Here is a 57,671-nt window from a genome sequence, read left to right on the forward strand (position 1 = left end):
TAACAAGCGCTTGAATAAAATCAGAAGCTCCAATACTTGTAAGTCCAGCCGTCACCCAATCCGTAAGCTGGCCACCAAAAAACTCATCTAACATATCCGATAAAGGTGTACCAATCCAAGTAAACGTAACCTGAAAAATAAAAAACATAACTGCTAAAAAGATTGGAAGTCCTAAAATTTTATGTGTAATTAATCTATCAATTTTTTCTGAAAAAGGAATTTTTCCTTCTTTCTCATGCTTCATAACATTTGTTTTTAACTTTTCAATATACGCTTCACGAGTTTTGTAAATGTGCTCTTCTAACGTACAATCAAGTTTTCCTTCTAAGCGAGATCGAATGGCTATGAGTTCCTTATAAATTGGTAATGCTTTTATTTCTTTTTCTACTACTTCGTTATTGCTTAAAAATTGAAGTGCTAACCATCTCGGATGCTCGTAATTCACTGTCTCTAAAAGAGCAATTACTTCTCCAATTCCTTCATCCATTTGTACACCATATGAAATAAGGAATGGCTTTTTCTCTTTTTTGTCATTTTCTTTAAGAGTCGTAAGCAGTTCTTCACAGCCTTTTCCACTTCTTGCAACGACAGGCACAACTGTTACACCTAATAGTTCTGATAATCGTTTTACATCAATTACAATTCCTCTTTGCTTCGCCACATCAACCATGTTTAAACCAATTGAGACTGGCTTACCAAATTCAAGTAACTGCAACGTTAAATGCATATTTCTTTCAAACTGCGAGGAATCTACGATATTTAACATATGATTAAATTCTTCTGTTAATAGAAAGTTTGTTACAACACCTTCATCACGTGAAACTGGATTTAAATCATAAACACCTGGTAAATCAATTAATGTTCCTTGTCTATCTTTTAATTTACCAACCTTCTTTTCTACTGTTACACCGCTCCAGTTTCCTACATATTCATAAGAACCAGTAAGTGCATTAAATAATGATGTCTTCCCTGTATTCGGATTCCCTAGCAAAGCTACCTTATTCACGCTAATTCCACCTTTATCATTTTCGCGTCACAATGACGAATACTAATTAACTGTCCACGACACTCCAATGTACAAGGACCTTTAAACATCGCTTTCTGTTTCAGGCGAAGTTCGCTTCCTTCAGCAAGACCGAAAGCAGCTAGTCTACGCTTTAATAGCTGATCTAAAGACTGAATACTTTTTACTAACACTTTCTCTCCAATTTTAATATCTACTAAGCTCATAACCTTCCCCCTCAGAAGAGAATGATAATTATTTTCAAAAAAATTATACCACACCCAATTTCTCTTGTACTATACCCTTTTGCTTCATATTTATTAACATTTCGCTACAATTGTATTTCAATTATTGTCATACTGTATTCGTTTGCCATTCTCATCCATTTCGCTTACAATAAACAATAGCAAATAAAGAATCTCGTTATCACTGGGGGAGCCATGCCGCTGAGAGGGAACACTTCGTTCCGACCCTTCGAACCTGTTAGTTAATGCTAACGCAGGGATTGTGCAAACGTCCGAAATACATACCTCATTTTTATTTACGTATTTCGTATCCTCCTATGATATCTATTCTTTTTTGTACAACTTGGATTTAGGGGGAGACAACATGCGTAACACTAATTTACAAGCGATGATCGAATCTGCTATTCTTGCAGCCTTCGCCATGGTCATCGACATTTTACCATTATCAATTAAACTTCCAACAGGCGGTTCTATCTCATTCGCTATGATTCCTATTTTTATTATTGCTTACCGCTGGGGCTTTAAATCAGCTTTCTTAGGTGGTTTAGTTTGGGGACTGTTACAAATTGTCGTAGGTGATGCCTACATTTTAACACCAGTTCAAGCATTCATTGAGTACTTCATTGCCTTTGCTTTTATCGGATTTGCCGGGTTATTCTATCGTCCAATTCAAAATGCACTTTTAGCATCTAATGCGAATGGCAACGAACAATCAAACTTAAGTAGCCATAAAGATAAACCTTCATCAAAACAAAACCAAGGAAAGAAAGTAATTGGATTCATTATCGTTGCTACATTTATCGGTAGTCTAGCTCGTTACTTCTGTCACTTTATTGCCGGTATTATTTTCTGGGGACAATATGCACCGAAAGGTCAATCAGCTGTGCTATATTCATTAATCGTAAATGGCAGCACAATGCTTGGTTCTTTTATTCTATGTACAGTTTTACTTATATTTTTATTTATCACTTCACCACGCTTATTCAAAAGCATCAATGCTTATCAAATAAATGCAAACAAAAAGGGCGCTTAACTAGCGCCCTTTTTTATATCAAAATTCTCAATGAGTAATATCGATAATAAATACAATAAATGCACAAAGAAAAATAAATACCATCACACCTAGTAAATTGCTATTCATGGCTAATCTACTCCTTACATAACCTCTTTTTCTAACAAGATTATATCTCTTAAAAATAAAGATTAGGTAAAGATAATATGAAAATAACTTAAAAAAAAGCGTAGCATGTATGATCTACGCTTTTTTCAGTAAGTAGAAGTAAAATAACACACCATCTTCTGTATTCTTTACCCCATATTCAGCATCGTGCAGTTCTAAAATATTCTTTGAAATAGCAAGCCCAAGCCCTGTTCCACCTTGTGAACGATGACGTGCTGCATCCACGCGATAAAAACGATCCCAAATTTTATCTAATTGCTCTTCTTCAATATGAGTACCTTTATTTTCAATACACACTTTTATACGATTTTTCTCATCTATTGTAGAAATAATAATATCCTCTTTATTCGGTGTATAACGTATGGCATTCGTAATGAAGTTCACGATGACTTGTTCAATCCGGCCTTGATTTGCGACTACTTCAAATGGACCTATATTTTTATGAACACGAAGTTCTTTTTTCTCTATTTCTACAGAAAGGTGTTCACATATATCTTCAATTACTGTATCGATATAAAATGAATCCATTTTCATTTTATATGTACCTGACTCAAATTTAGCTAACTCAAGCATATCTAAAATTAACGTATCCATTTTATCTACTTCTCGTTCCATCGCTTGAAAATAGTACTCTTTTTTATGTTCAGCTACCCCATCCTTTAAAATAGAAATACAGCTTTTCATAATACTTAACGGTGTTTTTAATTCATGTGAAACACCAGAAATGAATTCCTTCCGCGTCTTTTCTAGCTTTCTTTCCTTTTCAATATCTTGTTCTAGCTGTCCAATATGCGAATGGAGTTTATTCGATAGCGTATTAATATTTTTCGATAAATCACCAATTTCATCTTTTGAAGTAATTGGTATTTTTTCTGTGAAATCTAAATGCGCTATTTTTTTCGTTGTATCATTTATTTTTAGTAGCGGTTTTGCAATTTGTTTCGAGTAATAAAACGAAGCTAGAAAAACCAAAACGACTACAAATGCAATAATGTAAATGTAATAATCTTGTACCATTTGTACAGCCTCATCTACTGGTTGTAAAGAAGCCATCGCATATATATATGCTACTGATCCATCTTTTTCTTTTATTGGCTTAATTAATAATTTATATTTTATATCATTTTTTTCATAGTCCATTGTTTGTGTTGCATATTGTATGTGCTTGCTCTCTTTTAATAATAAATCCGTTTGAAATTCTTTTATGTTATCCAAGAATATACTATTTTTATAAATTGGATTCACAGGACCTTTTACATCTGGGAACTGTACTTTTGTAACACGTCCTTCTATGTAAAAGCCTAATTCCTGAGTAGCTTCTTCCTGAACAGCTGGTTTCTTTTCCTTAACAAGTTGCTCCCCAGCTGCTCTCCTTTTCTCCTCATCTAATTTAATTTTCTCCTGAAACGCTTTTTCTAATGGCTTATTAGATCCATTTAAATTTTGCTTACTTAACATGAAAGAGAATGGAATAAAACTATCTTCTTGTTTCATCCCAGAAACAGACATTGTTTGTCCTAAAAACTGATCTGATGATTTATTATCAATCTCCTCTATATTGACGAGATTGTATAAGGGAATCTTGAATATTTGTTGTCCAAACTCCTTTTGTTTCCTACGGTCTATCGTTACCTCAAAATAAAAATCATCCACATGTTTTAAATTCCCATTCTGATCTAATGTCGTAATCCACGTATTATTTTCTCTAAAAAAGTCTTGCTCCAGTTTCTGAATTCCTTCTGCATTTCCTGCGTAATTTAAATAATTCTTTTCAAAGGAATTTAAATTCACTTTAATATCTTCTACTTTTCGATTCGCATAATATTGTTTGAAAAATATCGTTTGTCCAATAAATATCGTCGCTAAAATTAACATACATAATGCTGTTGTGAGAGTAAATAATTTTAGTACAATCCCTTTTCTCATACATTCCCCTCAAATTTATATCCAGTTCGTACTACAGTTGTAATGTACTTTGCTTTCTCTCCTAATTTATTTCGCAAATTACGAATATGGCTATTAACTGTTCGATCATCGCCAGCAAATTCGTATCCCCAAATTCTTGAAATTAATTGTTCCCTTGTTAGTACAATTCCTTGGTTTTTCATGAAATACACCAATATTTCAAACTCCGTATGCGTTAAACTAACATCTACCTCATCAACAGTAACAGTACGTGATGGAAAATGAACGTGGATACCATGAATTGATAACGTATCATCTTCATTCTCTAAAGGTTTCTTCGATGCTTTTCTACTTTCTAATAATCGTTTCGCTCTTGCTAATAAAATTGGTGGACTGTACGGCTTCGTCACATAGTCATCTGCCCCAAGTTCAAAACCAAGTAACGTATCATCTTCATCTACGCGCGCCGTCAACATAATAATAGGCACCTCGGACGTCTTCCGAATTCTTCGGCAAACAGACCATCCATCGAGTTCCGGCAACATAATATCTAAAATAACTAAATCAACCTCTTCTTCTTCAAATACAACTAAAGCTTCTTTCCCGTCCCTTGCTTCAAACACTACATATTGTTCACTTAAAAAATAATCTTTTAATATTTCACGTAAAATCTCTTCATCTTCAACAATTAAAATGTTTTTTGACATAACCTATGTATCCCCCTCTCGCCTTCAGAAACTATAATTTTATTTTGAATAACTAGCAGTTAACTTCGCCTCGATAATATATCTATCCGGTGCATCTCCTATATAATCAAATGGGTAACAAGTTGTCAGTGTTAATAGTGGTTCTTCTTTTTTTATAATAACAGTACGATCATCCGCATGGGTAATCCACGTCTTTTGAATTTCATATGTGTAAGTTTTATTATCATACTCTAAAGTAAGAGTATCCTTTTCTTTCAACTCTCCTAAATCTGTAAATACAGTATCCCGGTGCCCACTTAATACAGTATGTCCCCCTCCAGATGGCGTTGTCGTTAAATCGCTAACAAACATACCAACTCCTTTTTTGAGCGTTGCATCATTCGCTCCCCAATATATAGAAAACTTCTTCTTTATTTTCGGTATATTTAACATTGCTACTTTTTCTCCTTCTTTATGTTCTATTTGAGAAGAAGGCACTTGAGAAGTTACAGGTGTTTCATGAGCAAGTTGAGTATCTTGTATATTTTTAAGATTCTTTATTTCTTCTGCCGTTAATTCTTGCGCAGAGCTTTTTCCTTTATACCATTCCACAGCGTAATATGATCCCATGAATAGCCCTATGGCCATCAATATGATACCGATATAATTGAGTAACTTCATGTTTCATCCCTCCATGCAAAAAATGGTAGGAATAACCTACCATTTTTAATATGTGAAATTATCCCATTCTTTATAGGACAATATTTTATTTACGCCTTAACTTTATTACGACGATTCAAACCAAATAATGTACCTACCGCTACAAGACATGCGCTTAATCCCATCATTGCTACATTATTAGATGCTGTATTTGGTAATTTTTCACCTTTTACAACTGGCTTCGCTACTTCTTTTTTTGCCGCATCTTTTTTTTGTTGCACTTGTGCTTCTTCTTTTTTCCTTACTTCATTCTTTTGTTGCTCTTTTATCGCAGCTTCTTTTTTAGCCATATCACTTTTCTCTTGGACTTGTGCCGCTTGCTTTTTCTCTTCTTCATTTTTTTGCTGCGCCTTAATTGCTTCTTCTTTTTTAGCTTTATCTTGTTGCACTTGCGCTTCTTCTTCCTTTGTTACTGTTCCAGTATCCGCACTTGCTACTGAAGAATATCCTACTGTTAAAAGTGCCATTGCACAGATCGGTAATAGTTTCTTTTTCATTTTATCTCTCTCCTCTTATACGTTTTACATCACTTCGCATCGGATGTATCACTAGAATAAACAAGAGAGATAAATATAAGATGCAGATGAAATATATTTCATTTAAAGATTTCATTGTAGAAAAATAAAAAACATCGCAATATATACGATGTTTTTTGAGTGCGTGTCTCAATATTTACATGTTACTTTCGCGTGTTTCAGAAGTAGAGCGGGCCGGAGCGATAACTAATTGTCTCGGCTCAGTTTTCTTGAAGTGATTTTTGACGTTACACTTACGACGTTGAACAACCCACGCTTTAATAGGATTTGTTAAAATAATCTTTTGCTCTTCGTTAGGGGCCTCTTCTTCCAATCTACAACTTTCGCTCCATTTACGCCATTTCATTGTAATTTGCGAAGAAGAATGATCGTCTTTACGATCAAACAAGTGCAAAAAATCCATTTCTCCAGCTAGCATTACGGTGTTACTAGTCGCTAAAAAAGAAAAGGTTGTCCAACGTTTCTCCATGCCCTCCTACTCCTTCTTCACATATAGAGTGCCTAAAACTTAATTTACCTAAAATGTGCTTGCCTTTTACCTTACACCCCTAGTTTATCCAAAATACTATTATGCAACTATCGATTTGTCTTACAACTACCTTACAGTTTTGTAAGAAACGAAAAAACCTTCACTATATATACGTGAGGGTTTCTTAATTCTTATCTATATGATTTTTCATATTATCAAGTCCAGCTTCTTTGAGCTGTGATATCATACCGTGGGAAATTGCGCCTAATACTAAAGTCATTCCAATTAGTGAAATGCGAATTGCAGGTACATCAATTATGTAAGCCAACATACCAAGAACAATTGTTAACAGCAATGCTTTTATAAATGTTACACTTGTATACTGTTTCTTTTTCATCATAATCACCCTTTGTGGAAGCGTTATCTTAATGTAATCAGTATATCATATCATCTGATTATTTTGTGGGGATTTTTGTAAAAACCTTATGTCTTCTTTGACTTTTTTCTTTCTATCCTTTACAGTCGAAATGTTCACAAGTTTTACACTGTAGGAGGATTCAAATGAAAATTGAAATAAAAGACACTTTAATTTCTGAAGAACAATTACAAGCAAAAGTAAAAGAACTAGCACTTCAAATCGAGCGTGACTTTGAAGGAGAAGAAATCGTAGTAATCGCAGTATTAAAAGGTTCATTCGTATTCGCTGCTGATTTAATTCGTCACATTAAAAACGAAGTAACAATCGACTTTATCTCTGCATCTAGCTACGGAAATCAAACAGAAACAACTGGAAAAGTAAAACTATTAAAAGATATCGATGTAAACATTACTGGAAAAAACGTAATTGTCGTAGAAGACATTATCGATTCTGGTTTAACACTTCACTTCTTAAAAGATCACTTCTTCATGCACAAACCAAAAGCATTGAAATTCTGTACGTTACTTGATAAACCTGAACGCCGTAAAGTGGACTTAAAAGCTGAATATGTTGGCTTCCAAATTCCAGACGAATTTATCGTTGGCTACGGTATCGACTGCGCAGAAAAATATCGTAACTTACCATTTATCGCTTCAGTTGTAACGGAGTAATATAATAAAATAAAGTGAAACTTTAATCAGTGGTTTTTTTCTCCCACTGATTATTAGCCTTCACCAATCGGGCTTTTACGGGCAGTTAATCTCCCACCTGACTTCCTCGTATTCGGCGAAATTTGAGGTGGGAGTCTTACTGCCCGTTAATCGGGGTAAACTTCCATCAATTACTGATGGAAGTTTATTTTCTATCACAATTCGTAAAAGACAAAGGGAGAGAATAAAAATGACAAAGAAAAAATTTGAAAAAGTACTCCTCATCGTAAATCCAAAAGCTGGACAAGGCGACTTACATACAAATTTAGCGAAAATCGTACCACCTCTTGCGGCGAATTTTCCTGACTTACGTATCCTTCATACGAAAAAACAAGGTGATGCAACAAAATATTGTCAGGAGTTTGCTAGTAAAGTAGATTTAATTATCGTCTTTGGCGGTGACGGAACTGTATTTGAATGCACAAACGGCTTAGCTCCTCTTGAAACTAGACCTACACTTGCAATTATTCCAGGCGGAACTTGCAACGACTTCTCTCGCACACTTGGTGTTCCGCAAAACATTCCAGAAGCGGCAAAACTTATCACAAAGGAACACGTAAAACCAGTTGACGTTGCAAAAGCAAATGGACAACATTTCTTAAACTTCTGGGGCATTGGTCTCGTATCTGAAGTATCAAACAATATCGATGCAGAAGAAAAAGCAAAACTTGGAAAAATCGGCTACTACTTAAGCACAATTCGAACTGTAAAAAATGCTGAAACATTCCCAGTTAAAATCACTTACGACGGACAAGTATATGAAGATGAAGCTGTTCTTGTTATGGTTGGAAACGGTGAATATCTTGGTGGTATTCCCTCCTTTATTCCGAACGTAAAATGTGATGACGGTACACTTGATATTTTCGTAGTTAAGTCAACAGGCATTCAAGCGTTTAAAGATTATATCGGAAAGAAACTATTTGAAGACTCAAATGAAAATGATATTTTCCATGTAAAGGCGAAATCCATTCATATTGAAACAGAAGAAGAAAAAGAAGTAGATACAGATGGCGAAAGTTCACTTCATACACCGTGTCATATTGAATTGTTGCAAGGGCACTTTACGATGATTTATAATCCTGCGGTTGTATAAGAAAAAACGAGTGCTATCACTCGTTTTTTCTCTTCTAATCTAGTTATGTTGTTGAATCATTTCTTGTATTTCTTTAACTCTCTCCAAAGTAATTCCATTTCTTTGTTCGATCGCTAAAGTAAGTACATTAAATGTGCATGAAGTTTAGCATATTTTAGGACATAAATAACGATAAAAAAGCAAGAGAACATAGTCTTCACTACGTTCTCTTGCTTTTTCATTTACTAACAATCCGAAAATAAGCACGAACCGTCAACAAATAATAACCAATATAAATAAAGCTATACACGCCAATGCTAATTAACAACGGAACTGCAATTTCATACGGAATAACTGTCGCTAATCCTTTCAGCGCAAATAAAGTGTGTAATATACCAAGTACTAAAGGAGTGAAGAAGATAAATCTCATTTGTTTTGCGATTGCCTTTTTCATTTCTTTTTTCGTAACACCGAGTTTTCGAAGAACGATGTACCGTTCACGGTCTGCATGTGCTTCTGTTAATTGTTTGAAGTAAATGATAGACCCTGTTGCAAGTAAAAATACTAGACCTAAGAAAGTTCCACTAAACATCATTAAACCTGACGTTTCAATACCGCTGCGGAATATCGTATAGAAATCGCTGAATTGCTCTCTTCCTTCTGCATCTTCTTCCGGTATTACTTTCTTTAATTTCTCTGTTAACACTTTACTATTTCTTTCATCTTTCACATCAATATTTTTCACAGTATGAGCTCCAATTGTCTTCTTCGCTTGCTCATACACTTCATCCGGAACGACAAATAGAAGTTCATATAAATTTGTAATGTTTTGTGCTTGGACATCTTTCACTTGTACCGGTGCTGCTTCTCCAATTGGGAATATAGCTTTTCTCCCTTTATATACACCACTATCTCTATTTCCTTCACTATACATAGCATCAAATGCATACGCTTCGGTCTTCTTTAAAGACACAGTTTCTTCATTCAAATATTTTGCTATTCTATTAAATGCTGACTGTGCGATTATTTCAGTTGTTCTTGCATGTAAACTATCTTTATTTGAAATATCATCACCGTATTCACCTATCACTTTTACTGTCTCTAACTCATATTGATGAATGACTTCATTCTTTTCTTCTTTTAAAATCTCATTCACTTTACGATCCACATGATTATCTTTCATTTCATATGAATAACTAACTGGCTTATATTTTTTCGCCTGCATATATGTGTTGTAATACATTGTTACAGAAGTTCCAACCGCCGTTAAAGTTACTGCACTTAATACTGCAATCGTCGCTAACGATTTCGCATTTCCTTTAATGCGGTATAGTAACTGCGATGTCGTCACAATTTGCATTCCGTTATAGAATGAAGATTTTTTGTTTCGCACTCTTTTTAATACAAAAATAGTAAAGAACATAAATAATAAATACGTTCCAAGTACTGTTGCTAATAAAATGTAAAGAGCAAGTGGCATAAAGTTATCACTGTTTGCATTTTTAATAGCCGTTACTGATAAGAAATACCCTGATCCAATTAATAATATAGAAATGATAGCCATTATTTTAGAACCTTTTGGCATGACTTCGCCTTCGTTATCTGCACGGAATAGCTCAATTAACTTAAATTGATAAATAACGCGGTACCCTTTAAACGATGTGTATAAAATAATGAAACAAAAAATAACTGCTGTATCTATAACCGCTCCAATCGGTACTTCAAAGTGAACTTTTACACCTAACTCCATCATATTTACAAGTAAATTCAGGAACCCTTTTGAAATTAAACTACCTATTATAATTCCGATTACTAACGATAATAACCCCATTAACATGTTTTCATAAAAAAGCATGTTACCTATTTCTTTCTTTCGAATACCAAGTAAAGAATAAAGACCTATTTCTTTCTTACGTTTTCGTGTAAAGAAACCATTCGAATATATAATAAATATCGTAACAAAAATAATGAGCATTACACTCGCAAGCTGGAATCCTCGTCCGATGTTATCTCCAGCTTCACTTATTTGTGAATTGTATTGCAGCGCCTTAAATGTAAAATAAATGACGATGCTAAAAATCATAGACGCAAAGTATATAAAATAATCTTTAAAATTTCGTTTTATATTACGAAGCGCAATGCTAGATAAGCTCATTTATAGCACCTCCAGAAATTGAAGACATCACATCAATAATTTGTTGGAGGAATTGTTTGCGTGTCATATCCCCGCGGTGTAATTCTTTGTATAACTTGCCATCTTTAATAAATACAACACGTTTACAATAACTTGCCGCAAATGCATCATGCGTTACCATTAAAATTGTTACACGATCTTTTTCGTTTAATGTTTTCATGCTTTCTAATAAATCTGTCGCTGACTTTGAATCAAGTGCACCCGTTGGCTCATCCCCAAAAATCATACTTGGATTTGTTACAATCGCTCTTGATGCTGCACAGCGCTGTTTTTGTCCACCTGATGCTTCATACGGATATTGATTTAAAATATGATCTATTCCAAACTTCTTCGCAATCGTCTCGACTCGTAATTCTACTTCTTTCGCCTTCACTTTTGATAAAGCGAGTGGCAGTGCAATATTTTCTCGTACTGTTAACGTATCTAACAAGTTATAATCTTGAAAAATGAATCCTAAATGATTACGACGAAATAGCGCCAATTCATCATCATTCATCTTCACAATATCTTTTCCATCAATTAAAATCTCACCTTTTGAAGCTGTATCAATGGTAGAAAGGACATTTAAAAGTGTCGTCTTACCAGAACCAGACGGTCCCATAATACCGACAAACTCTCCTTCTTTTACCTGTAAATGAATATCTTTCAACGCTTCAAACGTATTCCCGCCTGTATCATATATTTTCGAAATCCCTTTCGCCTCTAACATTGTTTTCATCTATCTGTACCTCCTGTTATGATTCTTGATGTCCTCTTTAAGCAACAGAATTCAGTATAGATATATTTTCTTAACAAATAGTGCTATGGTTTCTTAAGGTTTTCTTAAAAAGAAAAATCCAAAGCCGTAACAACCAACTTTGGATTTACTATTATTAAAATATCAAATTACACTTCGAACAAAAAGGAGCAGAATTCCCTTTTCTAATTTTCGCATTACATTTTGGACAATATACATATTGCTCTTCTATCTTTTGCCGCTCTAGCATATTTAAGGATACTATTCTCATACTACACATAATCCCAATTAATATAAGGCTAACAATGAGTAGCATATCTCTCACTCCCCTCTATATTTTACCATAAAATAACAAACCCGATTCTCTCATCTAGAATCGGGTTTATACTTACAGTCCTAACTCTGCCTTCGCACCATCAGGAATTTTATCTACATCTATTTGCACTTTATCGTGTAAAAACTTCCCTCTTGTAATTACATGCCAATACGATCCTATCGGTAATTCATCTACCCCATTAATCGTAACTTCTTTTACCTCTCCTTTTTCATCATAAGCTTTTACTGTATACTCACGACCTTTATTTCCATCTAACTCTTTTCCATCATTATCGATCACTGCATAACGATATTCTAAATCAAGAAATGGGTTCATTCGATCAATTGTAGCACTCCCATTTAATAAATATGCCTCCCCTGCTACAATCACAAGTAATGATCCTAAAATAAATCTTTTCATCTATATTCCGCCTTTCATTATGTTTTTCAATAAGACCTTTCTAAGTATAGAGAACCTTTCTTAATAAAAACTCGTACAGTTTCTTAACTTTTTCTTAATGTAACAGGGCTGTGCATCAGCACTTCGATAAATAAAGCCATATTCATAATAAAAGGAGGCTGCCGCCTCCTTTATTTACTCATCACTGTATTCCTTTTTTGTCTGTATAAATAAAACACACTCACAATCACTGCGATGATTCCTCCAAAATACACGCCATACTCTATCGCAATCGCCACAATACTTTCAATATGTTGTCCAAATATAGAACCAAGCACAAAGTAAACGAGCGTCCAAACAAAGCCTGTCGTATAGGAATATAAAACATACGTCTTAAATGACATGTTATTCATTCCAACTAAATACGGCACGATATGTCTTACAACCGGTATGAAATAACTCGTAATTAGTGCGTAATGTCCGTATGCCTCGACCATTTCTTGTGATTTTATAAAATACTTCGCCTTCTTCTTTTTCATTAATTTATGGAGTACTTTTGTCCCAAATATTTTCCCTAATATATATCCTAAAGAAAGCCCGGACACAACGCCTAAATATGTTAATAAAAACGCAGGAATAACACTTAATATACCTAATGAAGATACAAATCCTCCGCTCATCACAATCATTTCATCTGGAATTGGCATACCGATAATTCCTAACCATAAACAGAAAAATAATGCCCAATACCCGTACTGTTCAATGTATGATAATAATTCATGTAATTCCATTATGCATACGCTCTCCTTAGCTCTTTTTTACAGCTAAAGACGTAAGCTGGCGGGAAATTGAGCCACACTTTTTCTAATGTAATTTCAGGGAAGAAATGCTGTATAAAGCCTTTTTTCACAAGTGAATATTGAAATGTTATGAATTCCCCATTCTCATGTATCGCTTCCATTGCATTGTTTAAAATACGTTTTGAAACTTCTTCTGGTAAAGAAGTAAAAGGCAATCCTGATAAGACGTAATCAATGCATTCTATATTGAACTCTTCCATATACTTCTTTATATTTTCAGCTGAACCATGTACAACAATGACGTTCTTTTCATCTTTAAATTTTCTCTTTAGCTCTTTGCAAAACACTTCATTAATTTCAATAAGAAGAAATATTGTTTCCTTCTTCTTTCTCTTCATAATTTCTTTCGTAAAGACTCCTGTACCAGGACCTAACTCTACAATGCATTTCGCTTTATTAAAATCAATTACATCTACCATTTTCTTTGCTAATATTTTTGAACTTGGTGCAATTGCACCAGTATGTTTCGGATGTTTAATAAATTCATGTAAGAATGTTATGAGTTGCATGTAAACCTCTCCCCATTCGATCAATAGTTTTTAACTTGTGTCTAAGTATAACTAGCGTTTCTTAATAAAAATTGAGGAGATTTCTTAAGATTTTATGAAGAATAAAAAACAGCCACCGCCTATAGCGATAGCTGTCCCCTTATTACTTCGCACTCACAATCTTATAATAAGAGCGAACTGTTAAGAAATAATATCCGATATAAATAACGCTGTATACTCCGATACTAATTAGAAGCGGAATCATAATTTCAAATGGTAGTATGTTCCCTAAACCTTTTAATGCAAACAAACTGTGTAGAATTCCGATTACTAACGGAATTGCAAAGATAAAGCTCACTTGTTTTGCAATAGCTTTTTTCATTTCTTGTTTCGTTACACCGATTTTATGAAGGACAACGTAACGCTCACGATCTGCACTTGCTTCTGTTAGCTGCTTGAAGTAAATAATAGAACCTGTTGCTAGTAAGAATACAAGTCCCAAGAACATTCCGATGAACATCATTAGTCCAGTTGCTTCAAGTCCCATATGGAAACCAGTATAGAAGTCTCTAAATGGTGGTGGCATTTCTGATTCACCAGCTGGCATCACTTTTTTAAATTTTTCTGTTAATAATTTACTGTTTCTTTCATCTTTTACATCAATATTTTTCACAACACGTGTTCCAAATGCTTGCTTCGCTTGTTCATACATTTCATCTGGAACGACAACAACTAATTCACCTAAATTCGTAATTGCATTATTATTTGCACCTTGGATCTTCAATGTCTTCGTTTCATTTCCAATTTGGAATACCGCTTTATTTCCTTTATATTCAGGGCTAAACTCATACCCTTCAATATAAGAACTATCATATATAAAGGCTTCACCAGCAGCTACATTCACTGTTTCCGCATCGATTTTTTGCGCAAGTTTGTTGAATTCAGATTGAGATATAAATTGATATTTCTCTGAGATACTGTAGTTCATATTAAAGATAAAATCGACTTTAGCTCCTTCAAACTTTCCTTTTACAGGAACCATCTCAACTTCAAATTGATTTTTTACAGGATGATTTTCTTTCTCTTCAGCAAAAATCGCATTTACTTTCTTATCTAGTTCTGCATCTTTCTTCTCATAAGAGTAGCTGTATGGTGCAACTGCTTTTGATTGTGTAAATGTGTTGTAATACATCGTAACTGACGTACCAACTGCTGTTAATGTTACCGCACTTAAAATAGAAATTGTCGCAAGTGACTTTGCATTCCCTTTAATACGATATAGTAGCTGTGACGTCGTTACCATATTCATACCGTTATAAAACGATGATTTATTATTTCTTGCACGTTTCAATACGAATACAGTAAAGAACATAAATAGTAAGTACGTACCTAATACTGTCGCAAGTAAAATATAAAGTGCAATTGCCATAAAGTCTGCATACTTAACTGCCTTCATGAACATTAATGCTAAGAAATAACCTGAACCGATTAAGAAAACTGAAATTAATGCCATAATGACTGATCCTTTTGGCATTGCTTCTCCTTCACGTTCCGCACGGAAAAGTTCAATTAATTTAAAGCGATAAATTAAACGATATCCTTGGAGCGATGTATATAAAATAATCACAAGGAAAATAATTGCTGTATCAATAATGGCCGCCATCGGTACTTCAAAATGAACGTTTAAGTTTAATCCCATCATACTTACTAATAACTCAAGGAATAATTTTGAAAGGACACTACCAATCGCAATCCCAATTACTAATGACATTAATCCCATTAACATATTTTCATAAAAGAGCATTTTACCAATTTGTCTTTTACGAATACCTAATAACGAATATAAGCCAACTTCTTTTTTACGTTTACGTGTAAAGAATCCGTTCGAATATATAATGAACACTGCTACGAAAATGATAAGCATCACACTTGAAACTTGAAACGCACCGCTAATTTTTTTAGAGGCTTCCGCTGCTTTTTCCATTTGTGAATTATATTGCAGTGCTTTAAATGTAAAGTAAATGACGATACTAAAAATCATAGATGCAAAATATACAAAGTAGTCTTTAAAGTTCCGCTGTATGTTGCGGAGGGCAATGCTAGATAAGGTCATCAGCCATACCTCCAGAAATAGAAGACATTACGTCAACGATTTTTTGGAAGAACTGTTTACGCGTCGATTCACCGCGATGCAATTCTTTATATAGTTCACCATCTTTAATGAAAATAACTCGTTTACAATAACTCGCTGCAAATGCATCATGCGTTACCATTAAAATGGTAGAGTTATCATATTCATTTAACGACTTCATACTTTCAAGTAAATCTGTCGCTGATTTAGAATCAAGCGCTCCAGTTGGCTCGTCTCCGAAAATCATACTGGGATTCGTAACGATTGCACGCGATGCGGCGCAGCGCTGCTTTTGTCCACCAGATACTTGATATGGAAACTGACTTAAAATATGATCAATACCGAACTTTTTCGCAATTTCAAGAACACGTCGATCAATTTCATTTGCCTTTACTTTCGATAAAGCAAGAGGTAACGCAATATTCTCTTTCACTGTTAACGTATCTAATAAGTTATAATCTTGGAAAATGAAACCTAAATGATCGCGGCGGAATAACGCTAGCTTATCATCATTCATCTTCACAATATCTTTTCCATCAATTAAAATTTCACCGTTCGTCGCATTATCAATTGTAGAAAGAACATTTAGTAAAGTCGTCTTACCAGAACCAGAAGGTCCCATAATTCCAACGAACTCACCTTCTTTTACTTGTAAGTTAATACCTTTTAACGCTGCAAATTTATTACCACCCGTGTCGTACACTTTTTCAATATTTTTTGCTTCTAACACTGTTTTCATCTCGACATCCCTCATTTCTTCTATTCTCTATTTTCAACTATATACACTCTCTACTCTTGCCACTATCGATGTTTCTTACACAAACATGACAGTTATGTAAGACGCATAAGTAAAGATATAAAAATTTAACCTACTGAACAAAAGTACTTTGTTACTATAACATTGGGATATCATACCATCCATTCATTCTCCTTACAGGAACATTACAATTTTGTAAGGTAAAAAATGCACCTACAAAGTTGTGCACGAAATGTCGGATGGGGTTATTTCGTTCCTGCTATTCTATGTACAGAGGAGGTCATAGTATGGATTCACTTAAAAATATGAATGCAGCAATGCACTATATTGAAGATAACCTTACGAATGAAATTGATTTTAAAGAAGTTGCGAGCCTAGCTCTCTGTTCTGAGTATCACTTTAAAAGAATGTTTTCGTTTTTAGCAGGTATATCACTATCTGATTATATTCGCTGTAGACGTCTTACTCTTGCTGCTTTTGAACTAAAAGATAGCAATGCAAAAGTCATTGATGTCGCTATAAAGTATGGGTACAACTCACCGGATTCTTTTGCACGTGCCTTTCAAAACTTGCACGGCATAACACCTTCAGAGGCCCGAAATAGTAGCCATTCTTTGAAAGCTTATTCACCAATGACCTTCCAGTTATCGATCCGAGGAGGAAATGAAATGAACTATCGAATTGAAGAAAAAGAACCATTTCAAATCATTGGTATTACAAAACGAGTACCGATTGTATTTAACGGTGTAAATGCAGAAATCGCTTCTATGTGGAAAAGTTTAAATCCAGAGTCTATTCAAACATTAAAGTCCCTTTCAAATGTGGAACCAAATGGAATCATTAGTGCTTCTACAAATTTTTCTGAAGGAAGAATGGAGGAAAAAGGCGAACTCGATCATTATATTGGGGTAGCCACAACGAAAGATTGTCCAGAGCAATTCGCGCAACTTGAAGTCGCAACTTCAACATGGGCTATATTTGAAGCTGTCGGTCCATTTCCTGATGCATTACAAAATGTGTGGGGACGTATTTATTCTGAATGGTTCCCTTCTTCAAACTATGAACTAGCAGGAGGTCCGGAAATATTGTGGAATGAAAGTAAAGAGATATCCTCGCCGAATTTCAGAAGCGAGATATGGATACCTGTTTTAAAAAAGTAATATAAGAGTCTAAACCTTTTCAAAATAAAAAAGCTGCTCTTCCTTTTTAAAGGAAAAGCAGCTTCTTTATTTTATCCCGCTATTTGCGGGCAGTAAAACTCCCACCTCAAAATTCAGGTGAAGCAAAGAAGTTAGGTGGGAGATAAACTGCCCGTAAACGCCCAATTGGTGAGGGCTAATAATCAGTGGGGATGAACACCCCCCACTGATTAAAGTTTCACTTTATACTTCTTCTCGACTCGTTCTTATACAAGAAAATAGTAATAATCGTAAGTACTATAACAACTACAAAAGTAAATACTCTGTCGTTCAAGATAGTACCGGTACCGATTAACATGGCAGGTATAACTGCCATAATTAAGCCACCAAACATACCGATAAACGATCCTATACTTTGTTTTATTACTTGAGTTTCTGATACCCAATCATAATAACCAAATCGATTATTAATAAAAATTCCCCATACTGCCGAAAAGAGTGAGTATGTTATCGGTGTTATTACGATGAAAAGAGAACTCCAAACATCGAGTTTTAACCCGATTATTAGCAATACGGCACTAATAAGTGATGCAGGTATACTCAATGAAAGATTCATAAGAATTTTACTGTCATAAACCATCTTTGGCGCTATAGGCAATGACTTAATAATCCATACATTTTTTCCTTCTAAAGACAATGACACACATGTTGTACACGTCATTGAAATCGCTGCTGCAATAGCAAATGGAGCAATCTTTTGCAACAAGGGCTCAATTCCAGGGTACGCTATTAATTGACTTGGCCCTACTACAACTACAGCTAACGAGAAAGCTATCGCCATCACGACTCCCATTCCACTATTTATGACATACACTGTAGAAGAGAAGAAACGTTTCAGCTCTTTTTTATACAATGCGACCAATACACTTTCTTTTCTTATACTATTAATCTCATAATTTGAAAGCATATGATAAGTGGAAATCCCTGTGTTTATTTGCTTATATTTTAACGAAAGTATTTTTACAAAAAGATAATACCAACTAACTGATATCCCGACGAATAAGATGAAAGCTATAATATCAGCATGAACAATTGCTTTTTGAAACATGTTAGCTAGTGGATACACTTTAGTTAATTGCTCCGAAACAATTGCACCAATTCCGTTCATATCATTAAGGCTATATTGAGCATTTCCGTTTTTTAGCATAAAGAAACCGAATGTAATAATTACTATAAAACTTAAAATCGTAGTTATTTTATTCGCATTTTTAAATTTAGAAGCGATTGCCGTAATCGCAGCTCCAAAGATTGCTGCAATTGTTGTTGGAATTAAAGATGCTATAAACATACTGATGAACCACATAAAGTAAAAAGAAACTGATTGATTTTCATGTATGCCATAAACAACTCCCATCGGTAGCATGATTATGATTGAAAAGATTGTATTCAGCAAGTATAAATACAAAAATCTACTTGCAATAACAGTATTTACACGAATCGGCAATGACATTAAAAAGTCGTAATCCTTAAAAGCAAAAATTTCTCCATTTGCCTTAAATATAGTGAAAAACAACGTTAATACACTGCTAATAACTAGTGCATAAACGGGAATAATTTCACTCATTCCTAGTTTCACCAATCCATATGCCGAGGCTCCGCAATATAACATTAGCATGACACCAACTAGAGCAATAGATGCTGTCAGCAAAATCTTATTCTGCTTCTTTTTCTTATCTTTTTCATATTTAAAAGTGTTTAGACCGAGCTGCGTTATTAACCGGATTTTTAAAAGTCCTAAACTATTAGTATTCATTAGCAAGCTCCTTCATAAAGAGTTCTTCCAATGAACTTTCCTTTATTAAAGAATGCACTTCCCCTGAAAGTGCTAATTTCCCTCTATTTATCATCGCTATTTTATTACATAACTTCTCCGCTACATCTAAAACGTGCGTAGAAAAGAAAATCGCACTTCCTTTTTCACAAAGCTCTTTCATAATACCTTTCAAAACTACGGCTGCTTTTGGATCAAGACCAACGAAAGGTTCATCTAAAACTAGTAATTTCGGTTTATGTAAAACCGCCGATATAATCGCTACTTTTTGTTTCATGCCATGCGAATAAGAAGATATTAAGTCTCCCAAGTAAGGTGTAATCTCAAAGGCATCCCCATACTTCTGGATCTGTTCTTCCCGATCCTTCGCCGGCACTTTATATACATCCGCAACAAAGTTCAAATATTGAATTCCTGTTAATTGCTCATATAAATCTGGATTATCAGGAATATACGCCATTACTCTCTTACATGCAATCGGATCCTTTTTTACTGAATGTCCATCAATAAAAATTTCGCCCTCTTCAAAATCTATAACTCCTACTAACGACTTAATTGTTGTACTTTTCCCCGCACCGTTATGTCCAATAAATCCAAAGATATCTCCTGCTTTAACAGTAATATTTAAATGATTTACCGCTTTCTTTCCACCTTTGTATGTCTTACTAAAATTTATAATTTCTAACATGTAAAATCCCCCCAAGCCATCTATTTAACTGAATTTTCAGACCTCAAAACAGAAAATTTACTCAGTGAGCTTTTCATTATCCCCACTGAGTATTAAAATCTCTTAACACATAGAAACTATAACTATAAAATTTGATTAATATAGCTCACAATTGTATTTCTTTTTTATATAAAACGTAAGAATATAAATTCGTTATAATAACAGCAACTACTATAATCCCCAGCATCATATAAGATCTCCAATCAGCCGGAGCGAAAACACTTATAATCATAATAATTCCTAAAGCCACAAATACTTTTCCACTAAATCGATGTGTTTTCCGCCACACTTCTTCATTACTTAACGTCCATGGATTACGCATCCCGACAAAAAAGTTTGGCTTACACTGTGGTAAATAATTACCCATTACTAAAAATAAAACACCCACTAATAATTCTGGAACCCGATTAATAAATAAGTTATATCCTAATCCACTTGTAATAATATCTATATTCCCTACAAATAGTAGCAGGAGTACCCCATTATTCATCATCATAAAAGCTTTAGAAAATTTCTCATAATTTGCTTTTCTTGGATCAATCTTAGGTATCACATTTAGAAATATATATAATGCAATCATAATTCCGACCATAGAAATCATTCCGTAAAATTTAGACGAATAGCCATCTACCTTACCGCCGCTCCAATGTGTCGCAATTGTATCCGGCAAATGTGGCCAAGCAAACGCCCAAGCTAAACAAGTTGTAACAATTAATATAATTGCGAAAAGATGTTTTTTCATTTCCCCTCTTCCCCCTTATTTGTAAACGTAAACACCCAAGTCAACAAATCTTGAAAGACAGTTGTGTTTAAAGAGTACACAACGAATTGCCCTCTTTTTTCATCTTGAATAAGTTCAGCATTTTTAAGTGCACTTAAGTGGTGTGAAATACTTGGTTTCGTCATATTGAAATGTTCGGCAATTTCACCAGCGGTTAGATCACCTTCTTTTAATAAGTCTAAAATTTTTCGCCTTGTTGGATCTGCTAATGCTTTGAATGCTTGATTCAATGTCTTTCTTCCTTTCGATAATTAGACATTTAGATATTTATCTAAATGTTAAAATGATTTCAGTTAATTGTCAATAATATGTAAGGCCCTTTTTACTTTTTCCACTTTTAACCTACATTAATTACTTTATAGAGTAAAACTGTAAAGATGGAAGAAATACGAGGGATACAAAATAAAAGAAGCTCTTCTAACTAAAGGAAGAGCTTCTTTTATTTAAATTTTATCATTTTATTAACAAACGAAGAAATCCAAAAGATTATCAAACTTATAATAAAGGACATACCTACTATCGTTCCGAATTCATTTAACCAATAACTAATCATGCTTTCACACACCTAGTTTGGATTCTATTAACTATAATAAGAATTCATCCATTCTTTGTAGAGTCCTTTTGGACAGTTTTATGCGCCATGTCCACTGGAATTTTCGTTTTCCAAGTTCCTTCCGTTCCTCCAATTCTGTTAATATTAATATGGACAGATAAGAAGTCTGGGAATTTTTCACCTTCTAACGTTTCAAAAATCGCTACTCCCTCTGGTTTGTCGTGATTAGCGTATGCCGTTTCAAAGCTCTTTCCTGCTTCATCACTTAAGTAAAAAGTACTTGCCTCTGGTGCATCAGGATTACCAATACGATCTTTTTGATAATTATCGATATGAGTGTTACTAAGAAAATGCAAATATTGCACAGCATTAAATTTCTTATTTTCATAATGTGGACTCTCTACTTGTTTCCCGTCTTCTTTACCATCAGATTTAATATCAAGCCCAGTTGTATTAAATTCATATGGAACGAGCGAACCATCTTGTTGTTCAAAACGATAATAAACAAGTATTTTGGCATCTTGAATTAATATTTCTTTTATATGAAGAGTAATACCATTATCGACTATTTTTTCATTTAGCTGTATAGACTTTCCATCCGCAGCATCCTTTTTAACTTGATCATTAATCATGTCATTTAATTTTACTTCCGGCTTTACAAAATAAGAATTGTTTAACGCCATTGTACTCGTCGGTATAACGATAGCCGCTATTAAACCCGCTATTAATAATTTCTTTTTCGTTTTCTTTTTGCTATCTTTTTTATACATTTGACTAAAGGATTGATAAGCATGCTCTTTAACTTCTTTAGGGACCTCTTGTTTCATTGCTTTTTTAAATTCATTTGAAAACGACATTTGAATTAGATTCCTCCTCATCTATTTCTATACTAGACTGATTCCGAATTTTTTCTAACGCTCTGTGAATTCTAGACCTCACTGTACCTATAGGGATTTGTAATAGTTCTGCAATTTCTTCATACGTATAATCGTGGTAAAAGCGATACACGATTACTATTCTAAATTTAAATGGAAGTTCTTGTATCACCGTTAATAACTGCTCTTCTGTTTCTTTTCTTAATAATACTTTTTCGGGAACGTCTACAACTGGATCATCACGTAATTGTTGTTTTTCAAATAAGCGCATCCTCTTCCATATATTTTTTCTCCACTGACTAATCTGTTTGTAAACAATTCCATTCAACCAAAATAGAAACGGTCTAGATTGATCATATGTTGAAATAGATTTCCAAAGTTGAAAGTAAACTTCATTTACGATTTCATTTGTATCATGCCGATTTTTAACTATAGCGAAGACAGTTTCATATATTCTCTGACTCGTTAAATCAAATATAAATTCAAAAGCCTCCTCATCGCCTTTTAATAAACGTTCTATCCAGATATGTATATCTTCATTACTTGCCAAGTAGTGCCCCCTCCTTAACGATGTTCTCACTATATATTGGACAGTAAGCAAAATAAAGTTCCAAATTTCATAAAAAATATATTATTTTTTATGAAATTTCATCTATTTAAAAGGACAATACATTCAGTTATCCCTATAATACTTTTTACTTTTCTCACTTTTAACCTATACTGTTAACTAGCTTATATTTCAACATAATGAAAAGACGTGAAACACATGGTACACTATAGCTACAATTGTTTTTTTGAGGAGGAATATACATATGTATAAAATTTTAATCGTTGAAGACGATCCAAATATTTCATCATTACTGCAATCTCACATTCAAAAATACGGGTACGACGCTGTTGTTACTGAAAATTTTGATGATATTATGGAATCGTTTAACGCCGTGAAACCACACCTTGTTTTACTTGATGTGAACTTACCGAAATTCGATGGATTCTACTGGTGCCGTCAAATTCGTCATGAATCTACTTGTCCAATTATTTTCATTTCAGCGCGTGCTGGTGAGATGGAACAAATTATGGCGATTGAAAGCGGTGCGGATGATTATATTACGAAACCGTTCCACTACGACGTTGTAATGGCAAAAATTAAAGGTCAATTGCGCCGTATTTACGGTGACTATGCACCAAATATTTCTGAGCGTATCGTTGAAGTAGAAGGTTTAAAACTATTCCCTGAACGTCCAGAAATTCACTTCGGATCTGAACAAGTTCTTTTAACGAAGAAAGAAGCAATTTTAGCCGAAATGTTATTATCTAAATTCCCTCGTACAGCGAGCCGTGAAGATTTATTAGCTGCTCTTTGGGATGATGAGAGCTTCGTTGAGGAAAATACATTAAACGTAAACATCACGCGTCTTCGTAAAAAGTTCAATGAGCTTGGTATTGAAAATGCTATTGAAACAGTACGTGGACTTGGGTATCGTTTTAACGCAACTTGGAGTGAATAAGCATGAAGCTATTTTTACGTGATCATTTTACATTTTTTCTACTGTACGTATTAAACTTCGGTATCATTTTCGTTCTCTATGATGCAGTAGATGGATTTCAAAATAATAAGTTTTACTTCATCGTTTTAAGCTTATACTTATTTATTTGTTTCCTTGCTTATCGTTACGTTCGTAACCGTAGAATGTATCATAGATTAAGTGAGCAGCCAGAAAAAATGGAAGATGCGTTTATTGAAAGAGCAACCGCTCCGATGCCTCACGGTGTAAATGAACTCGTGCGTACGCAATACCGTCTCTTCCAAAAAGAACTACAATCGTATGAAGTAAAACAACAGGAACATCAATTGTTCATTAACCATTGGGTACACCAAATGAAGACACCTGTTTCTGTTATGCAGCTTATGGTACTGGAAATGGAAGACGAACATTTAATTCCGAAATTCAAAAAAGAGTTAGAGCGTCTAAACCAAGGACTTGATATGGCTTTATACATGGCTAGGTTAAATAACTTCCATGAAGATTTCCATGTTGAGACGATTTCATTAAAAGATACGGTAACAAAAAATATTAATGGATTAAAAGAACTATTTATTCGTAATGGCGTCTTCCCTGTTTTAGAAGTACATTCTGATCTAAAAGTTGCTTCTGATGCGAAATGGCTAAAATTTATTATCTATCAGTTAATGACAAATGCAGTCCGTTACTCTGGTGAGCGTGGAAAGAAAGTGTTCTTATCCGCTTATCGAAATGGAAAAGACATTATTCTAGAAGTTCGCGATGAAGGCGTTGGTATTCCGCAAGAAGATATTCGAAGAGTATTTGAACCATTCTACACTGGGAAAAACGGTCGTACATTCGGAGAATCTACCGGTATGGGGCTTTATATTGTAAGTAAAATTTGTGATTATTTAGGTCACTCCGTCAAACTAGATTCTGAAGTTGGTAAAGGAACGACGATTAAAATCATCTTCCACAATGCTGCGAATAATCAAGCAGAGAATGTAGAGAAGGTGACTGAATCATGATCAGAACATATGCTAGCAAAATGTATGAGAACTCACTCTCATACATTTTTTGCAATAAAACTACATATTTCCCTGCTAACGGGAGGCACGTATTATGACATTTTGGCAATTTGCATTTAAAAATGTAACGCGCAACTCAAGAGCTTATTTTGCTTACTTTATAAGCAGTGCCTTTTCCATTGCTGTTTTCTTTTCGTTCGCTGTTTATTTGTTTCATCCGAAATTACAAAATCCCACTATGATCTCTGAAATTTCAGGATTAATGATTTTTTCAGAAGTTGTGATTGTTTTGTTCTCGTTCTTTTTTCTACTCTATTCAATCGGATCGTTTTTAAAAGTTCGTAAAAAGCAATTTGGTATTTTAACTATTTTAGGTATATCAAAAAAACAATTACATCGACTCGTTTTCACTGAAAATATGTTAATTGGTATTTTATCTATCTTTTTCGGTATGCAGTTTGGACTTGTCTTTTCGCAGTTTTTCTTATTAGTAACAGCGAAAATTACACATCTACCGGGGATATATTTATATCCCCCTACGAATGCTTTCATTTTAACAACGATTGTGTTTCTTGGTCTCTTTATCGCTGTATCTTCATTTACACCCATGCTAATTCGTACGAAAAAGACGGTAAACCTATTAAAAACGAATGGTAGGAAGCAAAAGGAAAGAAAACCATCCATATTTATCTCTCTATTTGGTGCTATCTGTTTATTAGGTGGTTATATTTTAGCTGCAAACCCTAAATATTTCTTCTCAATAAACACGCAAGTAGGCGTTATCTATATGGTTTCAAGTGTTTTTGTGATTCCAGCGCTTGTTACAATTGGGACATATTTTTTCTTTTCTCAAATTAGTTTCTTACTTATTTATATTTTAAAGAAAAGAAGAAAGTTTTATATGAAACGAATTAATATGCTTTGGATTTCGGATTTAGCAAGTCGTATTCGAACAAATATCAATATGCTTTTTATTGTAGCCATGCTTTCTACAATTGCTTTCACAATGATTACGTTCCTATATGGATTCGGAAAGTTTACAAAGCTAGATGTTGCGAGAACTTCACCTTTTCCATTTTCTTATTTTTCATATGACGCAAATCCTTTTGTTAACAAGCATTTAACTTGGCTTGAACAGCAGTTACAAAAAGAAAATTTCTCTTATAAAAAGATCAAAACTGATTTATATGAAACACCATTGAAAGAAGATGAAGGTATAACGACTTACAATGACATTTATGCAATGAAACAAAGTGACTATAATAAACTTGCAGCTTCCCTGCGAATGAAAGAACTATTCATGAGTGATAACGAAGCATATATCTTAAGCGGCGATGCTTATTTCACCTTATTCAGCCAATTTGAGCCAAGCTTCAATAGAAAATCCATTACACTTTCTAGCACAAATACGATATTACAAGTAAAGGGCTATGAACAAGCAGGGGCCATTCCCTCTGACTTTTCATATCAAACTTTAATTTTACCTGACGCTGTTGTAAACAACTTACCAAGTACAACAAAGCATGTAGCAGCGTACAATTATAACGTACAAAACTGGGAAAAGACGTATGAAATTGCTGATGATTTTATGAAAAGAATACAAAGAGATCGACAAGAATTCCAATACGAAGGACCCCTTGTACGCTCCTATGAATCAGCAGGCTCATTATATAGAATCACATCAGGAAGTGCCGCATACTTCCTAATCGGGACATTCTTAGGTGTCATTTTCTTTATTGGAGCTGGTAGCGTTCTTTACTTCAGAATGTATACAGATTTAACGAACGAACAAGAAAAATATGTAGCAATTTCAAAAATTGGTGTAACAGATGCAGAGATGAAAAGATCTGCAACCATTCAACTTAGCATTTTATTTTTCGTTCCGTACGTTATGGCGTCCATTCATACAATGTTCGCAACAAAAATGCTTCAAGACGTAATTGCTTTATCACTATTCAAAGAAATTTCAGCCGTTCTTATTATTTTTGGAGTAGTTGAATTCATCTTTTTCTTATTCATTCGCTCCTTTTACATGCAAAAGTTATCAGAGTATACGAATGGTTAAGTTTTATAAATATATTAGTACAGGAAAAGGATACCTCTTATATCCTTTTCCTCTTCACTCTATTAGGAGGTTTAGGTGAATGACTTTTTGGCAGTTTGCCTTTAAAAATGTAACAAGAAACGCCAGAGCTTATTTCGCCTATTTTGTAAGCAGTGCGTTTTCCATTGCTATTTTTTTCTCATTTGCAGTTTATTTATTTCATCCTAAATTGCATATGACAGACGTGAATTATGCTCTGAACATATTAATGACAATTTCAGAAGTTGTCATTGTGTTCTTTTCATTTTTCTTTTTACTCTATTCAATTGGTACATTTTTAAAGGTTCGTAAAAAACAATTTGGGATTTTAACAGTACTTGGTATATCTCAAAAACAATTAAAGCGACTCATATTTATAGAAAATATGCTGATTGGTGTTCTTTCTATATTTTTTGGTATTCAACTTGGACTTGTTTGTTCACAGTTCTTTTTACTAGTTACCGCCAAAATTACACATGTACCTGGTCTATATTTATATTGGCCGACAGGTGCTATCGTTTTAACTATAATAATCTTTCTTGGACTCTTCATTCTCGTATCATCTTTTACACCGATGCTAATCCGTACGAGAAAAGCTGTACGTCTTTTAAAAGAAGGAACAAAACAAAAAGAAAGAAAAGCATCCGTACTCATTTCTCTATTTGGTGCGATATGTTTAATATCTGGATATGTATTAGCAGCAAATCCTCTATATTTTATGTCGCTAGGCGACATCATTGGGCTTTTATATGCCGTCTCTAGTATATTTGTCATTCCATCGCTTATTGCAGCCGGAACATATTTTTTCTTTTCACAGATTAGTTTTTTACTTATTCGTATATTAAAAACACGAAGAAAGTTTTATATGAAACGAATTAATATGCTTTGGATTTCGGATTTAGCAACGCGCATTCGAACAAATATTAATATGCTATTTATAGTAGCAATGCTATCAACGCTCGCTTTTACAATGATTACATTCTTATATGGATTCGGGAAATTTACAAAGTTTGATGCGATTAGGCAAAACCCTTTCCCGTTTACGTATTTATCACATACTGAAAATACGTTAGCTGATGAACATTTAAACTGGTTAGAACAAAAATTTAATGAAGAGCACTTTACTTATACAAAATTTAACACAGACATATATGAAGTATCTTCAGCTGAAGATAACGCGCAGCTCTATTATGCCATTAAACAAAGTGACTATAATGTACTTGCTAAGGCGTTAAATTGGGAGACTCTCTCGGTGAATAAGAATGAATCTTATATTCTTATGAAAGACTTAGACGATCAAGTTGTTGGAACAATTCATACTAAAGAAAAGAAAAATACTCTTACACTTGCTCAAAACAATTTACAACTACAAGTGAAAGAATATAAAAGTTATAACCCATTCCCAAACAGCTTAATATACCAATTGCTCATACTATCTGATGAAAATGTAGAAACATTATCCACCGTTTCAAAACAGATGAGTGTATATAACTTTAAAGTTAACGATTGGGAAGAAGCACATACTATCGGTTCAGCATTTATAACAAAAATTGATAACGACAATGCAGCTATTCAGGCAGAACATCCACCGTTTCATGCAAGTGAAGCAAGTGACTCTTTATACAACACGAAACTAAACGTTGCTTCATTCTTCTTAATCGGAACTTTTCTTGGTGTTATTTTCTTCATCGGTGCAGGCAGTGTTCTGTATTTCCGAATGTATACAGATTTAACAAATGAGCAAGAAAAGTATATAACGATTACAAAGATTGGATTAACAGCAGACGAAATGAAACAATCTGCTACAATCCAACTTGCGATTCTTTTCTTTGTCCCTTACATTATGGCATCCATCCATACGATGTTCGCGACAAAGATGCTACAAGAGATATTACATCTCTCGTTCTTCGCTGAAATTACAGTCGTACTTATGATTTTTGGAACGGTTGAAATTCTCTTTTTCCTTTTAATTCGTTCCTTTTATATGCAAAAATTATCACAACATATTAAGTTTTAAAAATAGAAAGGTGATTATTATGGAAGAAGTATTACACATAAAAAACGTCTCAAAAGTGTATGAAGGGAAAGTCCCTCATACCGCTTTAAAAAATATAAATTTACACGTGGATAAAGGTGAATTCGTCGCAATTATGGGGCCTTCTGGAAGTGGTAAATCTACGTTTTTAAACGTTATTTCTACAATTGATTCTCCTACTTCTGGAGAAGTCGTAATTAACGGCAAACAACCTCATACATTTCGTAGAGAAAAATTAGCAATTTTCCGCCGTCAAGAATTAGGATTTGTTTTCCAAAACTTTAACCTATTAGATACGTTAACGATTGGAGAAAATATCGTATTACCTTTAACGTTAGATAATGTTCCTTTAAAAGAAATGGACGAAAAGCTCGATAACATCTCAAAGAAACTTGGAATTGATCATATTTTGGACAAACGTATTTTTGAAGTTTCAGGAGGGCAAGCACAGCGTACTGCGGTAGCACGTGCTGTCATTCATCATCCGTCTCTTTTACTTGCGGATGAACCAACAGGAAACTTAGATTCAAAAGCAGCGATTGATGTAATGGAATTATTTACGAAATTAAACAAAGAAGAAGATGCAACGATTTTAATGGTTACGCATGATCCGTTTGCAGCAAGTTATTGTAACCGTGTTATTTTCATTAAAGATGGAGAGCTTTACAATGAACTGCATCGCGGATTGTATCGTGAGAAGTTTTATCAAGAAATATTAGATGTCCTAGCATTATTAGGAGGAAGACGTGGATGACATTTTGGCAATTCGCATTTAAAAATGTCTCGCGTAATTCTAAAGCATATTTCGCTTATTTTGTAAGTAGTGCTTTTTCTATTATGGTTTTCTTTTCATTTACTGTATATGCGTATCATCCGCGCTTACAAAGTGTACAAGGCTTTCAAGATCGGGATCCTCTAATGAACTTAGCTAGTACAGCACAGCTTGTGATTGTTATGTTCTCGTTCTTTTTTCTCTTATATTCAGTTGGAACATTTTTAAATGTACGGAAGCAGCAATTCGGGATACTCACCATTCTCGGTATCTCACAGAGACAATTAAAAAGACTGTTATTTACTGAAAATATGATAATCGGGATATTATCTATCTTTATCGGCATTCAAGGTGGACTTGTATTTTCTAACTTTTTCTTATTAGTCACTTCGAAATTAACAAGTGCAAAAGGTCTCTATTTATATTGGCCAACAGAAGCGATTATCGTTACAACCGTAACGTTTATCATTTTATTTTTAATTGTTTCTACGTTTACACCAATGTTTATTCGTACTCGAAAAACAACGCAGCTTATTAAGGGAGTTAACAAAAAGAAGAGCGAAAAAAAACCATCTATACTCATTTCACTATTTGCTTTAACTTGTTTAGGACTATGCTATTATATTGCCGGTTATCCGCAAGGCTACATAACGGAAAAAAATGTACAAAATGGGTCTGTATTCTTAATTATACTATCTATTTTACCGCTCGTAGTAGTTGGGACGTATTTGTTTTTTTCACAAACATTTCTTCTCTTTATCTATATTTTAAAGAAACGAAGAAAGTTTTATTTGAAACAAATAAATATGTTATGGATTTCAGATTTAGTTTCTCGTACCCGCAGTAATATTAATGTACTCTTTATCGTTTCTATGCTATCTGCACTTGCATTTACAATTATTATCGGGTTATTTGCTGCAAACAATCATACGAAAGCATCCATACTAGAACGATATCCAATACCATTCACCTATACATCAGAAGGTGTTAATGCATTTGAACAAAAGCATATTACTACGATTGAAACTGAACTTACAAATGCTAATTTTCAATATGACAAATATAAGTTTACCGTTTTAAAAGATACAGCTTCAAAAGAATCAATTTCCATTATGAAAATGAGTGATTATAACGCAATAGCAAAGCAATTAAACAGACCAGAAATCACTCTTGATTCTACACAAGTTTATAATATTTCTCGCTATTCACCAGCGTTATTAAATCTCGTGTCTAACCCATTTGCGAAGCAGGACACGATTACACTTGGCTCTAATAAAAAAGAATTTCAAATTAAAGGTTTTATTAATAGAGGAATTGAGCCTCCCTTTGCATTACCTCACTTAATTGTGATGCAAGATGAAGTAATTGAAAATATGATTCCTCATATTGAAACAATTACAGTTTATAACTACTTCGTGGAAAATTGGGAAAATGCAATTGTCCCAACAAAAAATATATTAAAAAGCTTAGATCATGATGCAGAAACCTTGTATGAAGCACATAAGGATGAAGAAGATTTCATTAAACCATTTCATATTTATACAGCTACGGATGAACTCGTTCATAGTAAAGGAAATGCGGTTGCTCAGTTCTTTATTTGGGCATTTCTCGGCTTTATTTTCTTTATCGGTGCGGCTAGTGTTTTATACTTCCGTATGTATAACGACTTAACGAATGAAAAACAAAAATACATTACGATTACAAAGCTTGGCTTAACTGAATCAGAAATGTTTCACTCTGCAACGATTCAATTAGGAATTTTATTTTTCGTTCCTTACATCGTTGCTGGTGTTCACACGTTATTTGCGGTTAAGTTTTTACAAAGTATGTTTTCTTTTTCATTACTAAAAGAGACATGTATTGTACTCACCTTTTTCGGGATTATCGAGATCATTTTCTTCTTCTTAATCCGTTCTCTGTACATTAATAAATTATCACAACATATTAAAACGTGAATAAAATGGCCTTGTGCAATACGCACAAGGCCATTTTCAATAGTTTTTAATTAGCAGCAATATCCACCATAGCCGCCTGCATAACCGCCGTAACCACCATAACCACAACCGCCGCCTCCGCCGAAGCAGCTAGCACCGATGATAATTAATAAAATAAACAATACGATTAGAAGCGCAAAACCGCCGCCGCACCCATGTCTGCGGTTACAATCATCATGTCTGTGTTCACACTTTTCGCTCATTACTCTATTCCTCCTTTAGTATCATTCATAACAAGTTCACCTTGCTCTAAATGAGGGGATTCCATTTATAGTATGTTTTCAGGGCGAATAGGAAGCTTGGCTTACTTAAAAACGGGCTTGTTTTGGCAATTGGGCTTCATCAAAAAAAAGATACCTATTCAGGTATCTTTTAAAGAAACATATTCAACACAAGGGCAAAACCGAATGCAATAAATGATAACAATGTTTCCAGCACCGTCCACGTTTTAAACGTTTCCTTCACCGTCAAACCTAAATACTCTTTTACAAGCCAGAAGCCTGCATCATTTACGTGAGAAAACATTAGTGAACCTGCACCGGTTGCTATAACGAGCAATTCTAAATTTACACCAGACATGTGCTGAATAACTGGTGAAACAATTCCTGCTGCTGTCGTTAATGCTACTGTAGCTGATCCGGTCGCTATTCGAATTAATCCAGCTACCATGAAAGCTAAGACGATTGGTGATAACGATATATGTTCTGCCATTTGCGCAATCGCCGTTCCAACTCCACTTTCAATTAATATTTGTTTAAACCCACCACCTGCACCAATTATTAAAATAATTGAGCCTACAGGTAGTAAACTTTCATCTGTTAATTTTTTTATCATCTTTTTATTAATTCCTTGTTTGATGCCAAGTAAATAAAATGCTGCAAAACATGAAATAAGTAAAGCGATTACTGGACTTCCTATAAAGACTAAAAATTCAGTTATTTTTATTGGTAAAGAAACATACGGTGCAACTACTGATAAAATCATTAACACAACTGGCAGTAAAATAATAAAAAACGAAACTTTACGACTTGGTAAATCGGTTGATACAGTCGTAACTCGAACAAGCTCCGGTTCATTTTCAGGTATAACCCTCTTATGTACCCACTTCGCAAATATCGGCCCTGCGATGATGGCTGTTGGTAACGCGATAATTAATGAATATAAAAGTACTTTTCCTAAGTTCGCATTATAAATCCCGATTGCAGTCATCGCACCTGGATGCGGAGGCACTAGCCCATGCACAATCGATAATCCAGCAATAACAGGTAACGCAATTAACAATATATTTTGCTTCGTCGTTTTTCGAATGGAAATAACAAGTGGTAATAAAATGACGATCCCCACTTCAAAAAAGACTGGAATCCCTATAACAAACCCTGCAAATAACATTGCCCAAGGTAATTTTTTTACGCCGAAAAATCGAATAAAGAAATCTGCAACTTGCATGCCTGCCCCTGAATCAGACATCATTTTCCCTAAGATAGTCCCAAGTGCCAAAATGCCAACTAAATGCCCTAGTACACTACCAACACCAGTTTCATAGGCAGTCACTATTTTCGTTAAGTTCAGTCCAGACATGATAGCTAAAAACAAACTAGCAACTGTTAAACTAATAAATGCATGCCATTTCCACCATGATACCCCTAAAATGACAATTGCGATCGCAAGTAACGTGACGATTAATAAGTATATATCCATCTCTCATTCCCCTTACTTTTATAAAAAAAGAGGGAAAATCCCCTCTTTTTTATACGTCATAATTCACTACATAATGCTGCATTTCTGTATTGTAGTAGCCTTCGCTATATTCAATTACTTCGCCAACTTCATCGTAAGAATAGCGCATACGTTTTAATAACGCTGTCCCCTCTTTTTCACCTAACGATTCTGCAACGAAACTGGGCGCAAGTCCAACTGCGAATTCATCTCTGAAGTTTTCTAAATGTATACCTCGGTCTTCGACTAAATCATAAAGTGATTGTAAATCAAAGTCCGATAAGTCTGTACTTGCCATTTTCGCTGAGAAATAGTGCGTATAATGAATATATGGTGCATCATTTAACGTATATAAACGTTCAATACGAAAACTCTCTTTACCGAATAAGCGAAATGGCACTGTTCCTTCTTCATTATGAACGACTTCTGCCTTTAGCAATTTCTTTTGTACTTTATATCCTTCTTCCACTAACACTTCAGTAAATTTCTTACCCTTTGACAGTTTTGTCGCAGAAGTATTACGGATGACTTTCGTTCCTTTACCGCTCTTCTTTTCCAAATATCCTTCTTGAGCGAGTTCTTTAATCGCATTACGTACTGTAATTTTACTCACTTTGAACTCTTCCTCTAATTGTGGTTCTGAAGGAATATTCGTATGAATCGCATATACACCATGCAATATTCGATCACGAATAATATTTTTTATTTGTAAATATAATGGTCCTTTTTTTCTCGTTACGTTCACCGTTACACCCACTACCTTTCTACATCACCTACTGATGCCGTCATTGCCCGAAGTATATCCTTCTCTGATGACATTGGCGTATCACCGACGATTGTATGTGCAAGCATGCCAGCTGCTGACGCAAATGAAACAGCTTTCTCTGGTGCAAACTCTTCTATCTCGCCATGAATAATCCCGCTCGTATAAGCATCTCCAGCACCTATTCTATCATATACAGAAAACGTAAGTGTTTTTGCAAAAGTGAACGTTCCATCTTTACATATAAACCCGCGCAGTGAATGTGTATTATCACCGTTAATAGAGCGATGTGTACCAGCAATTGTAGCAATATTATACGTTTCAGCTACCTTTGGAATAAGATCAACAAGTTGCGCCTCTCGCTCCGTTTCTTCTGTTTTCATTCCTAAAACAAACATCGCATCTTTTTCGTTCATCATAACGATATCAGCAAGTCCTAGCATTTCTTCATAATGCGGTTTTGCCTGTTCATATCCGTCTTCTCCCCAAAGTGATGGACGATAATTGCAATCAAAAACGACGGCTCCTCCGTTTTCTTTAACTGCTCTCGCTAAAGACTTCATATGATGGCGCACCGTATCATTCATCGCAAGCGTAATACCGCAAAAATGAACGATATCAATCTCCTTAGCAATTTCTTCAAATTGGTACATCTCTTCAGATGCCGTATTGAAACTACTTTCTAATCGATTCGAATATGTAACTCGGCTTGCACGTGCTCCAAATCCATTTTCCAAAAAGTACATGCCGACATATTTGCCGCCCCTTGAAACAAGCGGGGTTTGCACACCTAACTTTTGAATGTATGATAATGCCGCATCTCCAACCGGATTTTCCGGTAAAGTTGAGATAAGAAGTCCTTCATGCCCTAGATGAGAAAGCGCCGCTGCAACATTCACACCTGTACCAGAAAATGAGTAATTTAATGTGTTTGCTTGCGACAATAATTCATATCCTGGCACTTGTAGGCGCATCATTACTTCACCGAATGCTGCAATTTTCTTACGCATATTGATCAACTAACTTCTTCACGACTGCTAATAATTCACGCACATCTTCTACTTTCGTGTTACCAGTTTCTTTATCAATAATAGAAGAGTACACGTGCGGGATAACTTGCTCTACATTTGCCTCAAGCGCAATACGTACAATTGTTTCGAAGTTTTCTTTATCAATTCCGCCTGTTGGCTCTAATGCAAATCCTTCTTCCGCACAAGCTTTCGCAACTACGCGATATTCTTCTTCATGAGCTAGCCCTTTCATCGGGAAGTACTTCAATGAATTTCCGCCCATATCACGTACAAGTGCGATCGCTGTTTTAATTGGAACGATTGCTTTTTCTTCTCCAGCCGCACTAATTGGGCCAGTAGAAATATTTACGTAACCTACTTTTCCTGTTGGCGATACTAAACTATTAATCCAGCTATCTTTTTTGCCAAGATTTGCACGTGTCGCTCCGACTGAAGGGAACACTTGGTTAATATGGCTACCAGGATAATGCTTCGCAATTTCAGCTACAACTGCCGCTTGGCGATTATCTCCTGCTCCTAGTCCGATTGATACAGCGTCCTCAATTTCTTTTCCGTATGCTTTCATCGCTGTAACAGCTTCTTCTACAGTTGGATAATCTTTCGATAATACACCAATTACTACATAACCTTCTGCTGCTTCAAAAATATCTTTTGCATTTTCGATATTGTTCGCTAATACATTTAATGCTACGCGGCCTTTATAAAAACGTTTTTGAATGTTTGTCATTTTAGTTTCCCCCTACAATTTCTCTCAATTTTTCTTCAATTACATGTATGTCATCACCTTGAAGTGGACGTGGATCAATATCAAAGAATCCTTGTCTTACTCCGTAATCACGTGTATAAATTGCGATTTCCCCTTCGCGTAATGCTGTCACAACATCTTTTGCTGATTTATTTAATTGTGTCTCGTTAATATGAATACGAGCTCTAAAGATTGCTCTTCCGGCTTCATCTTGAACGATCGTTACATTTACGCCGTTTAATTCTTTTAGCGGCATAAGTACTTGTAACAATTCTTTTTCTTGCTCGCTCTTATCTTCTTTTACCCCGTACTCATCAAGCGCTTGAAGTAAGCCAAATGTTGTTTCTTTCCCAACCTTCATACTTCTTCCGATGCAATGTAATTGCACTTTTAGCCACTCAATATACTTTCTTTTACCGCCCACAATACCAGAAGTAGGCCCTTCAATCGCCTTTGAACCACTATAAATGGCAAGGTCTGAATACTTCACATATTTTTGAATGTCTTCTTCAGCTGCCGCATCGACGATAAGCGGGATGTTATTTCGCTGCGCAACTTCCCATGCTTCTTCAACAGAAATCATATTTTTTTGTACTGCATGATGGGATTTCACATAAAGAATCGCCGCTGTATTTTCACCAATCGCATCTTCAATATGCTCTGCTTTCCCTTCATTTGCATAGCCAACTTCTACAAGTTTACCGCCGCCTAAGTAAATCATCGTTTCAACAGGGGCACCGTATTGAACGTTATGACCCTTTAACATAATCACTTCGTTTTTCGCGATTACTTCTTGATGAAGTCTTTCACTTTTACGGCGATTTCCTTCTGTAACGATACCAGCGATAGAAAGCGCAATTCCACTCGATGCTGAATTCACAACAACTGCTGCCTCTGACTCTAGAATTCTCGCAATATGGTCTCCTGCTTTATCTACTAAATCAGCAATTTCCACATAATTTTGTCCACCATGTTTCATTGCATCCATAACTGTATTTGCCGGAGCGGATACACCTAAAATACTCATTCTACCGCTCGCATTAATCACTCTTTTTAATCCATACTTAGCATTCAATGAATGACCCATTGATTACAACCCCTTTCGTATCAATCCTTCTTTCAGCAATGCGCTGATCCCCTTCTGAATCAATTAACGTAACCTTCTCATCTTTCACCGTAAATAAAGTTAAATTTGCAATATCGCCTTCTTGAATGCGGCCAAGCTCAGGTTTCTTAAGCCACTCTGCTGCATGTTTCGTAACCGCATCAATCACTTCTTCTAGCGGATAACCTAAGTAAAGGAATTTCGAAAGAACGTGAGCCATACTATACACTGGACCGTGTATACGGTTCTTCCGGTAAATATCTGTACTAATTGTATTAAGCGCAATACCGTAACGCTTCGCCGCTTCTGCTACTTTAAAAGAAAAACTAGCATTACCATGACCAACATCTAAATGTACGCCGCGATTCACTGCATCTAGTAACACAGGTAGCAGTTTGCCTTCTTCATCAAATAAATTATTTTCTTTCCCGTTTAAATAATGTGTAATGACATCATCTTTTTCTAAAAGAGGTACAACTTCCTCAATGCGAGGAGGCGCTGAACCGATATGTACCATAATTGGCAATGATGTTTCACGGGATAAATCACGCGCTATATGAAGTGGTTCAATTCCACTATCACAAACGACACTTTTACTCATTCTCGCCTTTAACCCAACGATTACATCTTTATACTTTTCTACTGCTTCTATTACTTTCTCTTTATCTATCCATTCCATATTGGATAATTCATCAATTCGTTTTAAACCGATGCGAGAAATATTTAAAAAGGCAAATAAATTCGTTTTTGCCTGCTCTCTACTTTTTACTAAATCTGCAATGCGATCAGCACCGCAGCTACCTGCATCAACAATTGTCGTTACCCCTTGCTTAACGCCAATTTCGTCCACCTCATCGCCATACGGATCAAACTCTGGAAAAGCATGAACGTGCAAATCAATCCAGCCACTTGATACGTAAGTACCTGAGTAATCAAGAACCTTTCCACCCTCACCAGCACCAGCTTTCGTCACCTGTGCGATTTTATTATTTTCAATTACAATGTCAATCTCTTCCCCGTTCACACGTTTCACATTACGTAGTACGAATCGTTCTGTCATTGTATTTCCACCCTTTTCTATAAGAAGCCATAAGAATACGCTTACATTAAAATTTCATTTTTCTTTATCTCTTTCACACATTTAGAGTAGCACAAAAAAAGGGAGAAGTAAATATAACGTTATAATGTTTAAAAGTAAATAAAAAGATGCTCCTCAAAATGCTGATAGTACAGGAAATTATATCAACGATTTTTCGAATATATCTATCATAACTTACAATATATCAACGATTTTTCAATTATATCTATCGTAACTCAAAATATATCAACGATTCGACAAGGAATATCGATTTACCGACAAAAAACGCCAATCCCTTTCTTATATACGAAAAGGCTGCTCCAAAACGGAACAACCTCTTTATCTATTCCTGAACCGTCACAATAACCCCATCCATATTGTTCCCCGAAATTTCATACTGCTTATTTACTGGGACATTTACGTTCATATTCTCTGAAACTTTATAATAAGAAACCGTATATTTCTTGCCTTCCACCTCAGTTGAAATTTCTTTTTCCTCTTTTAAGAACTCTAAATATTCCTCTAGCGTAAAATTCTTTTTTTGCATAATTGCGCTATGAGGTAAACCGACGTAACGTATATGCCATGGCTCATATTGAATGCCTGTAATATTACTTTTATTTTTCGGGTAGCGTAATACAAAGCCATGCTTCCATACGTTCTCTTCCACCCACTTACCTTCAGGAGCCCTCTCCATTTTCTTTTGAGTAGACCCAACATCGAGTGATAATCCTAAATTATGCTCACTGTATCCTGCTGGGAGTGCATAATCTGATCCCATTTCTTTATATAATTTACTTTGTTCTTGAAAATCTCGGTACCCGCTACTCATTAGGAAATGCTGTACTCCATCTTTTCCAGCCGCATCGACAACGTTCAAAAACTTTTTTACAACACCCTTTGATAAGCGAAGGTTTCTATCAAATATTACATAACCTCTTACTAATTCACTATTATGATTTACATTTATAATATCAGACCTAATACTATCTTTCTTTACTGGGTAATCTTTATTAACTAATAGTAGATCCCCTTTATAAATTTGTTCTTTTGTAACCTCTACCTTTTCCATACTTGCAGTCTTTACTGCACTATTTTCCCCGCCGATTTTCACATCAATTTCCTTTTGAAATAACGGTGATATATAAACGCCTACACAGATTGTGCATGCTATAAAAAAAGAAATAAATACCCACTTTTTCATTTCTAGTTCCCCCTTAACGTAACTTACGTATAGAATAGAAAAAACTATTAAAATAAAAAGTGGGGTAAAGTTTAAATTTTTATTAAATTGTTACGTTCTCGTCTTTTGGCAATCTCACTTCAAATAGCGTTCTAACTACATTACTTTCAGCAGAAATCGTACCGTTATGCTGCTCGACAATATTTTTTGCAATAAATAGTCCAAGGCCTGTCCCGCCACGGTTCTCGGTTCTCGCTTTATCACCTGTATAAAACATATCAAATAGATACGGTAAATCTTCTTCTGGAATGCTATCTCCGTAATTCATAACTTGCACGACAACTTCTCCATTATCGACATACCCATTCATATCAATAAATTGTCCATCATATCCGTATCGAACAGCATTTGTTAACAAGTTTTCAAATACTCTAGCTAACAATTTTCCATCACCGTGCATCGGTAAATGAGCATCAACATGCAATCTAGCTTCTAAATGATGTTTCTCTAATAACGGATATAATTCCTCTTCTAACTGTATAAGCAACTCACTTATATCAATAGGCTTTTTATCCAGCTTTAGCATGCCATAATTCATACGTGTAATTTCAAATAGCTCATCAATTAAACTTTCCAGCCTTTGTGATTTCGTATATGCAATCGTGGAAAAATGTTTAATTTGTTCCTTCGTCAAATTCTCATCTTTAAGAATTAAATCTAAATATCCTAACACGGATGTTAATGGCGTTCTTAAATCATGAGCTAAATTCACAACGAGCTGATCTTTACTACTTTCAGCAAAGTCGCCTCTTTCCACAGCTTCTTTTAACTTTTCACTCGCAACATTTATTTCGCGCGCGATATTTCCAAACTCATCATTTGATGAAACTTGAACTTTATTTGTAAAGTTACCGTTCGCAAGATGATGAATCCCATTAGAAATTTCATCAAAGTATTTTAAATACGGTTTTGTCAAAAAGAAGAAAAAGATAATAGATAACGGAATAAAGAAAATTAAAAAGAAGTTAATGTCCCCAAATTCCCTTACCATTGATCGAAATTGCGCTAAAGGCTCTTCGTAGCGAACCATCTTTTTATAATACAGCTGCAATCCTTTATAAATTATATAAGTTACAGTTGCTGCAAGCACCATACTTAACGCAAATAAGGCAATCATTTTAAAACGAAAGCTTTTCATCATGTTAGCCATTGAAAGTATAACCTACCCCCCACACTGTTTTTATTAACTTATCCTTTCTTTTATCTTCCCCAAGCTTTTTCCGTAACGTACGAATATGTACCATAACTGTATTTCCACCTTCATAATAATCATCTGCCCATACTTGCTGAAAAATATTTTCCACATTGTACACTTTCTTCGGATGACTCGCTAATAAATATAAAATGTCAAATTCTTTCGGTGTTAACTCAATTTGCTCTCCATATACATTTACCGTTCGGCGCTCAGGATCAATAATGACTCCGCCAATCTCTAAAGCAGACTTACTCTCCGCTACTTTCGGTTGATTTAACGTAAAAAACCTACGCAGTTGTGCATTTACACGTGCAACTAGTTCTATTGGTGTGAAAGGCTTTGTCATATAATCATCCGCACCTAGTACAAGACCTGTCACCTTATCGAAGTCAGATGTTTTCGCGCTTAAGAAAATAATCGGCATATGATATTTGGCGCGAATCTGTCTCGTCACTTCATACCCATCCATTTTTGGCATCATAATATCTAAAACGACTAAGTCAATTGACTGCGTTTCAATAATATGAATTGCCTCTTCCCCATCAGCTGCTTTCACAACGTGGTACCCTTCTTTTTCTAAATGTATCTCAATTAAATCAGCAATTTCTGCCTCATCATCAGCTATCAAAATTGAAATGCGCTTCATCTTACTCCCCCTTTATACGCTCGATTTTAAACTAGTCTATCCAATTTGTACAATACAAAAAAGGCTACCCGTTTGAGTAGCCTTAGTAAATGAAATTATATCGACCATAACTTGAATTATATCGGCGATTTTCCAATTATATCGACCGTAACTCGAATTATATCAGCGATTATTGAAATATATCGACTTACCGACAATTAACGACAAAACCCTCTCGCTATTTGCGGACAGCCTAACGAAACTTCCATTTACCGCTCAAACACAATCCGCTGCTTCGTGATTTCATCCAGTCTCCCACGATCTACTTCATACTCAGCTTCAACACTTTGCGGTACAATCACTTTCCCGCCCTTAAGCATCACTTCCGGCGAAATAATATCCTGCTCCCAATGTCGACTAGAAGCGGATATATCACCAGGAATCGTAAAGTTCGGCAATGAAGCAAGCGCAACGTTTTGTGCTCGTGATATCCCCATCTCTACCATACCACCGCACCAAACGGGTATGTTATGCTCCATGCAATAATTATGGATTTGAATAGATTCTGTTAATCCGCCCACTCGCCCTGGTTTAATGTTAACGATGCGGCAACTACCAAGCGTAATCGCAACGCGCGCGTCTTCTAAACTATGGATGCTTTCGTCTAAACAAATCGGCGTTTCAATTTTCTTTTGCAGCTGTGCATGATCAAGAAAATCGTAATCCGCTAGCGGTTGTTCAATCATCAGCAATTGAAATTCATCTAGTCGTTTCAGCCTCTCCGTATCCGCTAATGTATAGGCTGAATTTGCATCAGCCATTAACGGGATATTCGGAAACTCTTTACGAATTTCTTTCAATAATTCGTAATCATGCTCTGGCTTTATTTTCACTTTAAAACGCTCGTATCCTTCTTCCGCGTACTTCTCGATTTGTTTTAGCATAACCGGAATCGTATTGATCCCGATTACAACGCCGACCTCAATTTCAGACTTCGTTCCGCCAAGCAATGTCGCTAGCGGTTTCTTTTGACGCGTCGCATATAAATCCCAAACAGCCCCTTCTATTCCGGCCTTTGCCATTCGGTTTCTCTTTATATGCTGGAACAAACTCGGCACTTCATTCGGATGAGAAATTTCAGTTTCCAATAAATCCGGTATTAAAAAATCCTGAAGTACATGCAGTGCTGTCTTCAGCGTTTCTTCCGTATACCACGGTTCAGAAAAAGCAACGACTTCACCAAAACCAACGTATCCATCTTTATCTTCTAATTCAACGACGATACTCTCACGCCTTTCGTAAGTTCCGTAGCTTGCAGCAAACGGGATTACGAGTGGCATTTCCGTTATATAAAGTGTCACTTTTTTTATCTCCACCTACATCTCCTCCACTAATTGTCTTAACTCTCGTCTTAACAATTTTTTCGAAGCGTTTCGTGGTAATTCCTCTAAGAAACACACTTTCTTCGGCACTTTATATTTCGCTAATTTCTCCTCGCAAAAATGAAGAATTTCTTCTTCTGTTACCTCTCCGCTTTTTACAACAAAAGCAGCTGGCACTTGTCCCCAACTTTCGTCAGCCATACCGACAACACCGCCTTCTGCTACTGCAGGATGAGATAGTAACACTTCTTCAATTTGAGCTGGATATATATTTTCTCCCCCAGAAATAATTAAATCACTGCGGCGGTCTAATACGTATAAAAATCCTTCTTCATCTAAATAACCGAGGTCACCAGTATAAAGCCAGCCATTTTGAATTGTTTCACGCGTCGCATCTTCACGGTTAAAATAGCCACCTGTTACGTTCGGTCCTTTTACAACAATTTCTCCTTCAGCATGTGGAGGCACTACTACGCCGTCTTTTTCAATACGAAGCTGACATTGGAATAGTGGTTTTCCAGCTGATCCTACTTTCGTTAACATGTAATCTGCTGATAACGTACAAATTTGCGAAGACGTTTCTGTCATACCGTACGTTTGATACACAGGAATTCCTTTTTCTACACACGTTTCTAATAACGATTTCGGCGCTGGCCCTCCGCCTAGTAACATGCATCGTAAAGAAGAGGGATATGTCTCTTCTCCAAGTCGCTCTAAAAGATCTGTTAACATTTTAGAAACGACAGAAATAATCGTAACGCCTCTCGTTTGAAGTGCTTCATGAATAAAATTAGCATCATATTTCGGAACGAGTAAAATGCGCATACCGTACATAATATTTTTCATTAACAGAGATAGCCCGCCAACGTGGAACATCGGCATACAAGCTAACCAGCAATCATCATCACGAAGCCCTAAATTAAGCGAAGAACCGACTGCGCTTGCCCAATGATTACCGTACGTTAAAATAACGCCTTTCGGCTTCCCTGTCGTCCCAGACGTATAAATAATTGTCATCGCTTCTTCTAAAGAGAATTCTTCCTGTATAGATGCTTCTGCCTTCGATCCATTCATCACTTCAGCAAATGAATATACAGGAACATCTGTAGTCTCAAAATCTTGATCCGTCACTAAACAAACAACTTCAGCATCATCCATTTGCCAAAGTAGCTCTTCTCTTGAAAGACGCGTATTTAAAAGTACAGCTACTGCACCTACGTAAGATAGGGCGTGAATAACTGTAATCATCTCCATACCATTTTTCATCAGAACAGCCACCTTTTGTCCACGCTTCACTCCAACATGCGTGAGACGTTCACAAACAGATACTACTTTTTCATGCAGCTGCATAAAAGTAACCTTTTCATCCTCTATTTCAATTGCAGTGCGATCTGGTGTTAAAAATGCACGTTGCTTTAACCAATTTGGCATAGTTTCCATCATACATTCTCCTTTCCTGAAAGAAAGAGACTTGATATGACATCAAGTCTCTTAGTTGTTTTGTTTCCGGTTGATTCCATCTAGCTACAGCGGCTAGAACAGTCGGCTCCGCTTTTGGTTTGATCACGGGAAACGAGGGAATTGACCGAAGTCCGGACTGCGTTTTTCTTTGAACGCGTCACGACCTTCTTTTGCTTCGTCAGTTGTGTAGTACAATAACGTTGCATCTCCAGCTAATTGTTGAATACCAGCTAGACCGTCTGTATCTGCGTTGAATGCAGCTTTTAAGAAACGAAGTGCCATTGGGCTGTTTGCTAAAATTTCTTGTGCCCATTGTACTGTTTCTGCTTCAAGCTCTTCTAATGGTACTACTGTGTTTACTAAGCCCATATCAAGCGCTTCCTGTGCGCTGTATTGACGACATAAGTACCAAATTTCGCGAGCTTTCTTGTGGCCTACCATACGAGCTAAGTAACCAGCTCCGTATCCACCGTCAAAGCTTCCTACTTTAGGACCTGTTTGTCCGAATACAGCGTTGTCTGCAGCGATTGTTAAGTCACATACGATATGAAGTACGTGTCCTCCACCGATTGCATAACCTGCTACCATTGCGATAACTGGTTTAGGAATTGCGCGAATTAGACGTTGTAAGTCTAATACGTTTAGACGTGGGATTTGGTCGTCACCTACATATCCACCATGACCGCGAACTTTTTGGTCGCCGCCAGAACAGAATGCACGTCCACCTTCACCTGTTAAAATGATAACGCCAACATTTGCATCATCACGAGCGTGTGCAAAAGCGTTGATTAACTCCATTACCGTTTTAGGACGGAATGCGTTATGTACTTCAGGGCGGTTAATCGAAATCTTTGCGATACCATTGTATGTTGAATAAATAATATCTTCGTAATTGCCTTCTTTTACCCATTCAATAGCCATTACAACTACCTCCTTGTATATTTCTGATCTCCTCTATAAGTGTAGCTTCCCTCTTAGGTGAAAAAAGCATCACTGCATAGTTTTTAGAAATCCCTTTACTATTGTATCAAACTTTTCCGGTTGTTCCACATGAATTGCATGGCCAGCACCATCAATTTTGACAAATTTCGCGTCAGAGACGCATTTTTCGATATTTTTTAATATGCGAAAGAACTTTTCATCATGCTCACCGTTCACTAAAAGAACAGGCATTTTTAAGTTTTGTAGCTCATTCCACCATGAAGGCTGAGCCCCTGTTCCCATGCCTCGCAAGCTATTTGCAAGTCCTTTTGGATTGTTAGCAAGTCGTTCTTTTCGCACTGCTTCTTGTACCTTTTCTGCTAAACGTTTTTGCGTTTCGAACAGCGGAATATTTTCCCACATCGCTACAAAACTTTCGATTCCTTCTCGCTCAATTTTATGAGCAAGTCGCTCATCTTTTTCACGACGTTCTTTTCTAGCCTCTTCACTTTCAAGCCCAGCTGTACAATTTTCTAATAAAAGAGAACGTACATATTCTGGATATAGGCATGCCATCGTAATCGCCAGCCTACCGCCCATTGAATAGCCGAGTATGTGCGCTTTTTCAATATGAAGGTAATCTAGCAGCTCTTTCATTTGTAATGCCGCATTTCTAATATCATAATGCGTCACAGCTTCAGGACTTTCCGTTTTTCCGTGCCCAACAATGTCTACTAAAATGACTTGAAATTTCTCGCTCCAAGAAGGAACGAAAGAACGCCACGTTTCCATGCTTCCCGTAAAACCATGAAGAAGTAGAAGTGGTTCACCGCTTCCGACTACTTCATATTCATACGATACACCTTGCAACGTTACTTTCATCGTGATTCACCTTGTAAAGATGTAGTAATTACGTCCATCGTTTTTGCCCATAATGTACGGTGCAATGTTAAGTTCTCATCACGATTCGTACAAATTTCCACAACGTGTAAACCTTCCGCCCTTGTTCCCTTTTGTACCTCTTCTCGGAATTGCTCCCAACCATTTACACGGCTAAATGAACCACCGTACATTTTAACAACGTGTTCATAATCAAGCCCAATCGGTGTTCCAAATAATGATTCAAAATGTTCCTTTTTCTCATACTGTGGTAAGAATGAGAAAATACCGCCACCGTCATTATTTACAACGACAATTGTTATGTTTAATTCATGTAATTTCGCTGCTAACAGTCCATTTAAATCGTGATAAAATGATAAATCACCGATGACTAATACGAGCGGATCGCAAATAATGCTCGCGCCTAAAGCTGTTGAAATGATTCCATCGATACCATTTACACCGCGATTTGCCATCACCTGAATGTTTTTATTTGATGTGAAGAAGAATGAATCTGTATCACGAATTGGCATACTATTACTCGCAAATAACGTTGCCCCATCTGGTAATACGCGTACAATATCCGTAATAACCTTTCCTTCAAATGCCGTTTCATATGTTTCCATTTCACGAAGCGTTTCCTTCGTTATTTCGTTTATATGTTGCCACATTCCGAACCAATCATTCTTTTTCATAGCTGGCATTTTTTCTATTAATGCACTACAAAATGCAATATCATTTGCCTGCACAACTTCTGTCGCAACAAGAGCTGGATCTCTCCATTGTCCGGATTCGTCGACAACGATATGAACGGCTTTCGTCTGTTTTTTAATAAACTGCGTTAATGCTTTCGAAACAGGCATACCACCAAAGCGAATCATAACTTCTGGCTTCCACGTTTCTTTTAACAACTCATTTCGTAAAAATGTATCGTAACAGTCGATTACCATCGTTTTATCGTGATTTCCGCTACGAATGTTAGAAAGTGGATCCGCTAATATTGGATATCCTGTTTTTTCAGCTAATTGTGCTGCAAACGCTGCGATTTCTGAATGACTATCATCTCCACAAATAATAAGCCCCTTTTCCATATGTGAAAGGCGCCCTACAAGAGAATCTACATATTCACTCGGCATCACCGCGTTCCCTTGCTGAACTACTCCTGTATATTCCCCGCGTCCTTTATCCCATAAACTTTCTAATGAAAAGTCCGGGATAAGCGGTTCACGCACTGGAAAATTAAGATGAACAGGTCCTTGCGGTGTTAAAAGTGCGCTTGCTATCATGCGCTGCGTCGTCATGCGAGCATAATGATACATCGCTTCACTCGCTTCTGGAATTGCCATCTCTGTAAATTGCTTCACAAACGTACCGTATAAATTAATTTGATTCATCGCTTGTGGCGCACCGACATCTCTTAATTCATGCGGTCTATCTGCCGTTAAGACGATAAGCGGCACTCGTGAATGAAAAGCTTCACATACAGCTGGGTAATAGTTCGCCGCTGCCGTTCCTGACGTACATAATAATGCAACAGGACGTTTTTTTGCTTTTGCGATACCAAGCGCAAAAAATCCTGCTGATCTTTCATCTACGTGTAAATATGTGTTCATTCCTTCATGTTGTTCCATTAGTAAAGCAATCGGCGTTGACCGTGAGCCTGGACTAATGACAACATCACATACATTTAGACGCGTCAGTTCATCCACGAACGCGCCTAAATAATATGATAATGCTTCTATATGATTGTTCATTTCATTAATTCCTCCAAAGCACCAAGCATCGGTCTAAACTTCAAACTTGTTTCTTCATATTCAAGTTGCGGTACAGAATCAATTACAATCCCACAACCGGCAAATAAGGATGCTTTCTCGCCATTTAATAATCCGCAGCGAAGCGCAACCGCAAATTCACCATTTCCTTCATCATCTATCCACCCAATCGGTGCACCGTACAATCCTCTGTCTAACAATTCCACATCACGAATGAGCTTCATCGCTTCCAAACGAGGTGTCCCGCCAAGAGCTGGTGTTGGATGTAATTCTTCTACCATTGTTAAAAGACTCACATCACCTTTTGCTTCTACAGGCGTATATAAATGAATTAAGTTTTTCGTTGTTAATAAACCCGGACTTTCCGGAATATTAACGACGTTGCAATGCTCATTTAATACACCGCGAATCATGTTCACTACATAACCATGTTCAGCTAAATTCTTTTCATCATGAAGAAGCGCATTACCATTTTGTTTACTTTCTTCTATAGAATGACCATGACCGATTGAACCAGCAAGACACATCGACGTAAACTTCTCATCTTCTTTGCGAATTAATCTCTCTGGCGTCGCTCCTAGGAAACATGCTCCTTTATAATCAAAAGAAAATACGTAACAATCCGGTTGCCCAATGCGAAGCGCTTCTAAAACAAGAGCAGAATCAATAGAATGATTCACCTCTACTTTTAACTCCCTCGCTAATACAACCTTCTGCACGTTACCCTGCTTCATCTCATCTTGCACTTTCTCAATTGCTTTCATCCAGCCTTTCGGATCAACTTCTACTTTAGAAGTAACAATTAATTTCGATCCTTCTAGCGCACATTTACTCTCCCCAAAAATTTTCTCTTCTAAAGAAATCATTTCGTTATAAAGAGTTTCTGCACAATCTGTTTCTGAAACAAATGTATTCATCGTTAACCACGCTTTTTCATTTTTTACAGTTAATAAAAATGCGGGTAGTGAAAATGTTGTATCTTTAAATTCTTTCCATAGGTCTGTTTTCTCTTTTTCTGGATCAAATGAAAACCCACCAAATAAAAGAGGACCTGTTCCAAATTCATATTCATCTCTTTGCACAAATGCATTCTCTTTTACTTTCTCCCACTCATCACGAGCAGTTTGAAAGCGCTTATGAGAAGAATTTGCTATAGTGAAAACAGAGCCAATTCCTGCAAATATTACATGCTGAGCTGGGTCTGCAAAATAACATCTATTTTCGAATGAAGTCCTTTTTCCTGCTGCATAAAACAGAAGTGGATCCACCCAGTCTATTTGTTTGACAAAACTAACTAATGTTTTTTCATTCTTTACACGCTTAATGGCCGCACTAAGAACTTCTTGCAAGCCTTTTTGTTTCGTTTGAATCACAATTGTCTCCCCCCTATGGGCGAAAAATAGTCATAATTACGCTTGATTTTAAGATACACCTCAAACGAAAGACCTGTCAACGTTTAGCATTTCTGAGAAATTCACCTTCTCTTCCTAGAAAATAAACGTTGACACTAAATGATGCTTTTTCTACACTTAATTGTGTACAATATGTGACCTAAGGAGGATTCAACATGGAAATGAACGTCGAAACGAATTCCTCTCCTACGGCGCCAAAGCCAAGTAAACAAACAGGCTGGCGCATTTGGTGGAGTTTACTACGCCCCCATACATTAACAGCAGCTTTCGTTCCTGTTTTCATCGGAACAGCATATGCGATGCAGGTCGGAGGTATAAATCAAATACATCTCCCTCTTTTCCTTATGATGCTTCTTGCTTGTCTTCTCATTCAAGCAGCAACAAACATGTTTAATGAATACTTTGATTATAAAAGAGGACTCGATCACGAAGGTTCAGTCGGTATCGGCGGCGCTATCGTTCGCGATGGCATTCAGCCAAAAACAGTGCTTAACTTAGCATTTGGATTTTTTGGCATCGCAATGCTATTAGGCGTTTATATTTGTATGAATTCTAGCTGGTGGCTTGCTGCAATCGGTCTCGTTTGTATGGCCGTTGCTTACCTTTATACAGGCGGCCCACTTCCAATTGCCTATACACCATTTGGAGAGTTAACAGCCGGATTATTTATGGGTGTCATTATTATCGGGATTTCATTCTTTATTCAAACTGGAACTGTAACATCAGAAGTCATTTTACTATCTATTCCAAGCTCCATTTTAATTGGTGCCATTTTACTAGCTAATAACATCCGTGACTTAGATGGCGATAAAGAAAACGGTCGTAAAACGTTAGCAATTCTCGTTGGACGTGAAAGAGCCGTTGGTGTACTTGCTTCTATGTTCATCGTTTCCTACATTTGGACAATTGCTTTAATTATCGTGGGCATCGTATCACCATGGATGCTGATCGTATTTTTAAGTGCACCGAAAGCATTTAAAGCGACGAAAGGTTTTATCGGCAAAAGCATTCCAATGGAAATGGTACCTGCGATGATTTCAACAGCAAAAACAAATACAATCTTCGGTCTCCTCATGGGAATCGGATTATTACTTGGATATTTCCTTTAAAAGGAGCTGCTAATGCGGCTCCTTTTTCATATACCAATTTCAGCTCATAATTCCTACTCGCAACGCTCATACTATGTAAAGAAACTGAATTGTAGGAAGGTGGATGACAATGTTAACTCCACAACAAGTAAATCAATTTAAATCCGTTTTAGAAAAACAAAAACAAGAACTAGAGCAAACAATACAAACTCATGAAAATGAAAATCGTGCCTCTGAACGCGATTCCGTCGGAGAATTGTCTAGCTATGATAACCATCCAGGTGATATGGCTACAGAGCTATATGAACGTGAAAAAGATTTCGGGCTTATTGAGCTTTGGCATAAACAGCTAGAGGATACGAAACATGCCTTGCAAAAAATAGAAGCAGGTACGTACGGTATTTGTGAAGTGTCTGGCGTGGAAATTCCATTTGAAAGATTAGAAGCAATGCCGACTGCTACAACATGCATACAGCACGCGACAAATAAATTAAATATGGAGACCCGTCCAGTTGAAGAAGAAGTATTGGCTCCTTCTTTCCATAAGCACGATGAAGATCATTCTGTTGAGTACGATACAGAAGATGCGTGGCAAGATGTCGCAAATTATGGAACGTCTGAAACACCGTCTGATTTAGAAAGACAAGATTCAAAAAATTATAATGGTATGTATGTAAATAGTGAAGAGAATGTTGGATATGTAGAGGATTTCGAAAACTTTATCGGTACAGATATGTATGGAAAAAACCCACAAGTTTTCGCCACAGAAGAACATGAAGAGTATGAACAAATGCTTGATGACTTTGAAGAGCGTACCTTCAAAGGCGAATTATCTTCAAATGAATCTAGTTCCAAAGAGTAAAGTGAAACTTTAATTAGTGTGGGGACCATCCCCCACTAATTATTAGCCCACACCCTTCGGACGTTTATGGGATAAAAAAAAGCATTCCGAAATTCGGAATGCTTTTTATCGCTAGCTAATTAGTTTTTTGTAACGTTAGCTGCTTGTGGTCCGCGGTTTCCTTCAACGATTTCGAAAGAAACTTCTTGACCTTCTTCTAAAGTTTTGAAGCCTTCGCCTTGGATAGCTGAGAAATGTACGAATACGTCTTCTCCGCCTTCAACTTCGATGAAGCCAAAACCTTTTTCGCCGTTAAACCATTTAACTTTACCTGTTTGCATGTCATGTACCTCCTAAATAAAAATGAAACTATGAATCCACATGAAAAGGTGGATATAAAGGACATGAATGTATAACAAGCTTACAGCCTTTAATACAACGTGCTTTATTTCCGTACCACATTATGTAGCTCAATAGTGCTTTCACTATATCACGCTATATGAAAAACGTCAAATGAGAACACTTTCATTCCATCATTTTTTTATAATTTTAATATAATGTTGAATTTCCATCTCCTTACTTTATTTGAAAATTAACAAAACTAGAGTATTCTAATACTATTAAATTCTGTACAATATAAATATATATTACATATGAGGTGAAAAAAATGAAGGCACATGAAATCGAATATAAGTTATACGGTGACGATATGCAGTTCGTTGAAATTGAATTAGATCCAGAAGAGAGTGTTATCGCAGAAGCTGGGGCAATGATGATGATGGAAGACTACATCGAAATGGAGACAATTTTCGGTGATGGTTCTGGACCATCTAACGGTCTATTCGGAAAATTAATGGGGGCTGGTAAGCGTCTTGTTACAGGTGAAAGCATGTTTATGACTGTATTTACAAATACAGGTCACGGCAAACGCCACGTCTCATTTGCTGCTCCTTATCCTGGTAAAATTGTTCCTGTTGATTTAACAGAATATCAAGGGAAAATAGTTTGCCAAAAAGATGCGTTTCTTTGTGCTGCAAAAGGTGTTTCTATCGGAATTGAGTTTACTAAAAAAATAGGAACTGGTTTCTTTGGTGGTGAAGGTTTCATCATGCAGAAACTTGAAGGTGATGGTCTAGCTTTCATGCATGCAGGCGGAACTGTATATAAGCGCGAATTAAAACCCGGCGAGAAACTTCGCATTGATACAGGTTGTCTCGTTGCCATGACAAAAGACGTTAACTATGATATTGAATTTGTAGGAAAAGTAAAAACAGCTCTATTTGGCGGTGAAGGTTTATTCTTCGCAACGCTAGAAGGTCCTGGAACGGTTTGGATTCAGTCCTTAACACTTAGCCGCTTAGCAGCACGCCTTACGAGTCCAGCAGCTCAAAGCACCGGTGAAGGCAGTGTTTTAGGTGGACTTGGTCGTTTATTAGATGGAAAAGAGTAAAAGTGCCCTTATGGGGCGCTTTTTATTTAGGTGGACTACGCTTCCCCTCTCCCTCATATAACTAAATGTTCCATCCTCATTTTCAAAACCCTCAAAAAGAATGAATCAAGTCCCTCACTGCATATATTTAACCATACCTTTTCTTAAGGAGGGCTTCCTTAATGCGTACTCCTTTATCCTTTGATAAAGACACTGCCATATTGTTAGCTTCTTGTTGTGAGTTAACGTATGAACAATATAAACAAAATGGGATTTTTGAAATACCAGATGGTTTTCAATATGTACAAGGTTTTCAAGGAAAAACCATTCAAATGACAGAATGGTTTGGATTCATATTAGAATCTGAGGATACAATTATTGTTGCTTTTCGGGGCACACAAACAGATACAGACTGGATTATCGATTCACTCGTCAACCAAAAGCCATACCCATATGCTTTAAACAGCGGAAATGTCCATAACGGCTTTCTTTCTATTTATGAATCTTGCCGAGATTCTATTATGGATATGCTCGTATCATTGCCAGCCCATAAAAAACTACTAGCTACCGGACATAGTTTAGGTGGTGCGCTTGCTACATTACACATATTAGATGCACGTATCAATACTGCCTTCGCACAGTATGGCCTTTATACATTCGCTTCTCCAAAAGTAGGAGATATCGCTTTTCGAAATTATTATAAACTACAAGTAGCTAGTAGCTTTCGTTTTGTAAATTTATTCGATGTCGTTCCACTTCTCCCTCCGCGAAACATAAATTTTAATGATCGTGATTGGGAATATGCCCACGTTCATCACAATATGACATTTACAAAAAATACAAAATCTATTACGAATAATCATTCCATGACAACATACAAAACATGTCTGACTTCTCATTTTTAACCAGTAAACAATTGGAAATTACACATTCGTATACTATAATAATATATGAATTTACTTTTGGATGAGGGGACCTTACATGTTAAAGTTTATCTTTGCACTTTTTCTCATTGTAATTTTTTCGGTTACAGGTTTCTTTACATTTTCATACTTTGCGACAGGAGAATATGGTGGAACAGGCATAATCTATACCGCTATCCCATTTCTTTCTTAAGCAAAATAAGTAAACCGAGCTTAGTCTCATTTAGCTCGGTTTACTTTGCGAAGCAATCGTATTCCTGTTTTAAAAGCGAATACACTTTAGAATCACTGTACGTATTATTCATTTTTACATTTTGCCTCAATGTACCTTCATATACCATTTTTAATTTTTGCATCACACGTTCAGAAGCTACATTTCTCACACTACATCTCCCTTCAATACGATTCAAATTTAATTCTTGAAAACCAACTTTTATAACTTGTTCTAACGCTTCAACAATAACTCCTTTCCCCCAATATGTTGGGCTAATTACAGCTCCAATCGATGCACTATTATGTGGCATAAGCCATATTCCACATGTTCCAATTACCTTTTGGTTATCATTCAGCATAATAGACCATATAAGAGCCTTACCATCTCGTATCGTTGTAAACATATTTTCTAATAAACGATGAGTTTCCTCTTTCGTTTTATGTACTTCCCTCGGTACATATGTAGCTGTTTCCGCATTAGAATATACTTCAAATAAATCAGCTGCATGTGCACCGTGTATCTTCGTTAAAATTAACCTATTTGTTTTTAAATCTCCTTGTTCATACATACCCTTCATATGCCATTCACCACACTTCTGTATAATGAGTAAAAGTCCCTTCAAAAGGGACTTTTACTTAATGCTGTTTAACCGTATTACCAATACCCCAAATTTCATTACTGTACTGCAAAATCGTTCGATCGCTCGCAAAATGACCTGATTGTGCAATATTTAAAATTGACATTTCTAGCCATTTCGTTCGATTTTCATAAGTACGCCCTACAGCTTCTTGCCTTTCCGCATATGGACCAAAATCTCGCAAAACGAAATATTCATCATTTTGAATAACGAGAGAATCGTAAATTGCTTCAAATTCAGCTCCCGACTGTGCAAAGAAACCATTCGTTAACTGATCTACTACTTTTTTAATATGCATATTGTGGTGATAATAATCACTTGCACGATATCCACCATTTTGATAGTAATGAAGAACCTCTTCCGCCGTTAAACCGAAAATGAAACAGTTATCATCACCGACCCTGTCTTTTATTTCAATATTAGCTCCGTCTAATGTGCCGAGTGTAATCGCACCATTCATCATAAATTTCATATTTCCTGTTCCTGATGCTTCTTTACTCGCAGTTGAAATTTGTTCACTTACATCCGCCGCTGGGAATATATCTTCCGCTACAGAAACTCGATAGTTTTCTAGAAAGATAACTTTCATATATTGGCTTACGTACGGATCGTTATTTACTTTCCTTGCGAGTTCATTAATTAATTTAATAATTTTTTTCGCATAATAATAGCCAGGTGATGCTTTCGCTCCAAAAATAAAAGTACGCGGATAAAATGTAAAACTAGTATCCTCTTTCAAACGGTTATACAAATATAAAATATGAAGAACGTTTAATAATTGTCGCTTGTAAGCATGCAGTCTTTTTACTTGCACGTCAAAAATAGAATTTGGATCAATTATAACCCCCATTTTATTATGAATACGCTCCGCTAAAATCTCTTTACGCTCTTGTTTTACCTCTGCAAATTTCTCTTGGAAACTCGCATCATATTGAACTGTTTGCAACGCCTGCAGCTTAATCGGTTCTTTCTTCCACTCTGTTCCAATCGCCTCTGAAATAAGGTTCGTCAGCTGCGGATTTGCCTTCATTAACCAACGTCTATGAGCGATTCCATTCGTCTTATTATTAAACTTATCTGGATAAAACTCATAAAACAATCGCATTTCACGTTGCTTCAAAATTTCCGTATGAATTTTTGCTACACCGTTTACGCTATGGCTACCGACAATTGCTAAATGAGCCATTTTCACAAGATCATGTGCAATAATCGCCATATCTTCAATGCGATGCCATTCGTACGGATAACGTTCCCAAAGTTCATGACAGAAACGTTCATTAATCTCTTCAATAATCATATAAATTCTCGGTAATAACGGTTTAAAAATGTGAATTGGCCACTTCTCAAGCGCTTCTGATAACGTCGTATGATTCGTATAAGAAATCGTTTGCGTCGTTATGTGCCAAGCCTCTTCCCATGCTAGTTTTTCTTCATCTAATAAAATACGCATCAGTTCTGGAATCGCTAAAACCGGATGTGTATCATTAATATGAATCGCAATTTTTTCATGTAATTGACGAAGGTCACCATATCTTTCTCTATGCGTACGAACGATATTTTGTAAACTTGCTGATACGAGGAAATACTGTTGTTTTAAGCGAAGTATTTTCCCCTCTTCATGCGTATCATCTGGATATAAAAACTCCGATACCGCCTCTGTTTCACGCTTATATTTCAAAATATCTTTGCAGTTTTGCGGGAAAGGAACTGGTTCAGCATTCCAAAGCCTAAGCGTATTTACAGTACTCGTCTCATAGCCTACTACTGGAACATCATATGGTACCGCCATAATGACTTCTGCATTCGTATGCCTGAACTCTAAACGTCCATCCATTTCTAACGGCTCCACACTGCCAAAATAGCTTACTTCTACAGCTTGATCATGCCTTCTTACTTCCCATACATTTTCATGAAGAAGCCATTGTTCTGGAAACTCAACTTGATAACCATCAACAATTTTTTGATCAAACAAGCCATGTTTGTAACGAATCCCACAGCCGTGTCCTGGTAAGTTTAAAGATGCGAGTGAATCAAGAAAACAGGCTGCTAGACGTCCAAGCCCACCATTTCCAAGACCTGCATCTGCTTCCACCTCTTCTAATTCTTGCAAAGAAATCCCAAGCTCCGAAAGGCCCTGCTCACATACATCCCTGATGCCTAAATTTAAAATGTTACTTCCAAGCAAACGTCCAAGTAAAAACTCAATGGATAAGTAATACATTTGCTTTTGCTCTCCAGACCGATAGCTTTCGTTCGTTGCAATCCATTGACTATTCATATACTCACGTACCATGTACCCAAGCGTATTATATTGATCACGAGTTGTAGAGTCTTTGAAACTTTTCCCATACATCGTCTCTAACTTTTCTAGAAAGGCTGATTTGAAACTTTCAACATGAGTAAACATTTTTTCACCACCTACATGTTATTCCATGAGACTTTTATACAATTTCTTATAAGCAAGAGCTGATTTCTCCCAACTATAATCTTCAGTCATCGCTTGTGTTACAAGCTGTTCCCATACCGGCTTATCGTGATAAAATTCAATTGCACGGCGAACCGTATACAACATGTCATGTGCATTGAAGTTCGTAAAACTGAAACCATTTCCTTCTCCTGTTTCTTCATCATAAGATTGTACAGTATCGTTTAATCCACCTGTTTCTCTTACAATCGGAATCGTACCGTACGCTAATGCGATAAGTTGTCCAAGTCCACACGGTTCAAACAGTGACGGCATTAAAAATAGATCGCTTCCCGCATACACTTGATGCGCAAGTTCCTCATTAAATCCGATATATACCTTCACCTTCTCTGGATACTCATATGCCATCCATTCAAAGAACTGCTCGTATTCTGAATCACCGGATCCTAAAATGATACATTGTACATCTTCTTCCATTATTTCACGGAATACAGTACGTACTAAATCAAGACCTTTTTGTTTCGTTAATCTCGTGACCATTGCAATAATTGGTGTATCCTCTTTTTCTGGCAAACCAAAATAACGCTGCAATGCACGTTTATTTTCATTTTTTTCATATAATGACTCTGCATCATACT

57 protein-coding genes, 1 pseudogene and 1 riboswitch (2 of these 59 cut by a window edge) are annotated in these 57,671 nt (G+C 36.0%); of the genes and pseudogenes, 15 read left to right on the plus strand and 43 right to left on the minus strand.

What is annotated here, in order from left to right:
- Both feoB and MHB70_RS22590 read right to left on the minus strand, forming a co-directional pair.
- A protein-coding gene (gene feoB / locus MHB70_RS22585) for a ferrous iron transport protein B (RefSeq protein ID WP_001044841.1) crosses the window boundary here: on the minus strand, positions 1–1,006 show its 5' portion. 983 nt of this gene lie to the left of the window's left edge; only the first 1,006 of its 1,989 coding nucleotides appear in the window; it begins with the start codon at positions 1,004–1,006; the stop codon falls past the left edge of the window.
- A complete protein-coding gene (locus MHB70_RS22590; protein WP_000060512.1) occupies positions 1,003–1,230 on the minus strand; it encodes a FeoA family protein in 228 nt (75 codons plus the stop codon). Before MHB70_RS22590 ends, feoB begins: the two co-directional genes overlap by 4 nt.
- Before the next feature lie 194 nt (positions 1,231–1,424).
- Positions 1,425–1,526, plus strand: a riboswitch (TPP riboswitch).
- Between the two features lie 86 nt (positions 1,527–1,612).
- Here MHB70_RS22590 and thiT point away from each other — a divergent pair.
- A complete protein-coding gene (thiT, locus tag MHB70_RS22595) occupies positions 1,613–2,281 on the plus strand; it encodes an energy-coupled thiamine transporter ThiT (RefSeq protein ID WP_001246601.1) in 669 nt (222 codons plus the stop codon).
- Positions 2,282–2,503: 222 nt separating this feature from the next.
- On the opposite strand, the gene MHB70_RS22600 is transcribed toward thiT, so the two are convergent.
- From MHB70_RS22600 to MHB70_RS22625, 6 genes are all read right to left on the minus strand, one after another.
- Positions 2,504–4,354: a sensor histidine kinase gene (locus MHB70_RS22600; RefSeq protein WP_061529462.1), complete on the minus strand. Its 1,851-nt coding sequence runs from the start codon at positions 4,352–4,354 to the stop codon at positions 2,504–2,506.
- Positions 4,351–5,040, minus strand: a complete 690-nt coding sequence (locus MHB70_RS22605; protein WP_000041867.1) for a response regulator transcription factor — start codon at positions 5,038–5,040, stop codon at positions 4,351–4,353. The genes MHB70_RS22600 and MHB70_RS22605 overlap by 4 nt, the downstream gene beginning before the upstream one ends.
- A gap of 39 nt (positions 5,041–5,079) precedes the next feature.
- Positions 5,080–5,700 (minus strand): class D sortase, encoded by a 621-nt coding sequence (locus tag MHB70_RS22610; RefSeq protein WP_000771583.1) that lies wholly within the window; start codon positions 5,698–5,700, stop codon positions 5,080–5,082.
- An 89-nt stretch (positions 5,701–5,789) separates the two neighbouring features.
- On the minus strand, positions 5,790–6,236 hold the full coding sequence (locus MHB70_RS22615; RefSeq protein WP_000728020.1) for an LPXTG cell wall anchor domain-containing protein: 447 nt from the start codon (positions 6,234–6,236) through the stop codon (positions 5,790–5,792).
- A gap of 175 nt (positions 6,237–6,411) precedes the next feature.
- Positions 6,412–6,744: a hypothetical protein gene (locus MHB70_RS22620; RefSeq protein ID WP_000415609.1), complete on the minus strand. Its 333-nt coding sequence runs from the start codon at positions 6,742–6,744 to the stop codon at positions 6,412–6,414.
- Between the two features lie 184 nt (positions 6,745–6,928).
- The gene (locus tag MHB70_RS22625) at positions 6,929–7,144 is read right to left on the minus strand and encodes a hypothetical protein (RefSeq protein WP_002039823.1); all 216 of its coding nucleotides are present in this window, start codon (positions 7,142–7,144) and stop codon (positions 6,929–6,931) included.
- Between the two features lie 161 nt (positions 7,145–7,305).
- Between MHB70_RS22625 and hpt the strand changes: the two genes are divergently transcribed.
- Both hpt and MHB70_RS22635 read left to right on the plus strand, forming a co-directional pair.
- The gene (hpt, locus tag MHB70_RS22630) at positions 7,306–7,833 is read left to right on the plus strand and encodes a hypoxanthine phosphoribosyltransferase (protein ID WP_000687583.1); all 528 of its coding nucleotides are present in this window, start codon (positions 7,306–7,308) and stop codon (positions 7,831–7,833) included.
- Between the two features lie 229 nt (positions 7,834–8,062).
- Positions 8,063–8,965 carry a diacylglycerol/lipid kinase family protein gene (locus MHB70_RS22635; RefSeq protein ID WP_061529463.1) on the plus strand — a complete coding sequence of 301 codons (903 nt, stop codon included), beginning with the start codon at positions 8,063–8,065 and terminating at the stop codon, positions 8,963–8,965.
- 39 nt (positions 8,966–9,004) lie between these two features.
- Here MHB70_RS22635 and MHB70_RS22640 read toward each other — a convergent pair.
- The 9 genes and pseudogenes from MHB70_RS22640 to MHB70_RS22680 all read right to left on the minus strand — a co-directional run.
- Positions 9,005–9,082: pseudogene (locus MHB70_RS22640) on the minus strand (DUF2199 domain-containing protein); the annotation flags it as partial.
- Positions 9,083–9,182: 100 nt separating this feature from the next.
- Positions 9,183–11,099 (minus strand): ABC transporter permease, encoded by a 1,917-nt coding sequence (locus tag MHB70_RS22645; protein WP_061529464.1) that lies wholly within the window; start codon positions 11,097–11,099, stop codon positions 9,183–9,185.
- Entirely contained in the window at positions 11,086–11,856 is a 771-nt protein-coding gene (locus MHB70_RS22650) for an ABC transporter ATP-binding protein (RefSeq protein ID WP_000855628.1), read from the minus strand. The genes MHB70_RS22645 and MHB70_RS22650 overlap by 14 nt, the downstream gene beginning before the upstream one ends.
- 154 nt (positions 11,857–12,010) lie before the next feature.
- A complete protein-coding gene (locus MHB70_RS22655) occupies positions 12,011–12,190 on the minus strand; it encodes a hypothetical protein (RefSeq protein WP_000924677.1) in 180 nt (59 codons plus the stop codon).
- A gap of 72 nt (positions 12,191–12,262) precedes the next feature.
- Positions 12,263–12,610, minus strand: a complete 348-nt coding sequence (locus MHB70_RS22660) for a YxeA family protein (RefSeq protein WP_061529465.1) — start codon at positions 12,608–12,610, stop codon at positions 12,263–12,265.
- Positions 12,611–12,780: 170 nt separating this feature from the next.
- Entirely contained in the window at positions 12,781–13,380 is a 600-nt protein-coding gene (locus MHB70_RS22665; RefSeq protein ID WP_000418929.1) for a DedA family protein, read from the minus strand.
- Positions 13,380–13,958, minus strand: a complete 579-nt coding sequence (locus MHB70_RS22670; RefSeq protein ID WP_001176051.1) for a class I SAM-dependent methyltransferase — start codon at positions 13,956–13,958, stop codon at positions 13,380–13,382. The genes MHB70_RS22665 and MHB70_RS22670 overlap by 1 nt, the downstream gene beginning before the upstream one ends.
- A 142-nt stretch (positions 13,959–14,100) precedes the next feature.
- Positions 14,101–16,050: an ABC transporter permease gene (locus MHB70_RS22675; protein ID WP_061529466.1), complete on the minus strand. Its 1,950-nt coding sequence runs from the start codon at positions 16,048–16,050 to the stop codon at positions 14,101–14,103.
- The gene (locus tag MHB70_RS22680; RefSeq protein WP_000859652.1) at positions 16,037–16,807 is read right to left on the minus strand and encodes an ABC transporter ATP-binding protein; all 771 of its coding nucleotides are present in this window, start codon (positions 16,805–16,807) and stop codon (positions 16,037–16,039) included. The genes MHB70_RS22675 and MHB70_RS22680 overlap by 14 nt, the downstream gene beginning before the upstream one ends.
- A gap of 305 nt (positions 16,808–17,112) precedes the next feature.
- Between MHB70_RS22680 and MHB70_RS22685 the strand changes: the two genes are divergently transcribed.
- On the plus strand, positions 17,113–17,985 hold the full coding sequence (locus MHB70_RS22685) for an AraC family transcriptional regulator (RefSeq protein ID WP_061529467.1): 873 nt from the start codon (positions 17,113–17,115) through the stop codon (positions 17,983–17,985).
- Positions 17,986–18,202: 217 nt separating this feature from the next.
- On the opposite strand, the gene MHB70_RS22690 is transcribed toward MHB70_RS22685, so the two are convergent.
- The 6 genes from MHB70_RS22690 to MHB70_RS22715 all read right to left on the minus strand — a co-directional run bounded on the left by MHB70_RS22690 (position 18,203) and on the right by MHB70_RS22715 (position 23,281).
- Positions 18,203–19,777, minus strand: a complete 1,575-nt coding sequence (locus MHB70_RS22690; protein WP_001095675.1) for a putative ABC transporter permease subunit — start codon at positions 19,775–19,777, stop codon at positions 18,203–18,205.
- Positions 19,767–20,483 (minus strand): ABC transporter ATP-binding protein, encoded by a 717-nt coding sequence (locus MHB70_RS22695; RefSeq protein ID WP_000889768.1) that lies wholly within the window; start codon positions 20,481–20,483, stop codon positions 19,767–19,769. The genes MHB70_RS22690 and MHB70_RS22695 overlap by 11 nt, the downstream gene beginning before the upstream one ends.
- 145 nt (positions 20,484–20,628) lie before the next feature.
- The gene (locus tag MHB70_RS22700; protein ID WP_000716342.1) at positions 20,629–21,264 is read right to left on the minus strand and encodes an SdpI family protein; all 636 of its coding nucleotides are present in this window, start codon (positions 21,262–21,264) and stop codon (positions 20,629–20,631) included.
- Positions 21,261–21,533 (minus strand): autorepressor SdpR family transcription factor, encoded by a 273-nt coding sequence (locus MHB70_RS22705; RefSeq protein WP_001070532.1) that lies wholly within the window; start codon positions 21,531–21,533, stop codon positions 21,261–21,263. Before MHB70_RS22705 ends, MHB70_RS22700 begins: the two co-directional genes overlap by 4 nt.
- Before the next feature lie 367 nt (positions 21,534–21,900).
- Positions 21,901–22,713 (minus strand): DUF4179 domain-containing protein, encoded by an 813-nt coding sequence (locus tag MHB70_RS22710; RefSeq protein ID WP_000010519.1) that lies wholly within the window; start codon positions 22,711–22,713, stop codon positions 21,901–21,903.
- The gene (locus MHB70_RS22715; protein WP_000157855.1) at positions 22,697–23,281 is read right to left on the minus strand and encodes a sigma-70 family RNA polymerase sigma factor; all 585 of its coding nucleotides are present in this window, start codon (positions 23,279–23,281) and stop codon (positions 22,697–22,699) included. The genes MHB70_RS22710 and MHB70_RS22715 overlap by 17 nt, the downstream gene beginning before the upstream one ends.
- A 262-nt stretch (positions 23,282–23,543) precedes the next feature.
- Between MHB70_RS22715 and MHB70_RS22720 the strand changes: the two genes are divergently transcribed.
- The 6 genes from MHB70_RS22720 to MHB70_RS22745 all read left to right on the plus strand — a co-directional run bounded on the left by MHB70_RS22720 (position 23,544) and on the right by MHB70_RS22745 (position 32,109).
- Complete coding sequence (locus MHB70_RS22720) at positions 23,544–24,239, plus strand: response regulator transcription factor (RefSeq protein WP_000276732.1); 696 nt, start codon at positions 23,544–23,546, stop codon at positions 24,237–24,239.
- Positions 24,240–24,241: 2 nt separating this feature from the next.
- A complete protein-coding gene (locus tag MHB70_RS22725) occupies positions 24,242–25,264 on the plus strand; it encodes a sensor histidine kinase (RefSeq protein ID WP_000765359.1) in 1,023 nt (340 codons plus the stop codon).
- A gap of 94 nt (positions 25,265–25,358) precedes the next feature.
- The gene (locus tag MHB70_RS22730; protein WP_000145026.1) at positions 25,359–27,329 is read left to right on the plus strand and encodes an FtsX-like permease family protein; all 1,971 of its coding nucleotides are present in this window, start codon (positions 25,359–25,361) and stop codon (positions 27,327–27,329) included.
- 79 nt (positions 27,330–27,408) lie between these two features.
- A complete protein-coding gene (locus MHB70_RS22735; protein ID WP_061529468.1) occupies positions 27,409–29,364 on the plus strand; it encodes an FtsX-like permease family protein in 1,956 nt (651 codons plus the stop codon).
- A gap of 19 nt (positions 29,365–29,383) precedes the next feature.
- Entirely contained in the window at positions 29,384–30,136 is a 753-nt protein-coding gene (locus MHB70_RS22740; protein WP_000393256.1) for an ABC transporter ATP-binding protein, read from the plus strand.
- A complete protein-coding gene (locus MHB70_RS22745; RefSeq protein ID WP_061529469.1) occupies positions 30,133–32,109 on the plus strand; it encodes an FtsX-like permease family protein in 1,977 nt (658 codons plus the stop codon). Before MHB70_RS22740 ends, MHB70_RS22745 begins: the two co-directional genes overlap by 4 nt.
- A gap of 50 nt (positions 32,110–32,159) precedes the next feature.
- Here MHB70_RS22745 and MHB70_RS22750 read toward each other — a convergent pair whose 3' ends face one another.
- The 16 genes from MHB70_RS22750 to MHB70_RS22825 form a co-directional block, all read right to left on the minus strand.
- Positions 32,160–32,351 carry a YjcZ family sporulation protein gene (locus MHB70_RS22750; RefSeq protein ID WP_001290392.1) on the minus strand — a complete coding sequence of 64 codons (192 nt, stop codon included), beginning with the start codon at positions 32,349–32,351 and terminating at the stop codon, positions 32,160–32,162.
- A gap of 169 nt (positions 32,352–32,520) precedes the next feature.
- Positions 32,521–33,846: a gluconate permease GntP gene (gntP, locus tag MHB70_RS22755; RefSeq protein WP_000356172.1), complete on the minus strand. Its 1,326-nt coding sequence runs from the start codon at positions 33,844–33,846 to the stop codon at positions 32,521–32,523.
- Positions 33,847–33,895: 49 nt separating this feature from the next.
- A complete protein-coding gene (locus tag MHB70_RS22760; protein ID WP_000539290.1) occupies positions 33,896–34,621 on the minus strand; it encodes a GntR family transcriptional regulator in 726 nt (241 codons plus the stop codon).
- Positions 34,621–35,637 carry a sugar kinase gene (locus tag MHB70_RS22765; protein ID WP_061529470.1) on the minus strand — a complete coding sequence of 339 codons (1,017 nt, stop codon included), beginning with the start codon at positions 35,635–35,637 and terminating at the stop codon, positions 34,621–34,623. Before MHB70_RS22765 ends, MHB70_RS22760 begins: the two co-directional genes overlap by 1 nt.
- A complete protein-coding gene (gene dagF / locus MHB70_RS22770) occupies positions 35,630–36,385 on the minus strand; it encodes a 2-dehydro-3-deoxy-phosphogluconate aldolase (RefSeq protein ID WP_000181900.1) in 756 nt (251 codons plus the stop codon). Before dagF ends, MHB70_RS22765 begins: the two co-directional genes overlap by 8 nt.
- A 1-nt stretch (position 36,386) precedes the next feature.
- Entirely contained in the window at positions 36,387–37,490 is a 1,104-nt protein-coding gene (locus tag MHB70_RS22775) for a DgaE family pyridoxal phosphate-dependent ammonia lyase (RefSeq protein ID WP_000510082.1), read from the minus strand.
- Complete coding sequence (locus tag MHB70_RS22780; protein WP_000139938.1) at positions 37,468–38,568, minus strand: amidohydrolase/deacetylase family metallohydrolase; 1,101 nt, start codon at positions 38,566–38,568, stop codon at positions 37,468–37,470. Before MHB70_RS22780 ends, MHB70_RS22775 begins: the two co-directional genes overlap by 23 nt.
- Positions 38,569–38,929: 361 nt before the next feature.
- Entirely contained in the window at positions 38,930–39,790 is an 861-nt protein-coding gene (locus MHB70_RS22785) for a D-Ala-D-Ala carboxypeptidase VanY (RefSeq protein WP_000759391.1), read from the minus strand.
- 82 nt (positions 39,791–39,872) lie between these two features.
- The gene (locus MHB70_RS22790) at positions 39,873–40,979 is read right to left on the minus strand and encodes a sensor histidine kinase (protein WP_000002591.1); all 1,107 of its coding nucleotides are present in this window, start codon (positions 40,977–40,979) and stop codon (positions 39,873–39,875) included.
- On the minus strand, positions 40,972–41,670 hold the full coding sequence (locus tag MHB70_RS22795) for a response regulator transcription factor (protein WP_000822496.1): 699 nt from the start codon (positions 41,668–41,670) through the stop codon (positions 40,972–40,974). Before MHB70_RS22795 ends, MHB70_RS22790 begins: the two co-directional genes overlap by 8 nt.
- Before the next feature lie 248 nt (positions 41,671–41,918).
- Positions 41,919–43,025, minus strand: coding sequence for an o-succinylbenzoate synthase (menC, locus tag MHB70_RS22800; RefSeq protein WP_000403448.1), 1,107 nt, complete (start codon positions 43,023–43,025; stop codon positions 41,919–41,921).
- Positions 43,026–44,471, minus strand: a complete 1,446-nt coding sequence (locus MHB70_RS22805) for an o-succinylbenzoate--CoA ligase (protein WP_000449538.1) — start codon at positions 44,469–44,471, stop codon at positions 43,026–43,028.
- Between the two features lie 123 nt (positions 44,472–44,594).
- Entirely contained in the window at positions 44,595–45,413 is an 819-nt protein-coding gene (menB, locus tag MHB70_RS22810; RefSeq protein WP_000963888.1) for a 1,4-dihydroxy-2-naphthoyl-CoA synthase, read from the minus strand.
- Between the two features lie 69 nt (positions 45,414–45,482).
- Positions 45,483–46,295, minus strand: a complete 813-nt coding sequence (gene menH, locus MHB70_RS22815; RefSeq protein ID WP_061529471.1) for a 2-succinyl-6-hydroxy-2,4-cyclohexadiene-1-carboxylate synthase — start codon at positions 46,293–46,295, stop codon at positions 45,483–45,485.
- A complete protein-coding gene (menD, locus tag MHB70_RS22820) occupies positions 46,292–48,046 on the minus strand; it encodes a 2-succinyl-5-enolpyruvyl-6-hydroxy-3-cyclohexene-1-carboxylic-acid synthase (RefSeq protein ID WP_001059229.1) in 1,755 nt (584 codons plus the stop codon). The genes menH and menD overlap by 4 nt, the downstream gene beginning before the upstream one ends.
- The gene (locus MHB70_RS22825; RefSeq protein WP_000616758.1) at positions 48,043–49,437 is read right to left on the minus strand and encodes an isochorismate synthase; all 1,395 of its coding nucleotides are present in this window, start codon (positions 49,435–49,437) and stop codon (positions 48,043–48,045) included. Before MHB70_RS22825 ends, menD begins: the two co-directional genes overlap by 4 nt.
- 194 nt (positions 49,438–49,631) lie before the next feature.
- Here MHB70_RS22825 and MHB70_RS22830 point away from each other — a divergent pair, with 194 nt between their 5' ends.
- Positions 49,632–50,585 (plus strand): 1,4-dihydroxy-2-naphthoate polyprenyltransferase, encoded by a 954-nt coding sequence (locus tag MHB70_RS22830; protein WP_000425759.1) that lies wholly within the window; start codon positions 49,632–49,634, stop codon positions 50,583–50,585.
- A 109-nt stretch (positions 50,586–50,694) separates the two neighbouring features.
- Positions 50,695–51,426: a yteA family sporulation protein gene (locus MHB70_RS22835; RefSeq protein ID WP_000957401.1), complete on the plus strand. Its 732-nt coding sequence runs from the start codon at positions 50,695–50,697 to the stop codon at positions 51,424–51,426.
- 119 nt (positions 51,427–51,545) lie between these two features.
- On the opposite strand, the gene cspD is transcribed toward MHB70_RS22835, so the two are convergent.
- Positions 51,546–51,746: a cold-shock protein CspD gene (cspD, locus tag MHB70_RS22840; protein WP_001193053.1), complete on the minus strand. Its 201-nt coding sequence runs from the start codon at positions 51,744–51,746 to the stop codon at positions 51,546–51,548.
- Positions 51,747–52,072: 326 nt separating this feature from the next.
- Between cspD and MHB70_RS22845 the strand changes: the two genes are divergently transcribed.
- The 3 genes from MHB70_RS22845 to MHB70_RS22855 all read left to right on the plus strand — a co-directional run bounded on the left by MHB70_RS22845 (position 52,073) and on the right by MHB70_RS22855 (position 53,950).
- Entirely contained in the window at positions 52,073–52,855 is a 783-nt protein-coding gene (locus MHB70_RS22845; RefSeq protein WP_000643604.1) for a TIGR00266 family protein, read from the plus strand.
- A 161-nt stretch (positions 52,856–53,016) separates the two neighbouring features.
- Positions 53,017–53,739 carry a lipase family protein gene (locus MHB70_RS22850; RefSeq protein WP_001260116.1) on the plus strand — a complete coding sequence of 241 codons (723 nt, stop codon included), beginning with the start codon at positions 53,017–53,019 and terminating at the stop codon, positions 53,737–53,739.
- A 76-nt stretch (positions 53,740–53,815) separates the two neighbouring features.
- Positions 53,816–53,950, plus strand: coding sequence for a hypothetical protein (locus MHB70_RS22855; protein WP_000911069.1), 135 nt, complete (start codon positions 53,816–53,818; stop codon positions 53,948–53,950).
- Positions 53,951–53,990: 40 nt separating this feature from the next.
- On the opposite strand, the gene MHB70_RS22860 is transcribed toward MHB70_RS22855, so the two are convergent.
- The 3 genes in view from MHB70_RS22860 to glgA are tightly spaced (at most 58 nt apart) and all read right to left on the minus strand, a layout consistent with a single transcriptional unit that may run on beyond the window.
- Entirely contained in the window at positions 53,991–54,548 is a 558-nt protein-coding gene (locus MHB70_RS22860; protein ID WP_000677946.1) for a GNAT family N-acetyltransferase, read from the minus strand.
- A gap of 58 nt (positions 54,549–54,606) precedes the next feature.
- Positions 54,607–57,015, minus strand: coding sequence for a glycogen phosphorylase (glgP, locus tag MHB70_RS22865; RefSeq protein ID WP_000494072.1), 2,409 nt, complete (start codon positions 57,013–57,015; stop codon positions 54,607–54,609).
- Positions 57,016–57,033: 18 nt separating this feature from the next.
- Positions 57,034–57,671 carry the 3' end of a glycogen synthase GlgA gene (gene glgA, locus MHB70_RS22870; protein ID WP_002106619.1) on the minus strand. 793 nt of this gene lie beyond the right edge of the window, so the window shows 638 of its 1,431 coding nt (coding positions 794–1,431); the start codon falls outside the window, past its right edge — the gene reads right to left on this strand; the stop codon is at positions 57,034–57,036.

Origin of the sequence: Bacillus sp. FSL M7-1020, assembly GCF_038050415.1 — a bacterium.
Classification (GTDB): Bacteria; Bacillota; Bacilli; order Bacillales; family Bacillaceae_G; genus Bacillus_A; species Bacillus_A toyonensis.

Coding starts and splice junctions, on each gene's coding strand:
- MHB70_RS22735 (WP_061529468.1), top strand. CDS start 27,409: ATGACTTTTTGGCAGTTTGCCTTTAAAAATGTAACAAGAAACGCCAGA.
- MHB70_RS22670 (WP_001176051.1), bottom strand. CDS start 13,958: ATGCAACTCATAACATTCTTACATGAATTTATTAAACATCCGAAACAT.
- MHB70_RS22765 (WP_061529470.1), bottom strand. CDS start 35,637: ATGCGTAAGAAAATTGCAGCATTCGGTGAAGTAATGATGCGCCTACAA.
- MHB70_RS22795 (WP_000822496.1), bottom strand. CDS start 41,670: ATGAAGCGCATTTCAATTTTGATAGCTGATGATGAGGCAGAAATTGCT.
- MHB70_RS22720 (WP_000276732.1), top strand. CDS start 23,544: ATGTATAAAATTTTAATCGTTGAAGACGATCCAAATATTTCATCATTA.
- MHB70_RS22610 (WP_000771583.1), bottom strand. CDS start 5,700: ATGAAGTTACTCAATTATATCGGTATCATATTGATGGCCATAGGGCTA.
- MHB70_RS22685 (WP_061529467.1), top strand. CDS start 17,113: ATGGATTCACTTAAAAATATGAATGCAGCAATGCACTATATTGAAGAT.
- MHB70_RS22785 (WP_000759391.1), bottom strand. CDS start 39,790: ATGAAAAAGTGGGTATTTATTTCTTTTTTTATAGCATGCACAATCTGT.
- MHB70_RS22645 (WP_061529464.1), bottom strand. CDS start 11,099: ATGAGCTTATCTAGCATTGCGCTTCGTAATATAAAACGAAATTTTAAA.
- hpt (WP_000687583.1), top strand. CDS start 7,306: ATGAAAATTGAAATAAAAGACACTTTAATTTCTGAAGAACAATTACAA.
- MHB70_RS22710 (WP_000010519.1), bottom strand. CDS start 22,713: ATGTCGTTTTCAAATGAATTTAAAAAAGCAATGAAACAAGAGGTCCCT.
- MHB70_RS22860 (WP_000677946.1), bottom strand. CDS start 54,548: ATGAAGGGTATGTATGAACAAGGAGATTTAAAAACAAATAGGTTAATT.
- MHB70_RS22740 (WP_000393256.1), top strand. CDS start 29,384: ATGGAAGAAGTATTACACATAAAAAACGTCTCAAAAGTGTATGAAGGG.
- MHB70_RS22830 (WP_000425759.1), top strand. CDS start 49,632: ATGGAAATGAACGTCGAAACGAATTCCTCTCCTACGGCGCCAAAGCCA.
- MHB70_RS22750 (WP_001290392.1), bottom strand. CDS start 32,351: ATGAGCGAAAAGTGTGAACACAGACATGATGATTGTAACCGCAGACAT.
- MHB70_RS22725 (WP_000765359.1), top strand. CDS start 24,242: ATGAAGCTATTTTTACGTGATCATTTTACATTTTTTCTACTGTACGTA.
- MHB70_RS22805 (WP_000449538.1), bottom strand. CDS start 44,471: ATGGAAACTATGCCAAATTGGTTAAAGCAACGTGCATTTTTAACACCA.
- MHB70_RS22850 (WP_001260116.1), top strand. CDS start 53,017: ATGCGTACTCCTTTATCCTTTGATAAAGACACTGCCATATTGTTAGCT.
- glgP (WP_000494072.1), bottom strand. CDS start 57,015: ATGTTTACTCATGTTGAAAGTTTCAAATCAGCCTTTCTAGAAAAGTTA.
- MHB70_RS22780 (WP_000139938.1), bottom strand. CDS start 38,568: ATGACAGAACGATTCGTACTACGTAATGTGAAACGTGTGAACGGGGAA.
- MHB70_RS22855 (WP_000911069.1), top strand. CDS start 53,816: ATGTTAAAGTTTATCTTTGCACTTTTTCTCATTGTAATTTTTTCGGTT.
- MHB70_RS22730 (WP_000145026.1), top strand. CDS start 25,359: ATGACATTTTGGCAATTTGCATTTAAAAATGTAACGCGCAACTCAAGA.
- MHB70_RS22660 (WP_061529465.1), bottom strand. CDS start 12,610: ATGAAAAGATTTATTTTAGGATCATTACTTGTGATTGTAGCAGGGGAG.
- MHB70_RS22650 (WP_000855628.1), bottom strand. CDS start 11,856: ATGAAAACAATGTTAGAGGCGAAAGGGATTTCGAAAATATATGATACA.
- MHB70_RS22690 (WP_001095675.1), bottom strand. CDS start 19,777: ATGAATACTAATAGTTTAGGACTTTTAAAAATCCGGTTAATAACGCAG.
- MHB70_RS22590 (WP_000060512.1), bottom strand. CDS start 1,230: ATGAGCTTAGTAGATATTAAAATTGGAGAGAAAGTGTTAGTAAAAAGT.
- MHB70_RS22790 (WP_000002591.1), bottom strand. CDS start 40,979: ATGGCTAACATGATGAAAAGCTTTCGTTTTAAAATGATTGCCTTATTT.
- cspD (WP_001193053.1), bottom strand. CDS start 51,746: ATGCAAACAGGTAAAGTTAAATGGTTTAACGGCGAAAAAGGTTTTGGC.
- MHB70_RS22600 (WP_061529462.1), bottom strand. CDS start 4,354: ATGAGAAAAGGGATTGTACTAAAATTATTTACTCTCACAACAGCATTA.
- MHB70_RS22675 (WP_061529466.1), bottom strand. CDS start 16,050: ATGACCTTATCTAGCATTGCCCTCCGCAACATACAGCGGAACTTTAAA.
- MHB70_RS22680 (WP_000859652.1), bottom strand. CDS start 16,807: ATGAAAACAGTGTTAGAAGCAAAAAATATTGAAAAAGTGTACGACACG.
- MHB70_RS22625 (WP_002039823.1), bottom strand. CDS start 7,144: ATGATGAAAAAGAAACAGTATACAAGTGTAACATTTATAAAAGCATTG.
- MHB70_RS22655 (WP_000924677.1), bottom strand. CDS start 12,190: ATGCTACTCATTGTTAGCCTTATATTAATTGGGATTATGTGTAGTATG.
- MHB70_RS22695 (WP_000889768.1), bottom strand. CDS start 20,483: ATGTTAGAAATTATAAATTTTAGTAAGACATACAAAGGTGGAAAGAAA.
- thiT (WP_001246601.1), top strand. CDS start 1,613: ATGCGTAACACTAATTTACAAGCGATGATCGAATCTGCTATTCTTGCA.
- menH (WP_061529471.1), bottom strand. CDS start 46,295: ATGAAAGTAACGTTGCAAGGTGTATCGTATGAATATGAAGTAGTCGGA.
- MHB70_RS22835 (WP_000957401.1), top strand. CDS start 50,695: ATGTTAACTCCACAACAAGTAAATCAATTTAAATCCGTTTTAGAAAAA.
- MHB70_RS22620 (WP_000415609.1), bottom strand. CDS start 6,744: ATGGAGAAACGTTGGACAACCTTTTCTTTTTTAGCGACTAGTAACACC.
- MHB70_RS22775 (WP_000510082.1), bottom strand. CDS start 37,490: ATGGGTCATTCATTGAATGCTAAGTATGGATTAAAAAGAGTGATTAAT.
- MHB70_RS22745 (WP_061529469.1), top strand. CDS start 30,133: ATGACATTTTGGCAATTCGCATTTAAAAATGTCTCGCGTAATTCTAAA.
- menB (WP_000963888.1), bottom strand. CDS start 45,413: ATGGCTATTGAATGGGTAAAAGAAGGCAATTACGAAGATATTATTTAT.
- MHB70_RS22605 (WP_000041867.1), bottom strand. CDS start 5,040: ATGTCAAAAAACATTTTAATTGTTGAAGATGAAGAGATTTTACGTGAA.
- dagF (WP_000181900.1), bottom strand. CDS start 36,385: ATGACAAACATTCAAAAACGTTTTTATAAAGGCCGCGTAGCATTAAAT.
- menD (WP_001059229.1), bottom strand. CDS start 48,046: ATGAACAATCATATAGAAGCATTATCATATTATTTAGGCGCGTTCGTG.
- MHB70_RS22635 (WP_061529463.1), top strand. CDS start 8,063: ATGACAAAGAAAAAATTTGAAAAAGTACTCCTCATCGTAAATCCAAAA.
- MHB70_RS22615 (WP_000728020.1), bottom strand. CDS start 6,236: ATGAAAAAGAAACTATTACCGATCTGTGCAATGGCACTTTTAACAGTA.
- gntP (WP_000356172.1), bottom strand. CDS start 33,846: ATGGATATATACTTATTAATCGTCACGTTACTTGCGATCGCAATTGTC.
- MHB70_RS22845 (WP_000643604.1), top strand. CDS start 52,073: ATGAAGGCACATGAAATCGAATATAAGTTATACGGTGACGATATGCAG.
- MHB70_RS22665 (WP_000418929.1), bottom strand. CDS start 13,380: ATGGAATTACATGAATTATTATCATACATTGAACAGTACGGGTATTGG.
- MHB70_RS22700 (WP_000716342.1), bottom strand. CDS start 21,264: ATGAAAAAACATCTTTTCGCAATTATATTAATTGTTACAACTTGTTTA.